The sequence below is a fragment of the Streptomyces sp. NPDC004126 genome, assembly GCF_050275515.1.
Taxonomy (GTDB): Bacteria; Actinomycetota; Actinomycetes; order Streptomycetales; family Streptomycetaceae; genus Streptomyces.
Map to the genome: position 1 here is coordinate 181,940 of NZ_JBNNPF010000001.1, position 54,686 is coordinate 236,625.

Here is a 54,686-nt window from a genome sequence, read left to right on the forward strand (position 1 = left end):
ACCCGCCCGCCCGCCCTTAACCCCCCCCCCCGGCGTTTGAGGCGACGGGCGCGAAGCGCCCGTACGGGGCCGCGGACGGCGGGCCGTGCCGTCTCCCGGAACCGCCGGAGGCTACCGTCCGCGGAGGTTCTCCATCTCGCGGCGGTCCCGCTTCGTCGGGCGGCCCGCGCCCCGGTCGCGGATGCCGGTCACCGCCGCCTCCACCGGGGTCGGCGGCGGCGGGCTGTTGTCCACGTAGCACTCGGCGGCGACCGGCGGTCCGACCCTCTTCGTCACCGGCCGCCGGACCACGACGATCCGCTCGCGGCCCGCGTGGAAGAGCCGTACCTCGTCGCCCGCCCGCACCTGCTGCGCGGGCTTCGCCCGTTCGCCGTTGACCTTCACGTGGCCCGCCCGGCAGGCCGTCGCCGCCACGGACCGGGTCTTGGTGAGCCGGACCGACCAGATCCAGGCGTCCACCCGCGCGGTCCCCGTCTCCAGCGGGGCCGTCCCCGACACCGTGGTCCTCGTACCGTCAGTCATGCCCCGACTCTAGCGATCCGGCGGCCCCGAAGCGGAACGGTTTTTGGCAGATACCACAAGGGGCATGGCATATGCGATAGAGATCAAGCCAAACGAATTGCACATGCGGGCGCACGCCCCCTACCTTGTCGCACATGCAGTCCTACACCATCGGACAGGCGGCGCGTCTGCTGGGCGTCAGCCCGGACACCGCGCGCCGCTGGGCCGACGCCGGCCGGGTCGCGACCCATCGCGACGAGGGCGGCCGCCGCCTGATCGACGGCCGCGACCTGGCGGCCTTCTCCGTCGAGGTGGGGCAGGGCGCCCACACCGAGGACGGCGAGTCCTACACCTCGGTGCGCAACGCCTTCCCCGGCATCGTCACGGCCGTCAGGCTCGGCGACGTCGCCGCCCAGGTCGAGATCCAGGCCGGTCCCCACCGGCTGGTCTCCCTCCTCACCCGCGAGGCCGTCGAGGAGCTCGGGCTGGAGGTCGGCATGCGGGCCACCGCCCGCGTGAAGTCGACCAGCGTGCACGTCGACCGCGCCTGACCCGGCCCGGCGCCGGACCGAGACCCGGCCCCGGACCGAGACCCGACGCCAGTCCCAACCGCTCGTTCCCATCCGCTCGTTCCCACCCGCTCCGCCCGTCACCGGCGCGGGTCACCACCGCGCGGCTCCGGCACCCGGCCGGCCGCCGACCCGACCGAGGAGCACCCGCTCATGTCCGCCACCCCGAACACCCGCCGCATCGCCGCCGCCGCGCTCACCGCCGCCCTGCTCGTCCCCCTCTCCGCCTGCGGCAGCGGCAACGACGAGAAGAAGGCGGAAGACGCCGCCTCCCCCTCCGCCTCGGCGCCCGCCTCCGCCGAGGCCAAGGCCGCGAACCTCACCGTGCTCGCCGCGTCCTCCCTCACCGACGTGTTCAACACGGCGAAGGCCGCCTACGAGAAGTCCCACCCCGGCACCAAGGTGACGATCTCCTTCGCCGGCTCCCAGGAACTCGCCGCCCAGGTCAAGCAGGGCGCCCCGGCCGACGCGCTGGTCACCGCCGACACCAAGACCATGGACGGCCTGAAGGCCGAGACCAACGACCCCACGGTCATCGCGAAGAACCGCCTGGTCATCGCCACCGGCAAGGGCAACCCCTTCAAGGTCGACGAGCTCAAGGACCTCGCCGACTCCAAGATCAAGGTCGTCCTCGCGGCTCCCGAGGTCCCGGTCGGCCGCTACAGCAAGCAGATCCTCGACGCCCAGAAGATCGAGGTGAAGCCGGTCTCCCAGGAGCCCAACGTCCGCGCCGTCCTGAGCAAGGTCGAGCTGGGCGAGGCCGACGCCGGCCTGGTCTACAAGACCGACACCATCAAGTCCGGTGACAAGGTCGTCGCCGTGGACATCCCGGACGAGCAGAACGCCGTCGCCTCCTACCCGGCCGCCACCCTCAAGCAGTCCAAGAACGCCGAGGCCGCCGCCGCGTTCGTGGCCTGGCTGAGCAGCCCCGAGGCGCAGAAGATCCTCCAGGACGCCGGTTTCCAGAAGGCCTAGCCCACACGGCCGCGAAGGGGGCTGTCCGGTCCGGGGGGACGGGCAGCCCCCTTTCGGCGTGTCCGGCGCCCGCGCCGCGCCCGTACGCTCCGTAGGATCCCTCCCCGGCCCCGACCAGGAACCCCCATCACCCCATGAGCAGACTCCGCACCCGCACCCGGCCCCCCGTGACGCTGGCGCTCCCCGCGCTGCTCGCCGTCGCGTTCCTGCTGCTGCCGCTCGTCGGCATCCTCACCCGTACGCAGTGGGGGGAACTCGGCGCCCACCTCACCAGCCCCGGTGTGGTCACGGCGCTGAAGCTGTCGCTGCTGGTGTCCCTGTGGGCGCTCGGCCTCTCGCTGCTCCTCGGCGTGCCGCTGGCCTGGCTGCTGGCCCGGGTCGAGTTCAGGGGCAAGGCCTTCGTCCGCTCGCTGGTGCTGCTGCCGATGGTGCTGCCGCCGACCGTCGGCGGTGTCGCGCTGCTGCTCGGCTTCGGGCGGCGCGGACTCCTCGGCCCCTGGCTGGAGGACACCTTCGGCGTCACCCTGCCCTTCCACACCTCCGGGGCGGTCGTCGCGGCGACCTTCGTCGCCATGCCCTTCCTGGTGATCAGCCTGGAAGGGGCGCTCGGCGGGCTGAAGCAGAGCTACGAGGAGACCGCCGCGTCCCTCGGCGCCTCGCCGGTCCGGGTGTTCTTCACGGTCACCATGCCCATGGTCGCCCCCGGCCTGATCGCCGGCGCGGCCCTCACCTGGGCCCGCGCGCTCGGCGAGTTCGGCGCGACCATCACCTTCGCCGGCAACCTGCCGGGCACCACCCAGACCCTGCCCCTGCAGGTCTACCTGCTGCTCCAGGACCAGCCGGAGGCGGCCACCTCCGTCTCGCTGCTGCTCCTGGCCATCGCCATGGGCGTGCTCATCGCCCTGCGCGGCCGCTGGACCGGCACGCCCGTGGCCGCGAAGACCCGTGCGGCGGCCGGGCCCGAAGCCCCCGCTGCCGCCGCCCCCGAAGAGACCCCGGCCCCCACCCCCGCCCCCGCCCGGCCGGACGAGGGCCGCTGGCCCCTGCACGCCGAGGTCACCGGCTTCAACGAGCTCACCCTCGACGCCGCCCCCGGCACCACCATCGCCGTCGTCGGCGAGAACGGCGCCGGCAAGACCACCCTGCTGCGCGCCCTGCTCGGCCTGACTCCGCGCGCCCGCGCCGAGCTGCGGCTCGGCGACACCGACGTCACCGCCCTGCCCCCGCACCGGCGGCAGGTGGCCTGGGTCCCCCAGGACGGGGCGCTGTTCCCGCACCTGAGCGCCCTGGCCAACACCGCGTACGGGCTGCGCGCCCGCCGGGTCGGGCGCGCCGAGGCCCGCCGCGAGGCACAGCTGTGGCTGGACCGGCTCGGGGTGGGCCACCTCGCCCAGCGGCGGCCCGCGCAGCTGTCGGGCGGGCAGGCGCAGCGGGTGGCCCTGGCCCGGGCGCTGGCCGCCCGGCCCCGGCTGCTGCTGCTCGACGAGCCCCTCGCCGCCCTGGACCAGACGACCCGGGCGCACGTGCGGCACACCCTGCGCAGGCACCTGGCCGGCTTCGGCGGGGTCTGCCTGATCGTCACGCACGACCCCGTCGAGGCGGTGTCGCTGGCCGACCGGGTCCTCGTCCTGGCCGACGGGCGCACCCTCCAGGACGCGCCGCCCGCCGAGGTCACCCGGCATCCGCGCTCGCCGTGGGTGGCCCGGATGCTGGGCCGCAACGCCTGGCCCGGCACCGCCTCCGCCGACGGGCTCGCGCTCGCCGGAGGCGGCCGGCTGGTGGTGGCGGAGACCCTGCCGGAGGGGACGCAGGCCCTGGCGATCATCGCCCCGGAGGCGGTGTCGCTGCACCGGGACCGCCCGGCCGGCAGCCCCCGCAACGTCTGGGAGGGGACCGTACGGGAGGTCACCGCGGCCGGCAGCCGGCTGCGCGTCCTCGTCGCCTCGGCCGGGGCGCCCGACCTGGTCGCGGAGATCACCCCGGAGGCGGCCGCCGAGCTCGGCGTGGCCGACGGCGCGATGGTGTGGACGAGCGTGAAGGCCACCGAGGTCACGCTGGTGCCGCTCTAGATCCGGCCGGGGTGGCCGGAAGGACGGCCGGGGCGGCGAACCGCTTGGACGCCGGACGCGGCGCTGGCATATGTTCAGCGCTGGCCGTACCGGCGTTCGACCGGCCGGTACACCGTTCGCCACCGCACTTTCGCACGTCCCGTGGGGGGTCCTTTCACCATGTCCTTCAGCGCGCCCGGATCGCCGCCGCCACCGCAGGGCCCCGGCCCGCAGCCGCCGTACGGGGCGACCCCGTACCCGGCCGGCCCGCCGCTTCCCGGAACCCCCTACCCCGGCCAGGCGTTCCCGTTCCCCCCGCCGCCTCCCGTGCAGCAGCTGCGCTCCCCGCAGGGGCTCGCGACCGCTCTGACGGTGCTGCTCCTGGGGACGGCCGTGGTCAACGTGTGCTCGGCCGCCGCCAACCTGAACACCTGGTCGCTGATGGGGGACGTCGCCGCGGACCCCTCCTCGGTCCCGGACGACACGCTCGACCAGGCCGACATGCTGGTCGGCCTCGCCGCGAGCCTGCAGTGGCTGTCCCTGGTCGTCACGGCCGTGGTCTTCGTCGTCTGGTTCTACCGGGTGCGCGTCAACGGCCAGGTGTTCCGCCCCGACGCCTTCACCCTGGCGAGCGGCTGGGCCATCGGCTCCTGGTTCGTCCCCCTCGCCAACTTCTTCCTGCCGTACCGGGTGGCGAAGCAGACCTGGGAGGCCAGCGTGCAGCTCGCGCCGGACGGCTCGTACCGCCGCGTCTCGACGGTGCCGGTGACGTCCTGGTGGCTGGTGTGGGCACTGGCGCTGGTCCTCGACCGGGTCTCCGGCGTGGTGTACGTCCGCGCCGAGACCCCGGAGAGCCTCGGCGCCGCCTCGCTCCTCGGCCTCGTCACCGACCTGACGACGGTCGCCGCGGCCGTCCTCGCGGTGCTGTTCGTCCGCAAGCTGACGGCCCTGCAGCACCTGAAGGCGACTCAGGGCCCGTACGCGGCCGTCTGACACCCGCTAGCGGGCGTCGGCGGGTACCGGTACCGCGAACTCGCACCACACGCACTTCCCGGCGCCCCGGGGCTCCACGCCCCAGGCGTCCGCGAGCCGCTCGACCAGCAGCAGGCCCCGCCCCGACACCGCCCAGTCGTCGGCCTCCCGGCGGCGGGGCAGGGCGCTGCTGCGGTCCTCGACCTCGATCCGGATCCGGCCCGCGGCGGTCAGCCGCAGGGCGACCTGCCCGCCGCCGTCGGTGTGGACGAGGGCGTTGGTCATCAGCTCGTCCGCCGCCAGCTCGATCTCGTCGGCCCGGTCCCGGGCGCCCCACGCGGCCACCGCCGCCCGGATCAGGTGCCGGGCCATCGCCGGGCCGTCCGCGTCGCCCGGTTCCAGGCGCTGGCGCAGCGGCCCGCCGCCGCGCGGGGCGGGGGTGCCGCGCCGGCGCAGCAGGAGCAGGGCCATGTCGTCCCCGCCGCCCGCGTCCCCGACCAGGTCGCACAGCACGTCGGCGAGTTCCTCGACGTCGGCCGGGCCGTGCTCGGCGGCCTCCATGAACTCCCGCATCCCGGTCTCGGAGTCGCCGCCGGGCCGTTCGACGAGGCCGTCGGTGCACAGCAGCAGCGTGTCCCCGGGGTGCAGTTCGAGGGTGGTGACGGGGTAGCCGGAGCCGCTGCCGCGCTGCTCGCGCGGGGGCAGGCCGAGGGGGAGCCCGCCCACCACCTGGATCCGGTGGCAGCTGCCGTCCCCGCGCCGCACGACCGGGTCGAGGTGCCCGGCCCGCACGACGTGCAGCATCCCGGTGTTCAGGTCCAGTTCGGCGTAGGTGCAGGTGGCGAAGCGCTCCGTCGCCAGGTCGCGGAGGAAGGCGGAGGCCCGGGCCAGCGCCGTTCCGGGGGTGTGGCCCTCCAGGACGTAGGCGCGGAGCACGATCCTCAGCTGTCCCATGACGGCCGCCGCGTCCGTGTCGTGGCCCTCGACGTCGCCGATCGTCACCCCGACCCGGCCTTCGCCGAGGGGGACGACGTCGTACCAGTCGCCGCCGATGTCCCGGCCGACCCGGGCGGCCCGGTACCGAACGGCGATCAGCGCGCCCGGCACCTCCGGGATGACCCGGGGCAGCATGGCCCGCTGGAGTCCCTCGGCGAGGTCGTGCTCCTGCTCGAAGAGCATGGCCCGCTGGAGCCCCTGCGCGATCCCGCTGCCGAGCGCCACCAGCAGGTTGCGCTCCTCCGCGTCGAAGTCCCCGTCCCGGGTGTACAGCAGCCCGAGCGCGCCGACGGGCCGGCCCTGTGCGATCAGCGGCAGGTAGACCCCGCTGCGCACGGCCAGGGGTTCGATGTACGGCCACAGCAGCGGGTAGCGCCGCTGGAACTCCTCCCGGGAGGCGATGAACACCGGCTGCAGGGTCCGTACGGCCTCGCTCATCGGGAACTCCGCGTCGATGCGGGTGTACTCGATCTCGGGGACGTACGAGCCCAGCTGGCCCTCCGCGACCAGGTGGATCCGGCCGCCGTCGACGATGCCGAGCATGACGCTGACGGCGCCGAGGTGGCCGAGGGCCTCGGGGTCCTTGAGGACGTCGGTGACGTCGTTCACGGTGCGGGCGTGCGCGAGGATCGCGGTGGTCCGCTCGACGACCCCGGTCATCCGGCGCCGTCCCTCGTCCCGCTCCCCCGCAGCGCCGGGCTCCCCGGGGTCCTGGTCGGCGTCGCGGAGGATGCCGATGACCCGGTACGCGCGGCCGTGCCGGTCCCGCAGGATGTGCCCCTGGAGGTGGGTCCAGCCCGCCGTTCCGTCCTCGCGCAGGGTGCGGAAGTACGCCCCGTAGTGGCTGCGGCCGTCCTGCAGCGCCCGTGCCACCCGGCCGTCCAGCCGTGCCGCGTCGCCGGGGACGACGCGGCCGCGCAGTCCGGCGGGGGTCCCGTCGAACTGCTCGGGGCGCAGGTGCAGGACCTCGAGTGCGGTGTCGTCCAGGTGCAGGCGCCCGCTGTCGAGGTCCCAGTCGAAGGTGCCCATCCGGTTGAGCGCGAGGCTCAGGTCGGGCCGCGCGGGCCAGTCGACCTCCGGGGTCCGTCCCCGCTGGTCCATGCAGCCAGGGTCTCACTGTTCCCCGGTGCTCGGCATGCGCGCGGGCCGGTGCCGTGGTGTGCCCGGGTCCGCGGGGCTCAGGGCGACGGCGGGGCGGTCGGCGGGGGCGGCGCGGCGGTCGGGGGCGGGGCCGGGGTGGTCGGCGGGGTCCCGGGCCGGTCGCCGGTCAGGGCCGGCGGGCGGGAGTTCCGCGTGGCGGTGGGCGTCGGCGTGCCCTGGTCCGCCGGCTTGCCGGTGGGCGTCGGGGTCCCCGCGCCGGTCGGCGTCTCGGCCGGGGTGGGAGTCGGGGTCCTGGCCGGGGGCCGGGTGGTCGGGGACGGCGGGGTGGTCGGGGGTGCGGGCGCGGTCCCGGCCGGGTGCTGGGACGGCTCCGACGGGGTGACGACGAGCGGCGGGGGGAGGACCTGCGGCGGCGAGACCGTCGGCGTCGCGGCCGCCGGGGGCGAGACCACCGGCGGGGAGACGACGGGCGGCGAGACGACGGGCGGGCCGACCGGCGGCTCGACGGGCCTGTCGGGCCGGGTGGCGGTGCCGCGGTCGCGTTCCAGCCAGCGGTGGTCGTGGTGGTCGTAGATCACGAACTTGTTCACGACCGTCACCGACGGGGCGACGACCACCACCCCGGCCGGCCGGTACGAGGACCAGGGCCGGCCGTAGCGCTTCGGATCGGCCCGCAGCGCCACCGGCGGGCCCAGCGGGTTCCCGCAGGCGCAGCGCACCCTCGGCACCCCGCGGTCGTCCACCAGCACGGCCGTCCCGGCCTGGAGCACGGCCTGGTAGGGGGTGGCGCGGCCGTCGCGGTAGCCGTGGTTGGTGACCCGGGTGTCGATCCGCAGCTGCACGGGGGTGAGGGCCCGCAGGTAGCCGGCGACGGCGGCCGGCCGCAGGCCGAGGGCCGAGGCGAAGGCGGCGTTCTTGGCGGGCTGCGAGGTCAGGGCGGTGACCTGCTGCTCCACGTCGCAGCTGGCGAGGTCCTTGGTGCCGCCGTAGAGGCCGGGCGAGGAGCCGCTGACGCTGCGGGTGCCCGCGGGCGCGGTGGGCGTGGCCGTGCCCTGCGGCGGGGTCTCGGGCGGCGGGGTGGCCCGCTTGGCCGCGCTGGACTCGGTGAAGGGGTCCCGTCCGGGCTCGGTGGCCGGCTGGAGGAACACCTCGGCCGCGGCCCGCTGCGGGGTGCCGCCCCCGCCACCGCCGGGCCTGGTCAGCACGACGACCAGGGTGACCACGGCGACGAGCGCCACGGCCGCCGCCGCGACCCCGGGCACCGACCGCCACCAGGGCCCCCGCGGCGGCTCCCCGGCGCCGGGCCCGCCGGGAGGGGGCGGCGGCGGGGGTGCCCCGCCGCCGCCCGAGAGCGGGCCGGACGGCGGACCGGTGGGCCGCCCGGACGACGGCGGTGTCGGCTGTGACGGTTGCGACGGCTGCGACCGCTGTGAGGGCCGCGGCGGCTGCGGCGGCCGCTCGCCGGAGGGTTGCGTGGTCACGGGCTCCTCTTCCCAGGCGGACGCATCCGGGGAAATGGCGTGAATCCCTGGAACACCGGCGATTTCCGGCACTCTTGCCGACCATTGTGTGCGCCGTCCAGGTGGTGACCGCAAGCCGGGGATGCCACCGTGGCAAGGTGAGCCGGACCTCCGCCGGGGCATGGCGGGACGCCCTCGTCGCCGTCGTGGCGGGCTTCGCGGTGATGACCGCGGTGGCCGCCGCCGGCCTGGCCTGCGCCGGCGCGGGCGACCTGCCGGGCGGGGCGTTCCCCCGCGTGCTCGCCGCCGTCGTCGTGATGGCGGCCGGGGGCTCGGTCGAGGTCTCCGGTGACGCCGGGTTCCTGGCCGGTGCCGACGCGAGCCTGTCCGTGCTGCCGCTCTCGGTGAGCCTGGCCGGCGCGCTCACCACCGGGTGGCTGTTCCTGCGCCCGCTGCGCCACCGGGCGGTGGCCGGGACCCGCGAACTGCTCGCCCGGGCCGGGCGGTCGGCGGTGCTGTGGCTGGCCCTGCTCGCCCTGTTCGCGCTCCTGGCCCGCCAGACCTTCGGCCTGACCACGGACGGCTCCCCGCTCGGGGAGATCGGCGAACTGCTCGACGCCGCCCCGACGGTGGGCTTCCGGGCCGCGCTCGGGCCCACCCTGCTGTACGGGCTGCTCTGGTTCCTGGGCCTGTTGCTGATCGCCCTGCTGGTCTCCCGCCGCACTCCGCTCCCGCCCGGGCTGCTCCGCTTCCACACCGCGGTGCGGCCGGCCGCCCACGCGACGGCGGTGCTGCTCCTGGCGTACGTGGTCCTCGGCCTCGGCGTCGGCCTGGTGACGGCGGCCGTCCAGGGGCACGCGGCCCGCACGCTGGCGGTGCTGCTGCTCGGGCTGCCGAACCTGGCCTGGCTCGGCCTGACCGTCGGCTTCGGCGGCGCCTGGCACGGTGTGGCCGAGGGGCCGTTCGGCCTGCCGGTGCCGCAGCTGCTGGACCAGGTCCTGCGCGGCCCGGGCGGGTCCACCGTCGACGTGGCCTCGCTCGCGCAGCGCGACTCCCGGGCGTGGTGGCTGGTCGTGCTGGCCGCCGTCGCGCTGCTCGGCACGGGTGTGCTGGCCGCCGTACGCTCCCCCGCGCGGGTCCGGCCCTGGCAGCACGCGGTGCACCTGGCGGTGGCGCTGGGCCTGGCCACGCTGACGGTGTGCCTGCTGGCCGGGGTGCAGGCCCGGTTCGGGCTGTCGCTGCTGGGCCTCGGGGACGTCTCCGGGCTGGGCGGCCGGGTCGAGCTCACCCCGTACCTCTGGCGCACGACCGGCCTCGCGGTGCTGTGGGGTGCGGTGGCCGGCTTCCTCGGCGCGCTCCTGGCCCGGCCCCTGCGCCACCCGGGCCCGGCCTGATCCGGAAGGGGCGGCCTAACGGCCCCGGATCACCGGGAGCGCCCACCGGGGCGGCGGGGGCGGCGGGCCCTGCTGCGCCCGTTCCCGGGGTCCGCGGGGCGCCCCGGCGGCGGCCCGGCGCAGCGCGGCGGTGAACTCCAGGCAGCTGCCCCACCGTTCCCCGGGCTGCTTCGCGAGGGCCTTGGCCAGCGCCTCGTCCACGGCCGCCGGGAGTTCCGGGCGGCGTTCGCTCGCGGCGGGCGGGGGGTCGTGCTGGTGGGCCCAGAGCAGGGCCATGTCGTCCTCGCGCCGGAACGGCGGGCAGCCGGTGAGCATCTCGTGGACCACGCAGCCGAGGCTGTAGACGTCGCAGCGCCCGTCGACCGGCTTCCCGGCGATCTGCTCGGGCGCGACGTAGTCCAGGGTCCCGACGAACTGTCCGACGCCGGTGAACCCGGTGAGCGAGAGGGACTTCTTCGTCAGGCCGAAGTCCGTGAGGTAGACGTGCTCGGGGTGCTCGCTGTCGGTGCCCTCGGTGACGAGGATGTTGCCGGGCTTCACGTCCCGGTGGACCAGGTCGTGGGCGTGGGCGGCGTCCAGCGCGGAGGCGACCTGGCCGGCGATCCGGGCGGTCGTCTCCACGGGTAGCGGGCCGGTGCGGTCGAGCAGGGCCCGCAGGTCCTGGCCGGCGACGTAGCGCATGGCGATGTAGAGGATGCCGTCCGTCTCGCCGGCCTCGAAGACGGGGACGATGTGCGGGTGGTCGATGGCGGCGGCGACCTTGGACTCGTGGGTGAAGCGCTGCCGGAAGGTGTCGTTGCGGGCGAGCTGGGGGGCCAGCAGTTTCAGTGCGACGGTGCGGTCCAGGCGCAGGTCGCGGGCGCGGTAGACGACGGCCATCCCGCCGCGCCCGATCTCGTCCTCGACGAGGTAGCCGGCGAACCGCGTGCCGGTCAGTTCCGGGGGGCGCCCGGCGGGTGGTCCGGGGTCCGTCATGGGCTCCCTCCCCCGTCGGGGCGGTCGGCGACGCGCGTGGGCTCGTGCGGTGTCTCCCGTACTTCGGCCCGCGCGCCGGTGTCCGTCTCGCCGGTGTCCGCCCTGCCGGGCTCCGGCTGCCCGGACTCCGCCTGCCCGGGATCCGGCTCCGGCGCGGGCGGGGCTCCCGGTTCCGAGACGACCGCGTAGGTGGTCGGGCGGCCCCCGTCGGCGTACAGCCAGCGTCCCGCCGCCTCCTCGTACAGCCACACGGACTCGCCGTCGATGACGATTCCGGCGCGCAGGCCCCGTACGGCCTGCCGGAAGCCGTCGCCGGCGGCTCCGGGGACGGTCTCGCGCAGGGCCCTCCGGTACCGGTCGAGGGTGTCGGCCGTCCGGGTGAGGAGCGGTTCGGGGTCGTCGGTCCGTTCGAGGGGCCGGCCGGCGGTCGGCGGGGGCTGGGGCACCGCGACGAGGAGCCGTCCGTCGACCCAGGCGGACCAGCCGTTGGCGCACAGGATCTCCCCCCATTCGCCGCGCCGGGACAGCAGCCGGACGGGGAGGAAGGGGTCGAGGGCGGCGGTGGGCCGCGACACGTCGGGGGCCTCCCAGGCGGGCAGTCCGTCCTGCGGGACCACGTGGGTGGGGCGGAAGGCCGCGGGCTCCGGGGAGTCGGTCATCGCCGGGGCCTACTTCCGCATCACGGCCGGCTCGTGGCGGCGCAGGAGCCGGGCGACGAGCACCGCGAAGAGCACGGAGAGGGCGGCGAGCATGCCGACGTCGAGCAGCCAGACCCCGGCGGAGTGGGCGAAGAGGGGGTCGTCGGTGAGGGTGCCGGGGACGGTCCGGCCGAGGTCGATGGTGCCGGCCATGGCGCCGAGCGCCCAGCGGGAGGGCACGAGCCAGGCCAGCTGCCCGATGACGGGTACGCCGTCGAGCTGGAGCAGGGCCCCGCAGAAGACCACCTGCACGATGGCGAGGAGGACCAGCAGGGGCATGGTGACCTCCTCCTTCCTGACCAGGGCGGAGACCAGCAGGCCGAGCATCATGGCGGTGAAGGACAGCAGGGCGACGGCCAGGGTGATCTCGGCGAGGCGGGGCAGGAAGACCCCGGTGGAGCCCGGCGGTCCGAGCCGTACCCCGAACAGGCCGACGAGGGTGAGGACGACGGCCTGGGCGACGGTGATCGCGCCGAGGACCGCGACCTTGGACAGCAGGTAGGCGCCCCTGGACAGGCCGACGGCGCGTTCGCGCTGGTAGATGACCCGTTCCTTGACGAGTTCGCGGACCGCGTTGGCGGCTCCGGTCAGTACGCCGCCGACGCACAGGATGAGCAGGGCGTTGATCGCGGTCTCCTGGGTGAGGGCGCTGCCGGCGAGGGCCCGGGTCATGGCGCCCATCACGAACGGCAGCGCGACCATGATGACGAGGAAGGTGCGGTCGGCGCCGAGGGCGGTGGCGTAGCGGCGGATCAGGGTGGAGAGCTGGGAGCGCCGGCTCTGCGCCTGGGGCGGAGGCCCGGCGAAGCCGGCCGGTCCGGGGGGTGCGGCGTCGGGGGTGCGGGGGCGGCGGCCGGGGCCCGCCACGTACCTGCGGTGCTGGGGCGAGGCCTGGTACTGGCCGGCCCAGTCGCGGTCGCGCTGGTTCTCGAAGGCCTCGAAGGCCTCGGGCCACTGGTCGAAGCCGAAGAAGCCGAGGGTCTCCCCGGGCGGCCCGTACCAGGCGACGCGGCCGCCGGGGGCGAGGACGAGGAGCCGGTCGCAGACGTCGAGGCTGAGGACGCTGTGGGTGACGACGATGACGGTGCGGCCGTCGTCGGCGAGGCCGCGCAGCATGTGCATGACGGAGCGGTCCATGCCGGGGTCGAGGCCGGAGGTGGGTTCGTCGAGGAACAGCAGGGAGGGCTTGGTCAGCAGTTCCAGGGCGACGGAGACGCGTTTGCGCTGGCCGCCGGAGAGGCTGTGGATGGGCTGGTCTGCGCGCTGTTCCAGGCCGAGTTCGCCGATGACCTCGTCGACCCGGGCGAGGCGTTCGGCCTTGCCGGTGTCCTGCGGGAAGCGCAGTTCGGCGGCGTAGGCGAGGGCGCGGCGGACGGTGAGCTGGGCGTGCAGGATGTCGTCCTGGGGGACGAGTCCGATGCGGGAGCGCAGTTCGGCGTAGTCGCGGTAGAGGTCGCGGCCGTCGTAGAGGACGGTGCCGTGGTCGGCGGGGCGCAGTCCGGTGAGGGCTCCGAGGAGGGTGGACTTCCCGGCTCCGCTGGGGCCGACGACGGCGAGCAGGCAGCGGGTGGCGACGGGGAAGGAGACGTGGTCGAGGAGGGTCTTGCGGCCGTGGTCTACGGCGACGGCGAGGTCCTGGACGTCGAGGGAGACCTCGCCGGTGTCGGTGTACTCCTGGAGCTGGTCGCCGACGAGGCAGAAGGCGCTGTGGCCGATTCCGACGATGTCGCCGTCGGTGACGGGGGCGAGGTCGACGGGGGTGCCGTTGAGGTAGGTGCCGTTGTGGCTGCCGAGGTCGGCGATCTCGTACCTGCCGTCGGCGAGGGCGCGCAGTTCGGCGTGGTTCCGGGAGACGACGAGGTCGTCGATGACGAGGTCGTTGCCGGGGTCGCGGCCGATGCGGACGCTGGTCCGGGCGGGCAGCGGCCGGATGCTGGTGGGGCTGCGGAAGGTTCCGGTCATGGCCGGGTCGGCGACCCGGGAGGGGCGGGAGGCGGCGGCGCGGGGCGGCGTACGGCTGCTGAGGAGGGCGCGCGGGCCGTCCTGGGCGCTGCCGAAGCGGAGTTCGCTGCCGGGTCCGACGGCCCATTCGTGGACGCGGTGGCCGTCGGCCCAGGTGCCGTTGGTGCTGTCCTCGTCCTCCAGGGTCCAGTGGTCGCCCTCGGGGCGCAGGACGGCGTGGTGCCAGGAGACGCGGTCGTCGTCGAGGCAGATCTCGCAGAGGGGGTCGCGGCCGACGCGGTAGCTCCGGCCCGGGCTCATCTCGGTGGAGCCCATGGCGGTTTCCAGGACGAGTTCGGGCGCGGTCGCCGCACCGGGCCGCTGGACCATGGACAGATTTTCCCATGAACCGCGGGAACCGGCAGGAAAGACATCGCCGCAGGTCAGAGGGTTCTTATGGGGAATGACAACGGTCCCCGTTGCAGCCTTTGCCGATCTCGGCGCGGTGCGCTTCACTTCACGCGTCGGAACCGAACAAACGGGGGAAGCCATGAGCCGGCACGACCACGACCACGCGCACGAGCACACCGGGGCGGACCACGCCGGGCACGGGCACGACGGGCACGGCCACGGTCCCGGCGGGCACAGCCACGGCGTGGACCCGGACGCCGACCGCCGCTGGCTGGCGATCGCGCTCGCCCTGATCGGCGGTTTCATGGCCGTCGAGGTGGTCATCGGCGTGATGGCCCATTCGCTGGCCCTGATCTCCGACGCCGCGCACATGCTGACGGACGCCGTCTCGATCGTCCTGGCGCTGATCGCGATGCGCCTGGCGGCGCGTCCGGCGCGGGGCGGTTTCACGTACGGCCTCAAGCGGGCGGAGATACTCTCCGCGCAGGCCAACGGGCTGACGCTGCTGCTGCTGGCGGTGTGGCTGGCGTACGAGGCGGTGCGCAGGCTGCTGGACCCGCCGCCGGTGGAGGGCGGGCTGGTGCTGGTGACGGCGCTGGCCGGGATCGTGGTGAACGTCGCGGCGGCCTGGTGCATCTCGCGGGCGAACCGGTCCTCGCTGGCCGTGGAGGGCGCCTACCAGCACATCCTGAACGACCTGTTCGCGTTCATCGGGACGGCGGTGTCCGGTCTGATCGTGCTGACGACCGGTTTCGTGCAGGCCGACGCGATCGCCACGCTCGTGGTGGTGGTGCTGATGGTGAAGGCGGGCTACGGGCTGGTCCGGGAGTCCGGGCGGATCTTCCTGGAGGCCGCGCCGGCGCACGTGGACCCGGACGCGGTCGGCGACCGGCTCGTGGCCCACGTGCCGGTGACCGAGGTGCACGACCTGCACATCTGGACGATCACCTCCGGGCAGGCGGCCCTGTCCGCGCACGTGCTGGTGGAGCCGGCGGGCGACTGCCACGCGGTGCGCCGGGAGCTGGAGCTGCTGCTGGCGAAGGAGTACGGGATCACGCACACCACCCTCCAGGTGGACCACGTCCAGGACGCCCTGCTGTCGGTGGGCCGGCCGGGCGAGGACCGGGAGGGCGCGGACCCGCACTGCGCGGACGCCCACGGTCCGGTGCACCGCGAGGGACCGCACGCGCACTGAGGCACGCACGGCCCGGACGGCCAGGACGGCCCCGACGGACGCCCCGATCACTGAGCGGGGCTCCGGCGGGGCATGTATGGCCTCCGTGACGGATGCGAAGAGGTACAAGCGGAGCGCCGGCCTGCTGCTGTTCCGCCGGACCGCGGGGCACGGGGTGGAGGTGCTGCTCGGCCACATGGGCGGTCCGCTGTGGGCGGGGCGGGACGCCGGGGGCTGGGCGATCCCGAAGGGCGAGTACGGGCCGGACGAGACGCCCCGGGACGCGGCCCGCCGGGAGTTCACGGAGGAGCTGGGGGTGCCCCCGCCGGAGGGGGACTACCTGCCGCTGGGGGACGTCCGGCTGAGCAGCGGGAAGCTCGTGACCATCTGGGCGGTGGAGGCGGACCTCGACCCTGCGCTGACGGTGCCGGGCACCTTCACGATGGAGTGGCCCCCGCACTCGGGGGTCGAGCAGGAGTTCCCCGAGCTGGACCGGGTGGCCTGGTTCACTCCCCCGATCGCACGGAACAAGCTGATTGTCGGTCAAATTCCCTTCTTGGAAAGATTGCTGGTGCTATTGGCGGATTGACCTGACCTTTACTTGCCAACAAACCCCACCTGCATGGACATTGCACATATGACGAACGTCGTGCTGGTGGGAACCTTGGACACCAAGGGTGTCGAGTACGGCTGGCTGCGCGAGAGGCTGCTGCGCGCCGGCGTCGAAGTGGTGCTGGTGGACACGGGGATCATGGGAGAACCCCGGGTGCCCGCCGACGTCCCGCGCGAAGCGGTGGCGCGGGCGGCGGGCACGGAACTGTCGGAACTGCGCGCGGCCGCCGACCGGGGCGCGGCCGTGACCACGATGGCCCGGGGCGCCGAGGCGACCCTGTTACGCCTGCACGCCGAGGGCCGGCTGCACGGCGTCCTCGCGATCGGGGGCAGCGGCGGCACCTCCATCGCGACCCGGGCGATGCGGGCGCTGCCCCTGGGCGTGCCGAAGGTGATGGTCTCCTCGATGGCGTCCGGGGACGTGTCCCCGTACGTGGGCTCGGCGGACATCACCATGATGTACAGCGTGGTGGACATCGCCGGGATCAACAGCGTCTCGGCCCCGGTGCTGGCCAACGCCGCGGAGGCCGCCGCCGGGATGGCGAAGGGCTACGCACGCGCCGCGCTGGACCGCAGCCGGCCGGCCCGCCTGGGCTCGGGCTCGCGTCCGCTGGTCGCGGCGAGCATGGCCGGGGTGACCACCATCGGCGTGGACGCGGCCCGGGAGCGGCTGGAGGAGCTGGGGTACGAGGTCCTGGTCTTCCACGTCAGCGGCGCGGGCGGCCGCACCCTGGAGACCCTCGCCGGGCAGGGGGTGTTCGCGGGGGTGCTGGACCTGACCCTCAGCGAACTCGCCGACGACCTGTGCGGGGGCATCCTCACCGCCGGCCCCGACCGGCTCAGCGCGGCCGGGCGGGCCGGGGTTCCGCAGGTGGTGAGCCTGGGGGCACTGGACATGGTGAAGTTCGGGCCGCTGGAGACCCTGCCCGAACGGGCCCGCTACCGCCGGGTCCGCGTCCACAACCCCTCGATCACGGTGATCCGTACGACCGAGTCGGAATGCGCGGAGCTCGGCCGGCGGGTCGCCGCGAAGCTCCGCGCCGCGACCGGGCCGACGGCGGTCTGCCTCCCGCTGCGCGGGCTGTCCACGCTGGGCGCGCCGGGCGGCCCGTACCACGACCCCCGCGCGGACCTGGCGCTGTTCTCGGCGCTGCGCGAGGGGCTGCGGGGCAGTGCGGCCCGGCTCTACGACTACGACACCCACATCAACGACCCGTCCTTCGGGCGGGCGGCGGCCGACCGGCTGCACGCGATGATCGGGGCGGTGTCGGCCGCGGCCTGACCGGCATACGGGACGCGCGCCGGATTGGGAACCGGCCGTGGCGGAAAAGTGTCCCAGCAGGTGGCCGGTCGGGGGACGACCGGCCGGCCGCCCGCGGGCGGCCGGTGACGCCACGGACGGGGGCGCAAGATGGGCAACGGCTGGACGGTACCCGGTTACACCGAGGTCCGTGAGCTCGGCGCGGGCGGCAGCGGCCGGGTCGTGCTCGCGCTCCACGACGCCACGGGCACGGCCGTCGCGGTGAAGTACCTCAGCGACCGGATGCGCGAGGACCCGGCCTTCGTCCGGGAGTTCCGGGCGGAGGCCCGGCTGCTGGGCGGGCTCGTGTCGCCGTACGTGGTGGGCCTGTACGAGTACGTGGAGGCCCCGGCCGGCGCGGCGATCGTGATGGAGCTGGTCGACGGGATCTCCCTGCGCGCCGTGCTGCGCGAGACGGGCCGGGCGGAAGCCGAGGCCGCGCTGGTGGTGCTGAAGGGCTCTCTGCTCGGGCTGGCCGCCGCGCACCGGGCGGGGGTCGTGCACCGGGACTACAAGCCGGAGAACGTGCTGGTCGCGCCCGACGGCTCCTCCAAGCTGGTGGACTTCGGGATCGCGGCGGGCCGCGGCACCACCCCCGGGGTGGCGGGCACCCCCGCCTACATGGCGCCGGAGCAGTGGCAGGGGCAGCCGGCCTCCCCGACGGCCGACGTGTACGCGGCGACCGCGACCTTCTTCGAGTTCCTGACCGGCCGCAAACCGTACGACGGGACGAGCTTCGCCGAGCTCGCCGTCCAGCACATCGAGGCCCCGGTCCCGGAGACCGAGGCCCCCGAGCCGGTGCGCCCGCTCATCCGGCGGGGCCTGGCCAAGCGGCCGGAGCAGCGACCGGAGAACGCCGAGGCGTTCGTGGCCGAGCTGGAGGCGGTGGCGGTCGCCGCGTACGGGCCCGAGTGGGAGGAGCGCGGGCAGCGCAAGCTGGCCGCGCTGGCGGCCCTGCTGCCGCTGCTGTTCCCGTCGGCGGCCGGCGCGGCCGCGGGCACCACGGCGGTGGCCACCACCTCGGTCGGCGGCGGCTCGGGCTGGGCGCCGGGGCGCGGCGGCTGGCTGGCGACGGGCCTGGCGCTGGTCCTGGGGGCGGTGCTGGTGCTCACGACGGACGCGGGCGCCGGTACCCCGCCGGGGGCCTCCGCGCTCAGCGACCTGGCCACGACGGGCCCGGTCACGCCGGGACCGGCCACGCCCGCGCCCGGGCCGTCCGCCTCGCACTCGCCGTCCGCGAGCCCTTCCGCTTCCGCCTCCCCGTCCGCCTCGCCGAGCCCCACGGGGTCCCCGACGCCCACGCACTCCCCCACGGCGAGCTGGAGCCCGTCGGCGAGCTGGAGCCCGAAGCCGACGGTCAGCCACTCGCCGACCCCGACGCCGACGCCCTCGCCGACGCTGCGGGTGGACAAACTGGGCGTCAAGTTCACTCCCAACGTCTACCGCGGGCAGGCGGAGGTCTCCCTGTCGGCCCAGGGCAGCGGGCCCGTCACCGTCACCCTGGAGTGGTTCCTCGGCGGGACGCAGGGGGCGTACTCCTACCCCGACGGCACCGACACCGTCGTCGTCCAGGCCGGCTCCCTGGCGTCCGTGGTCCAGGCGCACACCTTCAGCCGGGGCCACGGCTGCTACGGCGGCGTCCGGGTCACCACCATGCCGGCCGCGTCGAACGGCTCGGCCTCCGCCTCCGCACTTCTGTACCGCTGCCAGACCCAGGAACCCCAGGAGGTCCCGCGATGAACGGTCCGCGCGTCCCCCAGGACCCCGCCGACGACGAGTACAGCGCCACCGTCCTCGGCAGCCACTGGTTCAGCGGCCCGCCGCCCCCGGCCGACGCCGCACCCGACCGGGTCGAGGGTTCGGTGCTGCGGTTCGGGCCGGGGGTGACGGCGGCCATGGCACCGCCGTTCCCCCTGGTGCCCGCCGCGCCGCCCGGGCCGCGGCCGGCCGTACGGCGCGGCCGGGGCTGGCGGCGGTACACCCTGGCGGTCGTGGTGCTGGCCGCGGTGCTCGGCTACCTGGCCTGGCAGCGCTTCGGGCCGGCCGTCGAGGTGCGGGAGGTGGCGGTCTCCACCGATCCGCAGGGGCCCGGGTGCGGGGCGGCCGCCGACGTGGTGGCCGTCGTACGCACCAACGGGCGCCCGGGAACCCTCACCTACCGCTGGGTCCGCAGCGACGGGACCCGGTCGGAGGAGCTCACGGAGCGGGTGCCCGCCGGGCGGAAGGAGGCCACGCTGCACCTGCTGTGGACCTTCCAGGGCACGGGCAGCTACCCGGCGCGGGCCGAACTCCAGCTGATCTCGCCGGTCGAGCGGACGGCGGCGGCCGAGTTCACCTACCGGTGCCCCCGGTAGCGGGGAGCCTGATCACGGCGCGTCCGCCGTCGAGGTCGACGCGGGAGTGCGGCGGGGCGCCGTCCTCCTCGTCGTCGCGCATGAGGAGGGCGCTCTGGCGTTCCCTCAGCTCGTTCTGCTTGCCCGGCGAGAAGCCGGCGTGCAGCTGCTCGAAGCCGGTGGCGGAGATCTGCCCCTGGCGGCCGTTCCACCGCCAGGGCAGCAGACCGGCGCGGCCTGCGCGCACGAGCGCGAAGTCCACGAAGGCCGTCGCGGTGAGCAGGAGCGCCAGTCCCGGCAGGGTCATGAAGACGACGAAGCCCATGGCCCGACCGTAACCCACCGGGCCCTTCGGCCCCCAGGGGCGGGGACCCGGAGCCGTACTTCCGGCCGGGGCGGGTGTGGCCGTCCGGCCGAAGCCCGGGTACGGGCCGCGCTGGTTGACTCGTGGACGTAGACGAGGGCGTGCAGGACGCCCTCAGGCACCGCTGCGTGCCGCGTTCCGGCATGCGACACCCCCGCGGAACGCGGCCGTCCCGCACGGATGCCGAGTCCGCGCGGGAGGGCCCGCGGCCGCTTTGGGGAGCGGCCGCGGGCCGTTTCGCGTTCCCGCCCCCCGCCGCAACCGGGGGACGGTGCCTGTGGGGAGCGCCCGGCGGGACGGCGCCGGTCGGCTCCCGGTCCGGACGGTGTCCCGTCCGGAGGTCTTGTGGTTAGAACCGCGCGTGGGCGGTGATGTCGGCCTGGAACTCGCCGGTCATCGCGGGGGTGACCGTCGGCCGGCACTGCGCCACGGCCGCCAGGTAGTCCTCCGTGGTGGCGCCGAGCTGCGCGGCCGCCGCGCCGCGCGCGCCCACCGCCTCCAGGTCCCGTTCGAAGGACACCTGCGCGGCGATCCGCGCGGCGTGCTCGATGTCGGCCGGGGTGAACAGCTCGGTCGCCGCCACCAGTGCCCCCACGTCCACGCCGGTCCGCCCGGCCGTGTAGCGCGACCAGATGGCGGCGCGCGCCCCGGCGTCGGGGGTGCCGATGGGGATCAGGTAGTCGAAGCGGCCGGGCCGCAGGAAGGCCGGGTCGAGGGAGCGGATGGAGTTGGTCGCGCAGACCAGCAGCCGCTCGTCGCCCTCGCGGAAGCCGGGGATCAGCTTGAGGAGCTCGTTCGTCACGCCGTGGATGCCGCCCGGCTGCGCCGGTTCGGTGCGTACGGGTGCGATCTCCTCGACCTCGTCGATGAAGACGAGGACCCGCTCCAGCTCGGCGATCCGGGCGAAGGCGACGCGCAGCGCGGCGGCGAGGTTGCCCTCGTCGGCGAGGCGGGAGGGCAGCAGCTCGACGAAGGGCCAGCCCAGCCGGGAGGCGATGGCGCGGGCGAAGGTGGTCTTGCCGGTGCCGGGCGGCCCGAAGAGGGTGATCGCGCGCGGTGGCCGGACCCCGTGCGCGGCGGCCCGCTCCGGTTCGGCGAGCGGGAGGACCACGCGCCGTTCGATGAGTTCCTTCTCCGTCTCCATGCCGGCGACCTTGGCCCACAGGTCGTTGGGCAGGAAGCGGCCGCCGAGGTCGTCGAGGAGGCCTGCCGCCGGGCCGTGCAGGGGCTCGGTCTTCTCGAAGTAGGCGACGGCGGGCTGCCGGGTGTAGCCGGCGTTGAGCAGGCCCTCGCCGAGCAGGTCCTCCTCGGGCAGGACGTAGGCGATCCGGCCGACGCGCGCGGCGATCAGGCGCCGCTCCAGTTCGACGAGGAGTGCGCTGGCCAGGCCGCGGCCGCGCCAGCCGGAGGCGATCGCGATCCGCATCACCCAGGCCCGCTCGCCGGTGACGCAGGCGAGGGCCGCGCCGATCGGGACGCCCTGGTGGACGGCGACGACGCAGGGCTGCCGGTCGGTCAGCGCGCTGATGCACTCGGCGAGCGAGAAGACGGACTCCTGGCCCAGTTCGGCCGTGGTGTCTATGAGATGGACCACCGCCGCGAGATCGCTCTCGCGGTAGTCGTGGATGAGCCAGTTCACTCGGTACCGCCCCTCGTTCGTGCTCCTGCGGCGAGGCTAGGGGCGGGCGGGCCCGGCGATCACGCACCGCGGTGCACAACAGCCGGTCCGGAAGTCCGCCGCGGCGTCCATAGACCGGTGCGTTCCGCCGAAGCCGCCGGCCCGGAACGGACGCGCCTTCGGGGTTTCCGACACACGCACCGCGCGTTCCCCGTCCACAGCCGCTCCGGATTCACAGCGGATTCATACGGAACGCAGGGCGCCGGGCACAGTTTCGCCGGGGAGGCTCGGACGCATGATCCCTCGCACCCTCCCCCGACCGGCCGGCCGCCCCCGCTCCCGTGCCCGCGCCCGGCGGGCGGCGCGGATCCTGCTCTCGCTGACCTCGATGGCCGCCCTGCTGAGCCTGGACCTCCCCGAGGCCGAGGCGCTGCCGCCGCTCGGCGTGACCGTGCGCGCCGACGCCGACGCCACGGCGGCCCGCGTGGGCGCCCTGTTCGCGGGCGGCACGGACGGCGGCCACTTCTGCACCGCCTCCGTGGTGCGCAGCGCCGGCCGCGACGTGATCGCCACCGCCGCGCACTGCCTGGGCCATCCGGAGGGCACGGTCTTCGCCCCGGGCTACCGGGACGGCGGGGCGCCGTACGGGCTGTGGCGGGTCACCGGGGTGTTCACGGCCCCGGCCTGGACCGAGGGGGAGGACCCGGACGCGGACATCGCCTTCGCGACGGTCGCCCCGGCGGACGGCGCGGTGACGGGGAACGTGGAGGACGTGGTCGGCGGCTTCCCGGTGGCCGCCGGGCAGCCGGAGGACGTGACGGTGACCGTCGTCGGCTACCCGAGCACCGAGGAGGCCCCGCTGCGCTGCGCGAACGCGACGAGCCTGTTCTCCGCCACGCAGCGCCGGATCGACTGCCCCGCCCTCAGCGGCGGCACCAGCGGCAGCCCCTGGCTGGCGGGCGGCGCCCTGGTCGGCGTCCTGGGCGGCCACGAGGGCGGCGGCACGGTCCCGGACGTCTCCTACAGCGCGGTGATGGGCGCCACGGCCCTGGAGCTGTACCGCCGGGCGGCGCGACAGTAGCCGTGCCCCGCGTCGGACGGCTCGGGCGGTGCGGCCCGGTCCGGTCCGGCGTCCCTCAGGAACCCGCCTGGTCTCCGGTCCCGGCCGGGGCCTCGAACCAGGTCGGCTCGTCCGTCAGGGCGCGGCGGATGCGGTCCAGGGCGAAGGGTTCCAGCGGGGGCAGGGCGTCCGGTGCGAACCAGGCCGCCTCCAGCAGTTCCCCGTCGGCGGAGCGGGGCTCGCCGCCCGTGGCCCGGCAGCGGAAGGTGATGTCCTGGAACTGGCAGACGTCGCCGTTCTGGTAGGTGATGGGTTCGAGCATCTGGACGAGGACCACCCGCTCGGGGACGCACCGTACGGCCGTCTCCTCGTACACCTCTCGGACCGCCGTCCCGGCGGGCTGCTCCCCCGGCTCGGCGATGCCGCCGACCAGGGACCACTTCCCGGTGTCGGCGCGGCGCCCGAGCAGCAGCCGGCCCAGGCCGTCGACGACGACGGCGGTGACGCCGGGCAGCAGGAGCAGCCGGTGGCCGGCGCCGCTCTCCCTGATCTCGCGGATGTACTCGGGTGTGGTCATGCCCCGACCCTACGGGGGCCGGCCGCGGCCGCCGTCGTCATGCGGCCCGGCGGGCGCGAACCCGGCGGGTCAGCACCCAGCCGAGCCCGCCGGCCGCGACGAGGAGCAGCGCGTACTCGGGGAGCGGGCCCAGGCGGGTGGCCGGGGTCTGCCCGGAGCGCAGCGGGATCTCGGCGACGAGGGCGTCGGCGGTGAACATCCGCGTCTGCTGCGTGACCTTGCCGTCGGGCTGGATGACGGCGCTGACGCCGCTGGTGACGGGGACGAGGACGGTGCGGCTGTGCTCGACGGCACGGATCCGGTCCATGGCCAGCTGCTGGTAGGTCATCTGGGTCCGGCCGAAGGTGGCGTTGTTGCTGGGCACCGCGATGACCTGGGCGCCCGCCCGGACGGTGGAGCGGACGGCGTCGTCGAAGGCGGCCTCGTAGCAGGTGACCATGCCGACGCCGGTGCCCGCCATGTCGAAGACGCCGGGCTCCTTGCCGGGGCCGAAGTCGCGGCGGACGCGGTCCACGTCGGAGCTGAAGAGCCGGACGAAGGAGCGCATCGGAATGCGCTCGCCGAACGGCTGGATCTTGCGCTTGTCGTAGGTGTCCGTGGGGCCCTTTGCCGGGTCCCACAGGATCATCGTGTTGCGCAGCGGCCCGGTCTCGGGGGCGAGGACGGAGCCGATCGCGGTGGGCACGCCGACGGCCTTGACCGCGTTGTCGATGACGGCGTGGGCGTCGGGCTGGGTGAACGGGTCGATGTCGGAGGAGTTCTCCGGCCACAGGACGAAGTCCGGCTTGGCGGCGCGGCCGGCCTTGACGTCCTCGGCGAGCTGGACGGTGCGGTTCGCGTGGTTGTCGAGGACCTGGCGGCGCTGGGCGTTGAAGTCGAAGCCGGCGCGCGGCACGTTGCCCTGGATGACGGCGGCCACGGCCGTGCCGTCCTCGGCGGCGTCGGAGACCAGCGGGCGGGCGGCGAGGCCCGCGCCGACGGGGGCGGCGACGGCGAGGGCGGCGAGGGCGGCGGCGCCGCGCCGGGGGTCGCGGCGGGAGGTGCGCAGGACCTCGTACAGGCCGAAGCCGCACAGGGCGACGCCGAAGGAGAGCAGCGGGGTGCCGCCGACGGCGGCGAGCGGGGTGAAGACGCCGTCGGCCTGCCCGAAGGCGAGCTTGCCCCAGGAGAAGCCGCCGAAGGGGGCCCGAGCGCGCAGGGCCTCGCCCGCGATCCAGACGGCGGCGGCCCACAGGGGCCATCCGGGCAGCCGGCTGACGAGGGCGATGCCGAGGCAGGTGAGGCCGATGAGGAGGGATTCGAGGGCGACGAGGGCGATCCAGGGGACCGGCCCGACGCCCTCGCTGGTCCACACGAGGAGCGGCAGCAGGAAACCGAGCCCGAAGAGGAAGCCGAGGCCGAAGCCCGCCCGGGCCCGGCGGCCGCGCAGGCAGCCGGCGAGCAGGGCGAGGGCGAAGGGGGCCAGCCACCACAGGGGGCGGGGCGGGAAGCTGAGGTAGAGCAGCACCCCGGCGGCTCCGGCCAGGGCGGAGCGCACCAGCCAGGCGGCCTTGTGCTCCTCCCGGCGCGGGGAGGCGGCGGCTGCTGCGGCTTCGGCTTCGGACGGGGTGACGGCCGCGGTCCGTCCGGCGGGCTGCGAGGGCTCGCTCTCGGCGGCGCGGGTGACACTGCTGCTCATCTGGCGGAGTGTACGTCCCCGTACCCCAAGGGCCGGTAAGGAGCCGCTCGACGCTACCGGGTGAGGGCGCGCAGGTGGGTGCGGATGACCCGGACGGCGTTCTCGGCGTCGTCGACGGTGACCGTGAACAGCTTGCCGTCGCCGAGCCGCAGCTCGACGCCCTCGCCGCGCCGGACGATGACGGCGGTGCCCTTGTCGGGGCGCCAGCGGTAGCCCCAGCCGCCCCACTGCTGGGGGGTGATGCGGGGGCGGAACTCGGCGGAGGCGACCTCCGCGAGGCGGATCTTGCGGCGGGGCAGTCCGATGTGGCCGCAGCGCACTTCCAGGGCCTCCGCGTCGACGGTGACCGCGACGTGGACGAAGGCGAGGGTGCCGTAGAGGATGAGCAGCCCGACCGCGAGGCAGCCGATCACGGACATCAGCAGCGGGACGAACCCGGCGGTCCAGGAGTTGTCGACGGCCAGTTCCACGCCCAGGGCCAGGCAGGCCGCACCGGCCGCGGCCAGCAGCCACTGCACGCGGTTGGAAGCCCGGCCCGTCCAGAGGGGGCCTGGCGGGTGACCCGTCATGAGCAGCAGCGTACTCACGTTCCGCATCCGCGCCACCACCTCTGCGCCAGTCGGCGCATCGTCCTCCACGGGCCGGCGCCTGCCCGCGCCCGGCCCGCCGAAACGGCTTCCCGGGCGGCGGCCTGGGCGGTGTCCCGGACGGTGGTCCCGGGCCGGCGTCCTAGGCGGGGAGGAGGCCGATCAGGGCGTCGCGGAGGGCCGGGCGGCGGGTGGTCACGAAGCGGTGCAGGGTCCTGGAGCCGAGGGCCACCCGCTGGGCACTGCGGCGGCGCTCGGCGTCGTAGGCGCGCAGGGCCGCGGGCAGGCCCGTACGGCCGTGGGCGGCGACGGCGCGGGTGAGGGCCTCGGCGTCGAGGAGGGCGGTGCAGGCGCCCTGGCCGAGGTTGGGGGTCATGGCGTGGGCGGCGTCGCCGACCAGCGCGATCCGGTCGCCGGTGACGAAAGCGGGCAGCGCCGGGTGGAGGTGGCGCATCTCGTACCGGATCCAGGTCGCGGGGTCGGTCTCGGCGAGCACCTGCGGGACCGGGTCGTGCCAGCCCTCGAAGGCGGCCCGCAGTTCGCCGGCGGTGGTGGCCTCGGGGACCGCGGCGTACCAGTTGGTGCGGCCCGGCTCCACGGGGGTCATCCCGAAGAAGCGGCCGTCGCCCCAGGTCTCCCCGTAGATCCCGGTCTCGAAGCCGGCGATGCCGATCCAGGCGACGGTGCCGACGGCGCGCACCCCGCTCCGGGTGCCGAAGTGGGCGGTGCGGACGGAGCTGTTGATGCCGTCGGCGCCGACGACGAGGTCGGCGTCGAGGGTCCGGGGGTCGGTGAGCCGCTGCCCGTACTCGACGTCGGCGCCGCCGAGCCGGCCGAGTTCGGCGAGCAGCGCGTCGATCAGGTGGGGCCGGGCGACGAGCAGCTCGGGGCGGCCGGCCTTGCGTTCGACGCGTTCCAGGGGGAGGGCGGCGAGCACCCTGCCGTCGGGGCGCCTGATGTGGGCCCTGCGGTACGGGAGGGCCCGCGCGCGGAGGGCTTCGCCGAGGCCGAGGCGGTCCAGGGCGGACTGGGCGGTGGGGTGGATGCCGAAGGCGGTGCCGTAGCGCTCCAGGGCGGCACGGCCCTCCAGGACGCGTACGGACCAGCCGGCGCGGCGGAGCCCGATGGCGGTGGCGAGCCCGCCGACGCCGGCACCGACGACCACGGCGGTGCCGTTCTCGCTGCTCTTGCCGTTCTCGCTGTTTCTGTCGTTCTCGTCGTTCTTGCCGTTCTTGCCGTTCTTGCCGTTCTCGTCGTGCCGGTCGTCTGCCATGACGTGCCCCTCGATCCGTCGGACGAACAGAACCGCACCACCACCACACCCGTGGTACCCCATCCGTGGTACCACGGGTGTGGTTATCCTGGCAAGGTGAATCAGGACCGGAGGGACCGGCTGCGCGACGCGGCCGTCGCGGTACTGGCCGAGGCGGGCGGGCGCGGGCTCACCCACCGGGCCGTCGACGCCGCCGCCGAAGTGCCGCTGGGCACGGCCAAGAACTACTTCCCGACCCGCGACGCGCTGCTGCGGGCCGTGGCCGAGCGCTGCCTGGAGCAGTACCGGGCCGTGGCCGCCGCCCTGGCGGGAGCCGGACCGGGGCCGTCGGACCGGGCGGGCCTGGCGGCGCTGCTGGCCGGGCTGCTGCGGAACGTGGCCGGACCGGGGCGCCCGCGCATGCTGGCCTACCTGGAGCTCCAGACCGAAGCCACCCGGCGGCCCTGGCTGGCCGCGCTGCTGGACCCGATCGCCTCCGGGGACTTCGCCGCGCACCGGGCCCTCCTCGCCGGAGCCGGCCTCCCGGACGGGCCGGACCAGACCCGCGCCCTGACCCTCGCGCTGCACGGCGCCATCCCCCACCTCCTGGCGGGCGCCCCCGGGACACTGGCCGCGGCCGGGCTCGACGACCTCGACGGCTTCACGCGGGGCCTGCTGGCGGCCGTGTGCCCGGAAGGGACGGCGGCCCCGTGACCGCCACCCGGCTGGACCGGGCCGTGGGAGCCGTACTCGGCTCGGCCGCGGGGGACGCGCTGGGGGCTCCGTACGAGTTCGGGCCCGCGGGGCAGCTGAGCGCGCGGGGCCAGGAGATGCGCGGGGGCGGCGGCTGGGATCCGGGCGAGGCGACCGACGACACCCAGATGGCGGTCCTGGTCGCCGAGTCGCTGCTGGAGAACGGCGGCCTCGAACTCCCCGACGTCTTCGCGCGCTTCCAGCGCTGGGCGGCCGCAGAGCCCAAGGACATCGGGCTCCAGACCGAGGAGGTCCTCACCAGCGGCATGCCGTGGGACCTGGCCGCCGCCTGCCACTTCCAGGTCAACGCGCGGGCGGCGGGCAACGGCTGCCTGATGCGGGCCGCCGGTTCGGCGGTGTACTTCGCGGCCGCCGGGCGCGGGGCCACCATGGACGCGGCCCGGCGGATCGCGGCCCTCACCCACGGGGACCGGGCCGCCTGGGAGGGCACGGCCCTGCTGCACGAGCTCGTCCGGGTGGCCCTGGACGGCGGCGATCCGCTCGCCGCGCTCCCGGAGGCGCTGGACGCGGTGCACCCGGACCACCGCGACCGGTACGCCCGCGTCCTCGCCCCCGACTGGCACCCGGGTCTGGCCACCGAGTTCAACGGGGCGGTGTGGCCCTGCCTGGGCTCGGCGGTGTGGGCCCTGCGCACCACCGGCGGGTTCGCCGAGGCCGTACGGGCCGCCGTGGACCTGGGCGGGGACACCGACACGGTCGCCGCCGTCACGGGGACCCTGGCCGGCGCCGTGTACGGGCAGGCGGCGGTACCGGACGCGTGGACGGGCCCGCTGCACGTACCGCTGCCGGGCTCCGGCGGCCGCGTCCTCGACGCCGCCGCACTGCGCGCCCTGGCCCGCCGGCTCGCGACCGCCGCCTGAGCCCGCCCGGCCCGGTCGCCCCGGCCCCGGCGGCCCAGCCGAGCGCGACCGTGCCCGGGGCCGGGTCGGCCGGGCCGGGCCGGGCCCGGAGGTCAGCCGCAGCCGCAGCCTCCGCAGCCGCCTCCGCCGCAGCCGTCGCCGCCGCAGCTTCCGCCGCCCCCGCCGCAGGCGGCGGCGGTCGTGCCTGCGGTGCCGGTGGCCGTGGCCCGCTTGGCGCTCTTGGCGCTCTTGGCGCGGTCGGCCTCCCTGCGGCGCGCCTCCTCCCGCTCCCGCCAGTCCCGGGTCGTCTCCCGGTAGGACACCCCGGCCGGGCTCCAGGGGCCCAGCCCGTGGCGGACGCGGGGCAGCAGCGGGGCGCCCGTGACCTGGCAGGTGATGCCGCTGCCGCAGTTCTCGTGGACGGCGTACTCCAGGACCACCTCGGCCCCCTCGCGCGGCACCCCGTGGAGCAGCGCCTCGAAGGGTTCGGCGCGGGCGTCGACGTCGTGCAGCCCGCCCCGCGGCAGGCCCTCCGTCCCCGCGGCCAGCAGCCGGGCGCCCTTGAGCGTGTCCCGGTCGGCCGCGCGGTAGCAGAGCAGCGGCCGGCCCGCCGTGTCGTCGGCGTCGGGCAGCAGCCAGAAGTGGCCCGAGGGAGCGATCCGTACACCGACGACCAGCGCGGGCTGGTCGTCCTCGTACAGCCGCCGGGTGGCCAGGTCGGCGGCCCAGCCGCGGCCCAGGAGGGTGCTCCCGAGCGCCAGCAGGACCAGGGCGACCCGCTGCTGGCCGACGGCGTCGTACGGGACGCCGCCGGGACCGGCCCCGAGGTCCTCGACGATGCCGTCCACGAGGATCCCGGCGGCGGCGAGGCAGAGCAGCGCCCCGACGATGATCCGGGTGTTCCCGCGCCGCTCCTGCCCGGGCGGCAGCCGGTCGGGGAGCGGGAAGCGGGCCGGTCCGGCGGCGTCGCGGGCCAGCCGCTCCTGCGCGCGCCGGGACCGCAGCCGCAGCAGCGCCCCGGCCAGCGCCCACGCGGCGGACAGGCACACGAGGACGGCCCCGGGCCCCCGGGAGAGCGCGGCGGCCGACTCCGCCAGCAGCAGGGCGGCGGCCGCCGCGGCCGCGCCGGGCAGGAACCGGTACCAGAGGGGCAGAGCCACCAGCAGCACGGCCGCCGGATAGAACCGCCACGCCGTGCCCACCGCAGCGGCCGGTCCCCCGTCGCCGAGGACCAGCACGAGTGAGACGGTCACCAGGACAGCGAGGAACCAACTCCCCGCAGCAGGGGCGAAGATGACCGGGGTCCGGGCCTGGCGCCAGCGCTCGGACTCCTCAACGCCCCATGTCCGCACATTACTTGCCGGTACCACACCGGCCGGAAGGTGCTTGGCATAGGCAATCACGGGCCCAGTATGCGAGCCCGGCCCGAACCCTCCAACCGTCTTTCGCGGCCCGCCGCGTCAGTGCTGGTGGACCTGCTGCCGGTCCGCGAGCAGGCGGCCTTCGGCGTAGCCGAGGGCGGCGCCCGGCAGCGTGGAGGTCCGGCCGCTGTGCAGCACGGTCAGGCCGCCGGTGCGGGGCAGGTCCGGCGCGGGTTCGAGGCCGATGCGGCGCAGCGCCTGCACGGCGACGGCCTCGGCGGAGCCGTGGTAGACGAGCTCCGCTCCCCCGGTCCGGGCGGCGAGGGCGGCCCGGATGGACTCCTCGACGAGTTCGTAGTGCGTGCAGCCGAGCACCACGTCCGTGACGTCGGCCGGGGTGAGCGCCGCGGCGGCGGCGACGGTGCGGGCGACGGCTTCCTCGTCACCGTGCTCGACGGCGTCGGCGAGACCGGGGCAGGGCACCTCGGTGACGCGCGCCCCGGAGGCGAAGTCGCGGATCAGTCCGCGCTGGTACGGGCTGCCGGTGGTGGCGGGGGTGGCCCAGATGGCGACCCGCCCGCCGGCGGCCGCGGCGGGCTTGATCGCCGGGACGGTGCCGATGACGGGGATGCCGGGCTCCAGCTCGGCGCGCAGCGCGGCCAGGGCGTGCACGGAGGCGGTGTTGCAGGCCACGATCAGCGCGTCCGGGCCGAGCGCGGCGGCGGCCCGGGCGACGGCGCGGGCGCGCTCGGTGATGCCGGCGGGCGTACGGGGCCCCCAGGGCATCCCGTCGGGGTCGGAGGACAGCACCAGATCGGCGTCGGGCCGCAGCCGACGCGTCGCGGCGGCCGCAGCGAGGAGGCCGATTCCCGAGTCCATGAGCGCGATCTTCACCCGGTCACTTTAGTCGACGCACCCGTCCCGCCCGCGATCCCCCGCCCCCCGGACCCACCCCCGGCCCGCCCCAGGGCACACCCGACCCACCCCCGGCCCGCCCCAGCGCACACCCGGCCAGCCCCCGGACCGACCCCGACGCACACCCGCCTCCCCCCGGGCCGACCCCCAGCGCACACCCGCCCCGCCCCCGGGCGGACCCCGACGCACGCCCGGCCCGGTTTGCCGCTCTGCCCGGCCCGCCCCCAGCCCGTCGGCCCGCCCCCACGGGACCCGTGGCGCGGCGTGCCGGCCGACTCGCCCCGAAGACCGGGACACGCCCCGCCGCTTCGGCCACACTGCCGCCATGGGCCTCCTCATCGCCGCCTGCGCGTCCCTCGCCGCCTGGCTCTGGCTGACCTTCGCCCAGGGCATGTTCTGGCGCACCGACGTACGCCTCCCCCCGCGCGCCGCCCCCGCCCGCTGGCCCTCCGTGGCCATCGTGGTCCCGGCCCGGGACGAGGCCGGGGTGCTCCCGCTGAGCCTGCCCTCGCTGCTCGCCCAGGACTATCCCGGCGAGGCGCGGATCGTCCTGGTCGACGACGGCAGCACCGACGGCACGGCCGCGCTCGCCCGCCGCCTGGCCGCCGAGCAGCCCGGCCTCCCCCTCTCCGTCGTCTCCCCCGGGGACCCGCCGCCCGGCTGGACCGGCAAGCTCTGGGCGCTGCGGCACGGCATCGGCCACGCCCGTACCGCCGCGGCCGGCGGGCCCGAGTACCTGCTGCTCACCGACGCCGACATCGCGCACGAGCCCGACAGCCTGCGCGAGCTGGTCGCCGCCGCGACCAGCGCCGGCCTCGACCTCGTCTCCCAGATGGCCCGGCTGCGGGTGGCCGGATTCTGGGAGCGGCTCGTCGTACCCGCCTTCGTGTACTTCTTCGCGCAGCTGTACCCCTTCCGCCGGATCAACCGCCCCGCCTCCCGGACGGCCGCGGCGGCCGGCGGCTGCGTGCTGCTGCGGACCGACGCCGCCGTGCGGGCGGGGATCCCGGACTCGATCCGGCAGGCCGTCATCGACGACGTCTCCCTCGCCCGCGCCGTCCAGCGCTCGGGCGGGCGGATCTGGCTGGGGCTGGCGGAGCGGGTGGACAGCGTGCGCCCGTACCCCGCCCTCGGGGACCTGTGGCGGATGGTGTCGCGCAGCGCGTACGCCCAACTCCGCCACCGGCCGCTGCTGCTGGCCGGGACGGTGGCGGGACTGGCGCTGGTGTACCTGGTCCCGCCGGCGGCCCTGTTCGCGGGGCCGGCGGGCCGGTCCTCGGCCGTGGGTGCAGCCACGGCCTGGGCCGGGGGGCTCGCCTGGCTGCTGATGGCGGGGACCTACCTGCCGATGCTGCGGTACTACCGGCAGCCGGCCGCGCTCGCCCCGCTGCTTCCGCTCACGGCGCTGCTCTACCTGCTGATGACCGTGGACTCGGCCGTCCAGCACTACCGGGGGCGCGGGGCCGCCTGGAAGGGCCGTACCTATGCCCGTCCCGGCGACGCCTGAAACCGGCCGGGCGGCCGGGGCACGGAATTCCTCCGCCTGAGGGGACGTCATCCGAGGTCACCGCGTTGTGACAGTGCGTCAGCATGAAGTGCGTGCAAAGACCAAGCAGCGAGCACGAGTAGCAGCAAGACGGGGCGGAAGTGACGAATCGTGCAGGTGAACGTCTAGTGAAAGCTGTGGCGCTGACCTGGGAATATGCAGGTCAGCGCGGTGTTGGCGACACCTGGCTATGGACCCGGTGAAGTCGTGGGCTTAACTTGTCTCCCATGACCTCCCCCCGCTCCACTTATGGCGGCGGTTACTACTCCGCGCCCTCCTTCCCGGACACCCCCATCTACGACTCCCTCGTCGCCGAGCGGGGTACTCCGCAGATCGCCCCGATCCGCGTTCCGGCCGCCTACGAATCCCCCAGTGCCGGTTACTCGAGCGGTGGTTTCCTGCCGGCCCTCGCCTCGTCCATGCCCGCCCTGCCGCCCGCCGCACCGCAGCTGCCGGCGCCCTCGTACGGCTACGGGTATCCGCAGCAGGCCGCTCCGCAGCCGCAGCAGATGCCGGTTCCGCTTCAGCACGCGCCCGCCCCGTACATCCCGCAGCAGCAGGTCGCGGCCCGGGCCGGTTACGTGCCGCAGCCGCAGCCCCAGCAGCCCCGTCCGGCCGCCATGGGCACCGGGTACGAGGCCATGCGCCCGGCGGCGCCGCGCCCGATGGCCCCCATGGCTCCCATGACCCCCATGGCTCCCATGGCCCCCGTGGCGCCGATGACCCCCACCATGGCGCCGGTGGCGTCCGCGGCGGGCGTCCCCTCGTACGAGGACCCGTACGGCCGCCAGTACCAGCAGCGCGCCTACTGATCCCGGCGGGCGCCGGCGGTGGCACCGCCGGCGTCCCGTGCACCGTGCCCGCGGTCGTTGGGGGGCCGGCGGGGGCAGCTGTCACAATGCCCCCATGTCGAACTTGTACGTCCAGTCGTTGCACGTCCACCCCGTCAAGTCGGTGGCGGGGACCGCTCCCGACGAGATAGTCGTGGAGCCCTGGGGACCGGCCGGGGACCGCCGCTGGGCCGTGGTCGACACGACGGGTGCGGTCATCACCCAACGCCAGCAGGCGCGGCTGGCGTTGGCCGCGGCGCGTCCGCTGCCGGGCGGGCGGATCGAGCTGTCGGGACCGGGTATGCCCGCTCTCGTCGTGGAGGTTCCGGAGCCCGGCCCGCTGGAGCCGGTCGTGCTCTTCGGCAAGAAGATCGAGACGGTGGTCGCGGCGTCCGCCGCCGCCGAGTGGTTCACCGCCTACCTCGGCCAGCCCGCACGCCTCGTGCACATGGACGACCCGGCCGTCCGGCGGCCGGTGGACCCCGACTACGCCCTCCCGGGGGAGACCGTCAGCCTGGCCGACGCCTACCCCCTGCTGCTGGCCACCAGCGCCTCGCTGGACGCCCTCAACGAGCTGATCGCCCAGGGCGACCACCCGGAGGAGGGCCCGCTGCCCATGAACCGCTTCCGGCCCAATCTGGTGGTCGGCGGTCCCGCGGCGCCCTGGGCCGAGGACGGCTGGCTGCGCATCGCGATCGGCGACGCGGTCTTCCGCGGGGTGCGCGAATGCGGCCGCTGCATCGTGACCACCACCGACCAGCACACGTCCGAGCGCGGGCGGGAGCCGCTGAAGACCCTGGCCCGGCACCGGCGGATCGGGAAGTCGCTGGCCTTCGGACGCCAGTTGGTGCCGGTCGTCACGGGCACGGTCCGGGTGGGCGACGAGGTGCGCGTCCTGGAGTGAGCGCGGCCGCCGCACCCGGAGGTCCCGACCCCGCCGCTGACCACGGCGGGCAGACGGAATGACACCTTCGAGGGGCTCGTGGCGTCCACTGGAACCAACGGGCCGCACGGGGCCGTTGGAGCATGCAGGACGACGGACGAAGACGTAGACCGGGCATGGGGCAGGGGGAGCCGGACCGTGCGGACAGCAATGGGTGTGTGGCGTTGGCGGCGCAATCCGCTGCGCAGGCCGACCGATCTCTTCGAGGCGTGGGTGGCGTTCGCCGCGCTGGTGTGCGTACTGCTGGTGGCTCCGGCCGTCGGCTGGGTGGCGGGCCTCCAGGTGGACGGGACCCTGCAGCGGGCCGCGCGCGAGCAGCGGCACGAGCGGTACCTGGTCCCGGCGGTGGTGGTGCGGCCCGCTCCGGGCGCGGCCGATCCGTCGGCGCAGCGGCAGGCCCCGGAGCGGACGCGGATCGTGGCCTCCTGGACCGCGCCCGACGGCAGCAGCCACCAGGGCACGGTCCCGGCGGCGGAGGAACCGCCGCGGGCGGGCGACCGGTTCCGGATATGGACCGACATCCGGGGCCGGCTGGTGGGGCAGCCGCTCGACCCCACCGCCGCCTCGTTCCACGCGGGTGCCGCGGGCCTGGCCGCCGCGCTCACCGCGGCCGCGCTGGCGGAGACGGTCCGGCGGCTGGTCGTACGCCGGCTCATGCATCGGCGGTACACGCGTCTGGACCGGGCGTGGGCGGCGGCGGGACCGGACTGGGGCCGGGCGGATGCGGGCAGCTGACCTGGCCACTCACCGGGCCCTCGCGCGCTACCGTGGAGCCGGAGGCCGGTCGCTCCGGTCTCTTCGGTCTCATCGGCAGCTCCCGGCTCCCCGGTCGCTTCCGCAGGTCCGGCAGCACGAGTACCAGGGTGGGGGCACGACAGCACGATGGCTCAGGGCACGGTCCAGGTGACGCACGGCGGGACCTCTCGGTGGCGACGGCGTTCCGGGGAGTATCCGACGCTGGCCGCCGCGCTCGCCGCGGCCGGCGACGGGGACGTGCTGTCCATCGCCCCCGGCACCTACCGGGAGAACCTGGTTCTGCGTCATGCCGTCACCCTGCGCGGGCCCGAGGGCGCGGTGGCCGGGTCGGTGCGCATCGCCCCGCTCGACGGGGTCGCGCTGACCGTGCGCGCCTCGGCCGTGGTCCAGGACCTGTACCTGGAGGGCGCGGACCGGGCGGCGCCCGCGCTGCTGGTCGAGGAGGGCTCGCCCGAGCTCACCGACCTGCGCGTGCACACCCGTTCGGCGTCCGGCATCGAGGTGCGCGGCGGGGCCCGGCCCCTGGTGCGCCGGTGCACGGTGGAGAATCCGGCCGGGGTGGGGATCTCCGTCCTGGACGGCGGCGGCGGGGTGTTCGAGGAGTGCGAGGTCGTCGTCGCCGGGCAGGCCGGGGTCTCGGTGCGCGGCGGGCACCCGCGACTGGAGCGCTGCCGGATCCACCACGCCGTCGGCGCGGGCATCGCGGTCACCGGTGAGGGCTCGGGGCTGGAGGCCCTCGGCTGCGAGGTGTACGAGGTCAAGGGCGCGGGCGTGCAGGTCGCCGCGCGGGCCGCGGCCCGGCTGACCGACTGCGCCGTGCACCGCACGTCCGCCGACGGGGTCACCCTCGACACGGACGCGGTGCTGACGCTCGCCGGCTGCGACATCCACGACATCCCGGAGAACGCCGTCGACCTGCGCTCCCGTTCGGTTCTCACCCTCAGCCGCACCACGGTGCGCCGGTTCGGGCGCAACGGCCTGTCGGTGTGGGACCCGGGGACCCGGGTCGACGCCGAGTCCTGCGAGATCCACGACAGCACGGGCGACTATCCGGCGGTGTGGGTCAGCGACGGGGCCACCGCCTCGCTGAAGTCCTGCCGGCTCCACGACGTGCCGGACGCGCTGTTCGTGCTGGACCGGGGCTCGCGGGTGGACGTGGTCGACAGCGACTTCTCGCAGGTGCGCAACACGGCCGTCTCGGTGAGCGACGGGGCGAGCGCGCAGCTCGACGACTGCCGGATCCGGGAGGCCGGCACCGGGGCGTGGTTCCGCGACCACGGCAGCGGCGGATCGCTCGCCGACTGCACCGTCGACGCCGTGCAGACGGGTGTGATCGTCACCAAGGGCGCCGATCCGGTCCTGGAGCGGTGCACGGTCACCTCCGCCGCCGAGGCCGGGTTCTACGTGTCGGCCGGCGGCCGGGGGACCTTCACCGCCTGCCGGGTGACGGGCAGTTCCGGTTTCGGCTTCCACGTCATCGACGGCTGCCGCACGACCCTCACCCGGTGCCACACCGAGCGCTGCGCGCGCGGGGGCTACGAGTTCGCGGAGGACGGCCCGCTCGCCGAGGGCTGCACCGGCGACGAGGGCGGTACGGGCCCTGCGGCGCGGGCCGCCGGCGGTGTGCTCGCGGGGGCGCGGCCCGGTGGCACGGGTCCGCGTACCGCGACGGCCGCGCAGGGCCTCTCGGGGCGTCCGGCCGACCGGGTGCCGCCCTCCCGGACCGGGGACGGGCCGGACGCCGGGGCCGCGGCCGGAGCCGGAGCCGGCAGCTCCGCCGCCGCGCAGGCCCCGGCAGCGGCGGGGGACGCCCGGGGCTCGGGCGAGGTGCTGGGGCAGCTCGACGCGCTGGTCGGGCTGGACAGCGTCAAGCGCGAGGTGCGGGCCCTCACCGACATGATCGAGGTCGGGCGGCGGCGGCAGCAGGCGGGCCTGAAGGCGGCTTCGGTGCGCCGGCACCTGGTCTTCACGGGCTCCCCGGGCACGGGCAAGACCACGGTCGCCCGCCTGTACGGGGAGATCCTGGCCTCGCTCGGGGTGCTGGAGCGCGGCCACCTGGTCGAGGTGTCGAGGGTGGACCTGGTCGGCGAGCACATCGGGTCGACGGCGATCCGTACGCAGGAGGCCTTCGACCGGGCGCGGGGCGGGGTGCTGTTCATCGACGAGGCGTACGCGCTGGCCCCGGAGGACTCCGGCCGGGACTTCGGGCGTGAGGCGATCGACACGCTGGTGAAGCTGATGGAGGACCACCGGGACGCGGTGGTGGTGATCGTCGCCGGGTACACGGAGGAGATGGAGCGGTTCCTGACGGTCAACCCGGGGGTGGCCTCGCGGTTCTCCCGCACCATCACCTTCGGGGACTACGGGCCGCAGGAGCTGCTGCGGATCGTGGAGCAGCAGGCGGAGGAGCACGAGTACCGGCTCGGCGAGGGCACCGGGGAGGCCCTGCTGAAGTACTTCACGGAGCTTCCCAAGGGCCCGGCGTTCGGCAACGGCCGGACCGCCCGCCAGACCTTCGAGGCGATGGTGGAGCGGCACGCGGGCCGGGTGGCGCAGCTGGCCGACCCGGGCACGGACGAGCTCACCCTGCTGTTCCCGGAGGACCTGCCGGCGCTGCCGGCGGAGTGCTGATCCGCCGCCCGGCGGGGACTTCTGACAGGGAGTCAGCTATGGTGGCGCGGCGCGCACCCGCGCCGCACCGCACCGCAGCGGACGCACCCCAGGGGGTAACGCCATGGCCCGCCGACTCCGCCCCGTGGGGCTGGAATTCATCGAGCACGCCCCGACCCGGCTGGCGTTCACGGCCCGGACCGCCGCCCCGCCGGACGCCGTGTACCGGGCGCTCGCGGACGAGGTCACGGGCTGGCCCGCCTGGTTCCGCGCGGTCAGCCTGGCCCGGCCGACCGGCGGCGGGGCGGGCCGGGAGGTACGGCTGGTGGGCGGGGTCCGCTTCCGGGAGACGGTGGTGGCCCGCGACCCCGGGCTGCGCTACGCCTACCGCGTCGACGAGACCAACGCGCCGGGCATGAGCGCCCTGGTGGAGGAGTGGCTGCTGGCGCCGGGGCCGGGCGCCGCCGGGACCCTCGTCCGCTGGACGTTCGCCGCCGACGGCCCGGCCCCGGTCAGGCTGGCGCTGGCCGCCGCCCGCCCGGGCCTCGGCCACTCCTTCCGCACGGCGGTGCGCGCCCTGGACGTCCGCCTCGCGGCGCGCACCGCCTCCTAGCCTCAGCCCTGCGGCTCGCGCCACTCGCCGGTCTCCAGCAGGGTCTGGACCGTCTTGGCGTACGGGGCGATGTCGAGGCCCTGGGCCGCCAGCCACTCGTCCGAGTAGTACTTGTCGAGGTAGCGGTCGCCCGGGTCGCAGAGCAGGGTCACGACGCTGCCCTTGCGGCCCTCCGCCACCATCTCGGAGACGATCTTCAGGGCGCTCCACAGCCCGGTGCCGGTGGAGCCTCCCGCCTTGCGCCCGATGGCCTGTTCGAGGGCGCGGCAGGCGGCGACGGAGGCCGCGTCCGGCACCTTCATCATGCGGTCGACGGCACCGGGCACGAAGCTCGGCTCCATGCGGGGGCGGCCGATGCCCTCGATGCGCGAGCCGCAGTCGCTGCTCGCGTGCGGGTCGTGGTTGGTCCAGCCGTCGAAGAAACAGGAGTTCTCCGGGTCCGGGACGCAGACGCGGGTGTCGTGCTGCATGTAGTGGACGTAGCGGGCGATGGTGGCGGAGGTGCCGCCGGTGCCGGCCGTCGCCACGATCCAGGCGGGTTCGGGGTACCGCTCCAGGCGCAGCTGCTGGTACATCGACTCGGCGATGTTGTTGTTGCCGCGCCAGTCGGTGGCGCGCTCGGCGTAGGTGAACTGGTCCATGTAGTGGCCGCCGGTGCGGGCGGCCAGGTCGGCGGACTCCTCGTACATCTTCATCGGGTCGTCGACGAAGTGGCATTCGCCGCCGTGGAATTCGATGAGCCGGCACTTCTCCGGGCTGGTGGTCCTCGGCATGACCGCGATGAACGGGACGCCGATCAGCTTGGCGAAGTACGCCTCGGAGACCGCGGTGGAGCCGCTGGAGGCCTCGATGACCGGACGGCCGGGGCGGACCCAGCCGTTGCAGAGGGCGTAGAGGAACAGCGAGCGGGCGAGGCGGTGCTTGAGGGAGCCCGTCGGGTGGGTGGACTCGTCCTTCAGGTAGAGGTCGATGCCCCACGCCTCGGGCAGCGGGAAGCGCAGCAGGTGCGTGTCGGCGGAGCGGTTGGCGTCCGCCTGGACCTTGCGCACGGCCTCCTTGAGCCAGGCCCGGTAGTCGGCGTCGCTGCGGTCGATGTCGACCGTCGTCGCCGTGCTCCCGGCCGTGTTCGAGACCGGTGTACCGGTGGTGCCGGTGGTGCTCATGCGCCTTGCTCCTTTGTCGTTTCCAAAGCCCCCTCCTTTCGAAATGTACCCCCCTCACCTGCGCAAATGATTACTTTGGGTTTCTATGCGGATCGCTTTCGTCCGCGGCCCCGGGCGTTCGGTTGCAAGCGGCGCCACTGTGGGTGACCCTGGTGATTGCGTCACCGAGGGTGCAGCACCCGTAACAATGATGTCGGGGAGTCGCAGCCGTGATCAGTCATTCCCGCAGGCACTGCGTCGTCGAACTGCAGGCCCTGCCAGCGCGGATCGGTCAGGTCCGCAGAATCATCTCCGCGCAACTGCGCCACTGGCAGCTCGACCCGCTCATAGACCGGGCTGCGCTCGGCGTGACGGAGCTGCTCAGCAACGTCCACCGCCATGCGCAGCCGGACAAGGTGTGCACGGTCGAGATCGAACTCCGCCTGGGGCGGCTGACCGTCTCCGTCCACGACAGCGATCCGCGGCTGCCCGTCCGCCGGATCGCCGATGACCTGGAGACCTGCGGGCGCGGCCTGGCGCTCGTCGAGGCGGTCAGCGAGGCCTGGGGGGCCCGGTCACGGCCGGACGGGCCCGGCAAGGTGGTCTGGTTCTCCATGCGGGCCGCCCCCGCGCCGGCGGCGCCGCCGCGCAGGGTCAGCATCGGCGTGAAGAAGACCGTACGGAAACCCGCCCGCCCGGTGCTCGCCGCCGTCGACGCCCGGGCCGTCGTGACCGGCGTGCCCGCGTCGGCCGTCCTCGGCGCCAGGCCCGGCTGACTCCCCCGCGGCCCGGCCGGGGCGCACCCGCGCGGCTCAGGCCGCCGCGCCCAGCGCCCCCAGCGGGTCGTCCAGCACGGGCTGCCACGCCAGCTCCGCCGCCCCGACCAGGCTGTTGTGGTCGAGGGTGCACGGCAGGATCGGCACGCCCCCGCTGCGCCCCCACAGGCTGCGGTCGGCGACCACCGCGCGCAGCCGCTCCGGGTCGGCGTACAGCAGCTCCCGGTGCAGGCCGCCGAGGATGATCCGGTCCGGGTTCAGGATGTTGACCAGGCCAGCGAGGCCCAGCCCGAGCCGGTCGATGAGCTCCTCGGCGGCCGCCCGGACCGACGGCTGCGCGTACTCGGCGCGCAGCAGGTCCCGGGCCTGCGCCAGCAGCGACACCTCGGGGCCGGGCGTGCGGCCGGCCGCGGTCAGGAAGGCCAGCGGGTCGGCCTCCACGTCCAGGCAGCCCCGGCTGCCGCAGTGGCAGGCCCGCCCCTCCGGGTTCACGGTGAGGTGGCCGACCTCCAGGGCCAGGCCCGCGCTGCCGCTGTGCAGCCGGCCGTCGAGCACCAGCGCCCCGCCGACCCCGCGGTGTCCGGTGGCCACGCAGAGCAGGTGCTGGGCGCTGCGGCCGGCGCCGTGCCGGTGCTCGGCGAGCGCGGCCAGGTTGACGTCGTTGCCGGTCAGGGCCGGCCCGTCGATGCCGGCCGCCTTGACGCGCTCGGCGAAGATGGCCCGCACCGGGGAGCCCGGCGGCCAGGCCAGGTGCAGCGGGTTCAGGGCCGTCCCCTCGGGCTCCGCGACCGCCGACGGCACCGCGAGGCCCGCGCCGACGCAGCGCCGGCCGGACTCGGCGAGCAGCCGGGCGCCCGCGTCGACGACCGCGCCGAGCACCTGGGCCGGGTCGGCGGAGACGGTGAGCTTGCCGGGTGCGGTGGCCACGATGCGCCCGCCGAGGCCGACGAGGGCCGCCCGGAACCCGTCGGGGTGGACCTGCGCCGCCAGCGCCACGGGGCCGTTCTCGTCGACGGCGAGCCGGTGCGAGGGGCGGCCCTGGGTGCCGCCGGCGCCGCCGGGGCGGGAGTCGACGCGGATCAGGCCGAGGGCCTCCAGCTCGGCGGCGACGGCTCCGGCGGTGGCACGGGTGACGCCGAGCTCGGCCGTGAGCACCGCCCGGGTCGGGGCCCGGCCGGTGTGGACGAGTTCCAGCGCCGGGCCGAGTGCGCCGCGGCCGCGCTCCAGCCTGGTCCTCGCGGACGCCGCCGACGCCGTGGTCTCGTCCCCCGCCCCCAGCGGGGCCCCGTTGCCGTTCATGAGGGGATCCTCGCATGATCGGGGGCCGCCCCTCGCCCCGGCTACGGCCCGAGGCCGCCGACCCGCAGGGTGATGTTGAGGCGGCCGGTCAGCCCCAGCCCCGGCGGGGCCGTGCCCGGCAGCACCTTCGGCACCCCGTGGTAGGCGAGTCGGCTCGGACCGCCGAAGACGAACAGGTCCCCGCTGCGCAGCTCGACGTCCCGGTACGGGCGGCCCCGCGAGGCGGTGTTGCCGAAGCGGAAGAGGCAGGAGTCACCCAGGCTGAGCGAGACCACCGGGGCCCCGGAGCGCTCCTCGGCGTCGCGGTGCATGCCCATCCGGGAGTCGCCGTCGTAGAAGTTCACCAGCGCGATGTCGTACGCCTCCGAGGGCGGCGGGGGCGTCCCGTACGCGGCGGTGACGGCCCGCCGTCCCAGCCCGGCGAGCCACGCGGGCATCGGCTTGACCGGCGCCCCGTCCCCGTCGACGGCGGTGCGCGCGTAGGCGTACGGGTACCAGTGCAGGCCCAGGCACACCTGCCGGGCGGTCATCGTCCCGCCCCCGGGGGTGCGCACGGTGCGCAGTCCTGCGGGCGGGCGGGCCCACTCGCGGCAGGCGGCGAGCAGCTCCCGCTGGCGCCGGGGCCCGAGCCAGTCGGGCAGGTGCACGGCGCCGGGTGCGATCTCGGTGCGCTCGCGCGGGAAGAGCTCCCCGTGCGGGAAGGGCTCCCCGTGCGGCGGGGGTTTCCCGTCCACCCTCCCATTCTCGGGGGCGGCTGGCAGACTCGCGGCATGAAGATCACCGAATACGTGGAGGTCCTGGCCCGGGAGGGCGAACTCCTCGCCGACCAGGCCGAACGGGCGGGTACGGACGCCCTCGTGCCCACCTGCCCCGAGTGGCGGGTCGCCGACCTGCTGCGGCACACCGGTGCCGTGCACCGCTGGGCCGCCGGGTTCGTGCGGGAGGGCCTGGTGGAGCGGGTGCCGTTCCCCGAGCCGCCGGAGCTGACGGGGGTGGAGCTGCTGGCCTGGTTCCGGGAGGGGCACGCGGAGCTGGTCCGGACCCTGGCCCAGGCGCCGGAGGGGGTGGCCTGCTTCACCTTCCTGCCGACGGCGCCGCCGTCGCCGCTGGCGTTCTGGGCCCGGCGGCAGGCGCACGAGACGACGGTGCACCGCTTCGACGCCGAGTCGGCGCGGGGCACCGCCTTCTCGGAGGTGGCCCCGGAGTTCGCGGAGGACGGGGTGGACGAGCTGCTGACCGGCTTCCACGCCCGGCCGGGCAGCCGGGTGCGGACCGAGGAGCCCCGGGTGCTGCGGGTGCGGGCCGCGGACACGGGCGCCGTGTGGACGGTCCACCTGTCGAAGGAGCCGGCACGTACGGTGCGGGGCGACACCGGCGAGGAGCCGGACTGCGAGGTGACCGGCGAGGCGTCCTGGCTGTACGCCGCCCTGTGGAACCGGCTCCCGCTCTCCGGTCCGGGTGTGCGCGGGGACGGGTCGCTGGCCCGGCTGTGGCAGGAGACGGCGGGCATCTGACGGCGACGGCCGTCGGACGGCCCTCGGACGCCCGGCTGCACGCGTCCGGCTGCACGCGTCCGGCTGCGGGCGCCCGACGGAAATGGGCGTGCGCGGCGGCGGGCGGCTTGGCAGGGTGGGCACCATGGCCTCCGGTACCTCTCCCTCCGCCCCCTCCTCCCCGCACTCCCCCGACTGGATCACCACCCCGGTCGGGGAATGCCTCCTGCGCGGCGCCCTGGAGCTGGAACGCACCGGGCTCGGGCTGCTGCCGCACCGGCTCCCCGCCCGGGCCCGCGCCCAGTGCGCCGACGGGCAGCTGGCCAAGGCGGAGGCGCAGCCCTCCGGCGTACGGCTGGTGTTCCGCACCCGGGCGACGGCCGTCGAACTGGACGCCGTACGCACCAGGACGGCCTACCGGGGAGCCCCGCCGCGCCCCGACGGCGTGTACGACCTGCTGGTGGACGGCCGGCTCGCCGGCCAGGGCACGGTGACCGGCGGGCACGTCCTGATGGTGGACATGGCCACCGGGTCCGAGGAGCGGATCCCCGGCCCCGTCGGCACGGTCCGCTTCGCCGGCCTGCCGGACCGGGTCAAGGACGTGGAGATCTGGCTGCCGCACAACGAGGTCACCGAGCTGGTGGCCCTGCGGACCGACGCCCCCGTCGAGCCGGCCCCGGACCGGGGCCGCAGGGTGTGGCTGCACCACGGCAGTTCGATCAGCCACGGCTCCGACGCGGCGAGCCCCAGCACGACCTGGCCGGCGCTGGCCGCCTCCCTCGGCGGGGTGGAGCTGGTCAACCTCGGTCTGAGCGGCAGCGCCCTGCTCGACCCGTTCACCGCCCGGACCCTGCGGGACGCCCCGGCCGACCTGATCAGCGTCAAGATCGGCATCAACCTGGTCAACCACGACCTGATGCGGCTGCGCGGCTTCGGACCCGCCGTCCACGGCTTCCTCGACACCGTCCGCGAAGGCCACCCGGACGTCCCGCTGCTGGTCGTCTCACCGATCCTCTGCCCGATCCACGAGGACACCCCGGGGCCCAGCGCCCCCGACCACTCCGAACTCGCCGCCGGCAGGCTCCGGTTCCGGGCCGCGGGCGACCCGGCGGAGGCCGCCGCGGGCAAGCTGACCCTGAAGGCCGTCCGGGCGGAGCTGGCCCGCATCGTGCGGGAGCGTGCGGCCGAGGACCCGAACCTGCACCACCTGGACGGGCTCGACCTCTACGGCGCGGCCGACTTCGCGGAACTCCCGCTCCCCGACGACCTCCACCCGGCCCCGCAGACGCACCGCCTCATCGGCAGCCGCTTCGCCGCCCGCGCCTTCGCGGCGGACGGCCCCTTCGGCGCCGCGTAGCCGGTCAGCCGGACGGGTCCGGCTCGCCCAGGGTGGCCGCGTAGGCGGTCTGGGGGCGGTACTTCCAGGAGGGGCTGGTGTTCCAGGGGTTGGGCATGGCCGCGCTCGTCGCGTAGGCGTACCCGGCGCCGCGGTCGAAGGCGGTGCGGAGCGCGCTGCGCATCGCGGCGCCGCCCGGGACCTCGTGGACGAGGTGCCAGAACGCGGTGCCGCTCGGGTCGAGTTCGGTGCCCGGGCGGTAGCCGCCCCGGGCGTCGAACACGTTTCCCTGCCAGCCGCCCGTGGAGTACGCCGCGTACGTGTCCTCGTAGGTGACGAAGACGTCGGCCGTGCGGTGGCCCGGTTCGAGGTAGCAGTCGGCGATGGCGGTGCCGGGGTTGTTCACGACGAGGTCGTCGACGTCCGGGTCGACGGCGTGCATGGCGTCCTGGACGTAGCGGCGCAGGGCGGCGTAGTGGTCGCGGGTGGCGTTGCCGGGGCCGCAGTCGCGGCTGACGACGTCGAAGAAGATGCCGTCGACGTGGAGCCGGCCGTCGTCCTGCCCGGCGGGCCCCAGGTAGTTGTCCACGGAGGCCTTGACGGCCGCGAGGTCCCGGTTGCCGTGGTCGGTGTGGACGTAGCCGAGGACCTTGGTCTTCTCGCCGGTGGCGGTGGTGCCCGCGCGCAGGGCGTCGGCGCGGGCCCGCCAGGGGCCGTCGAAGGGGGCGTCGCCGTTGCCGGGGTTGAGGACGACCACGGAGGCGGCGGGGGTGGTGGCGGTGAGGGCGGTCAGCATCGGGTCGCCGGCCCGGACGTAGGCGGGGACGCCGATCTCCAGGCCGCGCACGCCGGGTATCCGGGGAGCGGGAGCCGGTGACGGCTCCGCCTGTCTCGCGGAGGCGGGTACGGCCGGCGCCGGTGCGGCGAGCAGCACGATCAGGGCGACGGCGTACAGGGCCTTCAGTACGCGGGCGGGGGCCACGGCTGTTCCTCCGGCTGCAGCGGGGGCGGGGGGCGGGGTCCCGAGGAACACTAGACGCGCGGGAACCCGGTGAAGGCCGAACCACCCGGATCGGTATGAAGAACTGACGAACGACTCGTCACCGTGACCCCGCACGGCCCGGTCACACGGCGGGCAGTCCGACCGAGTGCGCCAGCTGCCCGGCGGCGTGCGCGAAGAAGGCCTCCCGCTCCTCGACGACCCGGTTGAACTGGCCGAACAGCTCGAAGGAGACCAGGCCGACGAGCTGCGCCCAGGACGCGACCAGGGCGGCCGTCACCGCCGGGGGCAGGCCTTCGGCGAAGTCGGCGGTCATCCGCCGGGCTTCGGGGCGCAGGGCGTCGGGCAGCGGCGGCAGGGCGAGGCCGCGGCCCTCGTAGGCGGTGCGGACGATGCCGATGAGGACGTTGCCCACGCGCGAGGCGGGGCCGACGGTGTCGAGCGGTGCGCTGTAGCCGGGTACCGGTGAGCCGTAGACGAGGGCGTACTCGTGCGGGTGGGCCAGGGCCCAGGTGCGGACCGCCGCGCAGGCCGCAGTCCAGCGAGCGCGGGGGGTGGCGCCGGCGGCGAGGGCGGTGGCGTCGGCGGTTTCGACGGCGGCGCCGAGGCCGTCGTAGGCGTCGATGATCAGCGCGGTGAGCAGGTCGTCGCGGCTGGGGAAGTAGCGGTAGAGGGCGGAGGAGACCATGCCCAGCTCGCGGGCGACGGCGCGCAGCGAGAGTTTGGCGGCTCCCTCGGCCGCGAGTCTGCGGCGCGCCTCGTCCTTGATGGCGGCGGTGACCTCGATGCGGGCCCGTTCCCTGGCCCCTCGCACGGTGCTCATGCGGATCAGTGTGCCATGCAGATCGGAGCAGTGAACAAAAACGGGAGCACCGATCCATTGAGAGAGCACTGCTCTTGTTTTGGTGCACCGATCCGTGCACACTGTTCTCAAGCGAGAGCAGTGCTCTCCAAACACCGCCCGGAGGCCCCCATGAACGCGCCCGCCCCCTACTACGTCCAGGCCGGCCCCTTCGCCGTGCGCTTCAACGCCCTCTTCGGCAAGCTGGCCCGCCTCGGCGTCAGCCTGGCCGGCACGGCCGAGCTGTCGGTGCGCGGCCGCACCTCCGGCACGATGCAGCGCATTCCCGTCAACCCGCACCTCTACGAGGGCGGGCAGTACCTCGTCTCGGCCCGCGGCCACTCCCAGTGGGTCCGCAACATGCGCGTGGCCGGCGGCGGCGAGCTGCGCGTCGGCCGCAAGGTCCGCGCCTTCACCGCCGAGGAGCTGACCGACCCGGCGGAGAAGGCGGCCGTGCTGCGCGCCTACCTGGAGAAGTGGGGGTGGGAGGTCAACCGGTTCTTCCAGGGCGTCACCGCCCGGTCCACCGACGCCGAGCTCCGGACGGCCGCCGGGGACCACCCCGTCTTCCGCATCACGGTGTCCCGCTGACCGGCCCAACCCCCGCCGGCCCGTCCCGGCCGGCCCTCCTCCGCCCCGGCCCGCCCCCGGGCACGGCGGAGCGCCGGCCCCCGAGGGGAACCGGCGCTCCGCGTCGTCCGACGTGCTCCGGCCGCTACCCTCGGCGGGCGCGCGCCTGGCGCTCGTCCAGCAGGTGCAGGGCCCGGCGCGCCAGCGGGTACGTACGGACCAGGTCGGGCAGCGTCATCGAGCCCCGGGTGATGCGGGCGAAGGCCGTCCAGGCCGGCCGCACGCCCGTGAGCGCCGCGTGGAACAGCCCCGGGCGGGACTCGAACACGGTCAGCATCCGCTTGCCGACCGCCATTTCAACGCCCAGCCCGGCCTTGACCGCGAAGGCGTAGTTGAGCGCCTGGCGGCGCGCGTCCACCGCGTCCTGCGCCTCGGAGACCTTGACCGCCCACTCCCCCGCGAGGCGTCCCGAGCGCAGCGCGAAGGAGATGCCCTCCCGCGTCCACGGCTCCAGCAGCCCGGCCGCGTCACCCGCCACCAGCACCCGGCCGCGCGAGAGCGGGGAATCGGGCTTCCTGCAGCGCGTCAGGTGGCCGGAGGAGACGGCCGGTTCGAAGCCGGCCAGGCCCAAGCGGGCGATGAAGTCGTCGAGGTACCGCTTGGTCGCCGCGCCCTCGCCCTTCGCCGAGATGACCCCGACGGTGAGCGTGTCGCCCTTGGGGAAGACCCAGCCGTAGCTGCCGGGCAGCGGGCCCCAGTCGATCAGGATGCGGCCCTTCCAGTCCTCGGCCACCGTCTGCGGCACCGGGATCTCCGCCTCCAGGCCGAGGTCCACCTGGTCCATCTCCACGCCGACATGGGCGCCGATCCGGCTGGCGCTGCCGTCGGCGCCGACCACGGCCCGCGCCAGGACGGTCTCGCCGTCCGCGAGCACCACGGCGACGGTGCGCCGGTCCGGCACGGCCGCGCCGTGCTGCTCGACCCGGGACACGGCCGTGCCCGTGCGCAGGGTCGCGCCGGCCTTCTCGGCCTCCGCGACCAGTGCCGCGTCGAACTCGGGCCGGTTGATCAGCCCGAACAGCATGTTCTTCGAGCGCCGGGTCCGGGCCAGCCTGCCGTTCAGGGAGAAGGTGACGGCGTGGATGCGGTCCTTGAGGGGCAGCGTGAAGCCCGGCGGGAGGGCGTCGCGCGAGGGACCGATGATGCCGCCGCCGCAGGTCTTGTACCGGGGCAGCTCCGCCTTCTCCAGCAGCAGGACGCTGCGGCCCGCCGAGGCCGCTGCGTACGCCGCGGACGCCCCGGCCGGTCCGGCGCCGACCACGACGACGTCCCACACCTCCGCCGCACCCTGCGCGGCGGTGCCGCCCGCCCCTTCGGCCGTCTCCCCGGCCGTCTCCGCCGGGGTGCCGTCGTCCGCCCCCCGAGCGGCCTGCTCTGCGTTCGCGCCGTTCACGTCGTCGTCGCTGCTCACGATGTGCTGCTGCTCCTGATCACCCGGTTGCTCCGATGCCGTGGAAATCCTACGGCGAGCCGCCGCCTCGTCCCTCTGTGCGAGGATCGTGACAGTCTTTCGCCTTGCATTCGCCGTACCCCGGCACCCACAACAACGTCGCACCCACGAGGAGCGTGCCCATGTCCCAGAATCCGATCGCCGAGACCGTCGCCTCGCTCATGCCCCGCGCCAAGGCGGAGCTGACCGAGCTGGTGGCCTTCCAGTCGGTCGCGGACTGGGCCCAGTTCCCGCAGAGCGAGAGCCAGGCCGCCGCGAACTGGGTGGCCGACGCCCTGCGCACCGAGGGCTTCCAGGACGTGGCGCTGCTCGACACCCCGGACGGCACCCAGTCCGTGTACGGGTTCCTGCCCGGCCCCGAGGGCGCCCCGACCGTTCTGCTGTACGCGCACTACGACGTGCAGCCGCCGCTGGACGACGCCGCCTGGATCTCCCCCGCGTTCGAGCTGACCGAGCGCGACGGCCGCTGGTACGGGCGCGGCGCCGCGGACTGCAAGGGCGGCTTCATCATGCACCTGCTCGCGCTGCGCGCCCTGAAGGCCAACGGCGGGGTGCCGGTGAACGTGAAGGTGATCGTCGAGGGTTCGGAGGAGCAGGGCACCGGCGGCCTCCAGCAGTACGCCGAGGCCAACCCGGAGCTGCTGGCCGCCGACACGATCGTCATCGGCGACGCGGGCAACTTCCGCCTCGGCCTGCCGACGGTGACGGCCACCCTGCGCGGGATGACCCTGATCAAGGTCAAGCTCGACACCCTGGGCGGGAACCTGCACTCGGGCATGTTCGGCGGTGTCGCCCCCGACGCGCTCGCCGCGCTGATCCGGCTGCTGGACTCGCTGCGCTCCGAGGACGGTTCGACGACCGTGGACGGTCTCGCCTCGGACGCGGTGTGGGAGGGCCTGCAGTACCCGGAGGCCGACTTCCGCGCCGACGCGAAGGTCCTGGACGGCGTCGAGCTGATCGGTGAGGGCACCATCGCCGACCGGCTGTGGGCCCGTCCGGCCGTCACCGTGCTCGGCATCGACTGCCCGCCGGTCGTGGGCGCGACCCCGTCCGTGCACGCGAGCGCCGGCGCGCTGATCAGCCTGCGCGTGCCGCCGGGCGTGGACACCACGGAGGCCATCAAGCTGCTGGAGGCGCACCTGGTGGCGCACACCCCCTGGAAGGCGCGGCTGGAGCTGGAGGTCGTCGGTCAGGGCCAGCCCTTCCAGGCGGACACGAGCAGCCCGGCGTACGCGTCGATGGCGGCCGCCCTCAGCGAGGCGTACGACGGCCAGGAGATGCAGATCAGCGGCATGGGCGGGTCCATCCCGCTGTGCAACACGCTGACGTCCCTGTACCCGCGGGCGGAGATGCTGCTGATCGGGCTGAGCGAGCCCGAGGCGCAGATCCACGCGGTGAACGAGAGCGTCTCCCCGGAGGAGCTGGAGCGGCTGTCGGTCGCCGAGGCCCTGTTCCTGGTGAACTACGCGGCCTCCAAGAGCGCCTGACGGCCTGCCGCCGGCCGGCGGCGGCCGGCGGCGGCCGGCGGCGGCACCCCTTCCCCGTACGCCCAGGGCGCACTGCGCCCTGGGCGTACTCTGCTCCCGGCGAAGTCCGGTGTCCGCGGCGGGACCGGGCGCTTACGGTCGCCGTCATGGATCTTGTTGAAGTCATCCCGGACCGGCTCCACATGCTGCGCTTCGCCATCGGCCAGGCCTACCTCTGGCAGGACGGCGGGGCCCTCACCCTGATCGACGCCGGGCACGCCGGCTCCGCCGACGCCATCGAGGAGGCGATACGCTCCCTCGGGCTGGAGCCCGGGCGGCTGGAGCGGATCGTCCTGACGCACTGCCACCGCGACCACGTCGGCTCCGCCGGGGAACTCGCCGCCCGCCGGGGCGCGCGGGTACTGGCCCACCGGCTGGACGCCCCGGTGGTGCGCGGCGAGCAGCCGGTCCCCGAGCCGGTCCTGCTGGACTGGGAGGTCCCGCTCTACGCGCACGGGATGACGACCCCCGAGGCCCCGCCGACCCGGGTCGACCGGGAGCTGGAGGACGGCGAGGTGCTGGACTTCGGCGGCGGGGCGGTCGTGGTCCACGCCCCGGGGCACACGCCGGGCAGCATCGGCGTGCACCTGCCCGAGCACGGGGTCCTGTTCACGGGGGACTGCGTGGCGGGGGTCGGCCAGGTGATGCTGGGGGTCTTCAACACCGACCGGGCCCAGGCGATCGCCTCCTTCGGCCGGCTGGCCGCCCTCGCCCCGTCGGTGGCCTGCTTCGGCCACGGCGACCCCTGGACCGAGGAGACCGCGAAGGCCCTCGACGAGGCCGCGCGGGCGGCCTCGGCCTGAGTACGGCCGGACCCCGGTGGGCGGGCCCGGGGTCCGGGGCCCGCGTCAGGGGGTGGGGCGGCCCGACTCCAGGTAGAGGGGGTTGCCGCGCTCGCGGGCGCGCAGGGCCCCGCGCAGCCGTTCCAGGCGCTGCGGCGGCAACAGGTCGGCGGCCTCGGACTCGGTGACGAAGCGCCAGGCCCGCAGTTCCGGGCCGGGGAGCCGCAGCCGTTCGGTCTCCTCCTCCGACAGCCGCCCGCCGTCGAACAGCAGCCGCAGTCCCCCGTAGGCCGGGGGGCGGGGCGGCTCCCAGTCGACGACGAGCAGGCCGGGGACGTGCTCCAGCGTCAGGCCGAGCTCCTCGGCGACCTCCCGTACGCCGGCCCGTGCCGGGGCCTCGCCCGGCTCGACCACCCCGCCCGGGAACTCCCAGCCCGGCTTGTACGTCGGATCCACCAGGAGGACCCGGTCCCGGTCGTCGAAGAGCAGGACCCCCGCCGCCACCGTCTCGCGCGTCGGTTCCGGGGTCTGCACGATGTCGCAGACCGCCGCCGTGTCGGTGCGTACGGCGTCGGCGATGCGCTGTGCCGTCTCCCGTACCGTCAGGCGGCCGTTGTCGACGAGGTGCGCGTCGGCGCTGAGCCAGCCCAGGGCCTGCTGGTACGCCGGGATGTGGTCGTACGCCCACTGGCGGACCCGTACGTCCACCACCTCGGGCGCGCCCGGCTCCTGACGGGTGGCGATACGTTCCCGCAGGATCGTTTCCTCCGGGGCCAGCAGCACGTGCCGCACCGGGATCCGGCGCGCCGCGAGGCCGCCGAAGATCTCGTCGCGGTACTCCTGCCGCAGCAGCGTCATCGGCACGACCAGGACCCCGCCCAGCTCCGCCAGCATCGCCGCCGCCGTGTCCACGACCAGCCGCCGCCAGATCGGGAGGTCCTGGTAGTCGTCGACCTCGGCGAGGCGTTTGGGCGGCAGCAGCCGGCGCAGCGCGTCGCCGATGAGTTCCGGGTCGTACAGGCTGCTGTCCGGAAGGAGTCCGGCCAGTTCACGGGCCGTGCTGGTCTTCCCGGCACCGAAAGTGCCGTTGATCCAGACAATCACGTCTACCCCTCTCCCTGTGGCTCGCCTCGAAGCCCCCCGGTGGCTTGCCCGCCCCACCCTGCCATGGAAACCCGCCCGCCGGTCGAGTGCTTATGCTCGGGGGCGCGCCAGATCACCGCCGGGGCGGGGCCCTTCCGCCCCGCCCGCCGCCCGCCGCCTCCGGAGGTTCCCCCGCCGTGCCGCAGACCCGCCACCCGTCCGAGCCCCGCTACGGCAACCGGCCGACCATGAAGGACGTGGCGGCCCGGGCGGGCGTCGGCCTGAAGACGGTCTCGCGGGTCGTCAACGGCGAGCCCGGGGTGACCCCCGACACCGAGCGGCGGGTGCAGGAGGCCATCGAGGAGCTGGGGTTCCGGCGCAACGACAGCGCCCGCGTCCTGCGCAAGGGCCGCACCGCCACCGTCGGCCTGGTGCTGGAGGACCTCGCCGACCCCTTCTACGGCCCCCTCAACCGGGCGGTCGAGGAGGTGGCGCGCACCCACGGCGCCCTGCTCATCAACGGCTCCAGCGCCGAGGACCCGGACCGCGAGCGGGAGTTGGCCCTCGCGCTGTGCGCCCGCCGGGTGGACGGGCTGATCGTGATCCCCGCCGGCGACGACCACCGCTACCTGGAACCCGAGATCCGGGCGGGGGTGGCCACCGTGTTCGTGGACCGCCCGGCGTGCGGGATCGAGGCGGACGTCGTCCTGTCGGACAGCTTCGGCGGCGCCCGGGACGGGGTGGCGCACCTGATCGCTGCCGGGCACCGCAGGATCGGGTTCATCGGCGACCACGCCCGCATCCACACCGCGACGGAACGCCTGCGCGGCTACCGCGAGGCCATGGCCCGGGCGGGCCTCCCGGTGTCGGAGGCCTGGGTCTCCCTCGGCTCGACGGCCCCGGAACGGGTGGCGGCGGCGGCCGGCGCGATGCTGGCGGGCCCGGAACCGGTCACGGCCGTCTTCGCCGGCAACAACCGGGTCACCGTCACCGTCGTACGGGTCCTCGCGGCGCTCCCCCGGCCGGTGGCCCTGGTCGGCTTCGACGACTTCGAGCTCGCCGACCTGCTGCGCCCGGGCGTCACGGTGGTCGCGCAGGACCCGGCGGCGCTGGGCCGGGTGGCCACGGACCGCCTCTTCCAGCGCCTGGCGGGCACACCCCTCCCCCCGACCCGCATCGAACTCCCCACCCGCCTCGTCCCCCGCGGCTCGGGCGAACTCCCGCCGGCGGACTGACCGCCGGACCGGCTACGCGTGCCCGCGGGGGCCCGCCAGCAGGTCGCCGAGCGGGCTGCGCCGGTACAGGACCAGCCGCCCGTCCCGGGCCCGCGCCAGCAGACCGGCGGCGTACAGCACCCGCAGGTGCTGGGACACCGCGCTGGGCGTGATCCGGAACCGGCGGGCGATCTCCACCGTGGGCAGCGGCTCGTCGAGGAGGCGCAGCATCCGCGCCCTGGGGGCGCCGAGGAGGGCGTCCAGCGCGGACGCGTCGGCCGTCGGCACCGGGTCCCACAGCGTCGCCACCCCGCGGCTGGGATAGACCAGCAGGGGCGGTTCCTCGGGGCTCACCGGGGGCGCCGGCTTGTGGGCGAAGACCGAGGGGACCAGGAGCAGTCCCCGGCCGTGCGCCTCGACGTGGTGGGCGGAGAGCATCCGGTCGACGTAGAGCACCCCGTCGTGCCAGCGCAGGTTCGGGTGCATGCCGGCGAACAGCCGGCGGGCGCCGCCCACGGCCAGCTGCCGTGCGCGGTAGGTCATGTCCGCCTCCAGCAGCTGCCTCATCCGGGGCCACATCGGCCGGACGGCGACCTCCCAGTAGTCCCGCAGCAGGTCGCAGACGGCGTCGCGCAGGGCGGCCACCCGCTCGTCGTCCGCGCCGGCGTCGGCGAGCGGCGCGGGAAGCGGGTCCGGGGCGTACGCGGCGCTCAGGTCCCGCCGGACCAGGCCGGGCGGGGTCGCGCGGACCGCGGCCAGTTCCTCCTCGAACCCCGGGTCGAAGGCCGCCGGCCGGGGGGTCAGGAAGTCCGGCAGGGTGAGCCGCGGCGCGACCAGGGACAGCAGCAGCCGCGTGTCGAGGGCCCCGAGGCGGTCCAGGACGGAGCCGCGCCAGGGCAGGTGGAGGGCCGAGAGCCCCGGTTCGCGCAGGACCCGCAGGCTGAAGACCGTCTCGCCCAGCGGGGAGAGGGCGAACCGCGTGTCGGCGAGGTCCTCCACGCCGAGACCGAAGCTGATCATTAAGCGCCACGCTACATCCGTTGGCCGCGGGGCGCGGGTGCCGTGGACTCTGCGCATGACAGACACGAAGGCCCTCGGGCCCGATCCGGGGCGCGGCACTGTCCTGCTCCTGGCGTTGACCTGCGCGGTGGCCGTCGGCAACATCTACTTCCCGCAGGCGATCGGCCCCTTGATCGCGGCAGGGCTGGGGGTCTCGCCCGGTACCGCCTCGCTCGTGGTGACGGCCACCCAGATCGGCTACACGGCGGGGATGTTCCTGCTGGTCCCGCTCGGCGACCGGCTGCCGCACCGGCCGTACCTGGTCACCCTGCTCGCGCTCTCGGGCGCGGCCCTGCTCGCGGCGGGCTGCGCGCCCGCGCTGCCGTTCCTCGTCGCCGCCGGCGTGTGCGTCGGGGTCTCCACGGTGGCCGCGCAGGTCATCGCCCCGATGGCCGCCGGGCTGGTGGCCCCCGAACGGCGGGGGGCGGTGATGGGGACCCTGCTGAGCGGTTCCATCGGCGGCATGCTCCTCGCCCGTACCTTCAGCTCGGCGCTCGGCGAACGGCTGGGCTGGCGGGCCCCGTACCTGGCGGCCGCGGCCGTGGTCCTGCTCCTGGCGGGCGTCCTGGCCCGCGTGCTGCCGGCGTCGCCCCCGCCCCCGCGCAGCCCGTACCGGACGCTGCTGACGGACTCGCTGCGGCTGCTGCGCACCGAGCGGGAACTGCGCCGTTCCTGCCTCTACCAGGCGTCGGTCTTCGGGGCCTTCTCGGCCGTCTGGACCTGTCTGGCGCTGCTCCTGACCGGTCCGGTCTACGGCATGGACACCCGGGCGGTGGGGATGCTCGCCCTGGTCGGCGCGGTGACCATGCTGTGCACCCCGCTCGCCGGGCGGTTGGTGGATCGGCGCGGGCCCGACGGGCTGAACCTCGCCTGTCTGCTCGGGGTCCTCCTGTCGGCCGCCGTCCTCGCCGGGGGCGTCGCGGGCGGTGCGTGGGGGCTGGCCGCGCTGACCGCGGGCACGCTGCTGCTCGACGTGGCGCTGCAGTGCGGCTCGGTCGCCAACCAGGCCCGGGTCTTCGCCGTGCGGTCCGACGCCCGGGGGCGGCTCAACACCGCGTACATGACCTGCGCGTACCTGGGCGGGAGTGCCGGTTCCTGGCTGGGCGTGCGGATCCACGGCCTGGCGGGGTGGGCGGGGGTGTGCGGCTTCGTGGCGCTGCTCGCCGTCCTCGGCCTGGGCCGTCACCTGGCGCGCCCGTCGGCGCGGCACGCCGACGGCCCGGCCCCGGGGGGTGCGGGGCCGGCGCGAGGGGGCGCGGGGGTAAGGCGGTC

49 protein-coding genes are annotated in these 54,686 nt (G+C 75.4%); 27 read left to right on the top strand and 22 right to left on the bottom strand.

Features of this window, described 5'->3' with window-relative positions:
• Positions 1–111 precede the first annotated feature (111 nt).
• Positions 112–522 (bottom strand): RNA-binding S4 domain-containing protein, encoded by a 411-nt coding sequence (locus ACQKM2_RS00820; protein WP_427704910.1) that lies wholly within the window; start codon positions 520–522, stop codon positions 112–114.
• 134 nt (positions 523–656) lie between these two features.
• Between ACQKM2_RS00820 and ACQKM2_RS00825 the strand changes: the two genes are divergently transcribed.
• From ACQKM2_RS00825 to ACQKM2_RS00840, 4 genes are all read left to right on the top strand, one after another.
• Entirely contained in the window at positions 657–1,052 is a 396-nt protein-coding gene (locus ACQKM2_RS00825) for a TOBE domain-containing protein (RefSeq protein WP_362472145.1), read from the top strand.
• Positions 1,053–1,223: 171 nt separating this feature from the next.
• Positions 1,224–2,045, top strand: coding sequence for a molybdate ABC transporter substrate-binding protein (gene modA / locus ACQKM2_RS00830; RefSeq protein ID WP_427704914.1), 822 nt, complete (start codon positions 1,224–1,226; stop codon positions 2,043–2,045).
• 134 nt (positions 2,046–2,179) lie between these two features.
• The gene (locus ACQKM2_RS00835; RefSeq protein WP_427704917.1) at positions 2,180–4,114 is read left to right on the top strand and encodes an ABC transporter permease; all 1,935 of its coding nucleotides are present in this window, start codon (positions 2,180–2,182) and stop codon (positions 4,112–4,114) included.
• Between the two features lie 159 nt (positions 4,115–4,273).
• Entirely contained in the window at positions 4,274–5,086 is an 813-nt protein-coding gene (locus tag ACQKM2_RS00840) for a DUF4328 domain-containing protein (RefSeq protein WP_427704920.1), read from the top strand.
• A 6-nt stretch (positions 5,087–5,092) separates the two neighbouring features.
• Here ACQKM2_RS00840 and ACQKM2_RS00845 read toward each other — a convergent pair whose 3' ends face one another.
• A complete protein-coding gene (locus tag ACQKM2_RS00845; RefSeq protein WP_427704922.1) occupies positions 5,093–7,162 on the bottom strand; it encodes a SpoIIE family protein phosphatase in 2,070 nt (689 codons plus the stop codon).
• Positions 7,163–7,239: 77 nt separating this feature from the next.
• Positions 7,240–8,424, bottom strand: coding sequence for a DUF6777 domain-containing protein (locus ACQKM2_RS00850; RefSeq protein ID WP_427704924.1), 1,185 nt, complete (start codon positions 8,422–8,424; stop codon positions 7,240–7,242).
• 356 nt (positions 8,425–8,780) lie between these two features.
• Between ACQKM2_RS00850 and ACQKM2_RS00855 the strand changes: the two genes are divergently transcribed.
• The gene (locus ACQKM2_RS00855; protein ID WP_427704927.1) at positions 8,781–10,016 is read left to right on the top strand and encodes a streptophobe family protein; all 1,236 of its coding nucleotides are present in this window, start codon (positions 8,781–8,783) and stop codon (positions 10,014–10,016) included.
• Between the two features lie 15 nt (positions 10,017–10,031).
• Here the strand turns inward: ACQKM2_RS00855 and ACQKM2_RS00860 are convergent, their stop codons facing one another.
• The 3 genes from ACQKM2_RS00860 to ACQKM2_RS00870 are packed head-to-tail and all read right to left on the bottom strand — an operon-like array spanning position 10,032 to position 14,020.
• Positions 10,032–10,991, bottom strand: a complete 960-nt coding sequence (locus tag ACQKM2_RS00860) for a serine/threonine-protein kinase (RefSeq protein WP_427704929.1) — start codon at positions 10,989–10,991, stop codon at positions 10,032–10,034.
• On the bottom strand, positions 10,988–11,650 hold the full coding sequence (locus ACQKM2_RS00865; protein ID WP_427704931.1) for a hypothetical protein: 663 nt from the start codon (positions 11,648–11,650) through the stop codon (positions 10,988–10,990). The genes ACQKM2_RS00860 and ACQKM2_RS00865 overlap by 4 nt, the downstream gene beginning before the upstream one ends.
• Positions 11,651–11,659: 9 nt before the next feature.
• Positions 11,660–14,020: an FHA domain-containing protein gene (locus tag ACQKM2_RS00870; protein WP_427704934.1), complete on the bottom strand. Its 2,361-nt coding sequence runs from the start codon at positions 14,018–14,020 to the stop codon at positions 11,660–11,662.
• 160 nt (positions 14,021–14,180) lie between these two features.
• On the opposite strand from ACQKM2_RS00870, the gene ACQKM2_RS00875 reads away from it, so the two are divergent.
• The 5 genes from ACQKM2_RS00875 (at position 14,181) to ACQKM2_RS00895 (ending at position 19,481) form a co-directional block, all read left to right on the top strand.
• On the top strand, positions 14,181–15,236 hold the full coding sequence (locus ACQKM2_RS00875) for a cation diffusion facilitator family transporter (RefSeq protein WP_427704937.1): 1,056 nt from the start codon (positions 14,181–14,183) through the stop codon (positions 15,234–15,236).
• Positions 15,237–15,312: 76 nt separating this feature from the next.
• Entirely contained in the window at positions 15,313–15,804 is a 492-nt protein-coding gene (locus ACQKM2_RS00880; RefSeq protein WP_427704939.1) for an NUDIX domain-containing protein, read from the top strand.
• Positions 15,805–15,852: 48 nt separating this feature from the next.
• Positions 15,853–17,109, top strand: a complete 1,257-nt coding sequence (locus tag ACQKM2_RS00885) for a Tm-1-like ATP-binding domain-containing protein (RefSeq protein ID WP_427704941.1) — start codon at positions 15,853–15,855, stop codon at positions 17,107–17,109.
• 129 nt (positions 17,110–17,238) lie between these two features.
• Positions 17,239–18,867, top strand: a complete 1,629-nt coding sequence (locus ACQKM2_RS00890; protein ID WP_427704944.1) for a serine/threonine-protein kinase — start codon at positions 17,239–17,241, stop codon at positions 18,865–18,867.
• Positions 18,864–19,481, top strand: a complete 618-nt coding sequence (locus ACQKM2_RS00895; RefSeq protein WP_427704946.1) for a hypothetical protein — start codon at positions 18,864–18,866, stop codon at positions 19,479–19,481. Before ACQKM2_RS00890 ends, ACQKM2_RS00895 begins: the two co-directional genes overlap by 4 nt.
• Here the strand turns inward: ACQKM2_RS00895 and ACQKM2_RS00900 are convergent.
• Positions 19,459–19,785 (bottom strand): DUF6191 domain-containing protein, encoded by a 327-nt coding sequence (locus ACQKM2_RS00900; RefSeq protein WP_427704949.1) that lies wholly within the window; start codon positions 19,783–19,785, stop codon positions 19,459–19,461. The two genes, ACQKM2_RS00895 and ACQKM2_RS00900, sit on opposite strands and share 23 nt — an antisense overlap.
• 388 nt (positions 19,786–20,173) lie before the next feature.
• Positions 20,174–21,463, bottom strand: a complete 1,290-nt coding sequence (locus ACQKM2_RS00905) for an ATP-binding protein (RefSeq protein WP_427704952.1) — start codon at positions 21,461–21,463, stop codon at positions 20,174–20,176.
• Positions 21,464–21,737: 274 nt separating this feature from the next.
• Between ACQKM2_RS00905 and ACQKM2_RS00910 the strand changes: the two genes are divergently transcribed.
• Positions 21,738–22,523, top strand: a complete 786-nt coding sequence (locus ACQKM2_RS00910; RefSeq protein WP_427704954.1) for a trypsin-like serine peptidase — start codon at positions 21,738–21,740, stop codon at positions 22,521–22,523.
• Between the two features lie 55 nt (positions 22,524–22,578).
• Here the strand turns inward: ACQKM2_RS00910 and ACQKM2_RS00915 are convergent, their stop codons facing one another.
• From ACQKM2_RS00915 to ACQKM2_RS00930, 4 genes are all read right to left on the bottom strand, one after another.
• The gene (locus ACQKM2_RS00915) at positions 22,579–23,079 is read right to left on the bottom strand and encodes an NUDIX hydrolase (protein ID WP_427704957.1); all 501 of its coding nucleotides are present in this window, start codon (positions 23,077–23,079) and stop codon (positions 22,579–22,581) included.
• 37 nt (positions 23,080–23,116) lie between these two features.
• Positions 23,117–24,757 (bottom strand): apolipoprotein N-acyltransferase, encoded by a 1,641-nt coding sequence (gene lnt / locus ACQKM2_RS00920; protein WP_427704960.1) that lies wholly within the window; start codon positions 24,755–24,757, stop codon positions 23,117–23,119.
• 53 nt (positions 24,758–24,810) lie between these two features.
• Complete coding sequence (locus ACQKM2_RS00925) at positions 24,811–25,326, bottom strand: hypothetical protein (RefSeq protein ID WP_427704962.1); 516 nt, start codon at positions 25,324–25,326, stop codon at positions 24,811–24,813.
• 160 nt (positions 25,327–25,486) lie between these two features.
• A complete protein-coding gene (locus tag ACQKM2_RS00930) occupies positions 25,487–26,617 on the bottom strand; it encodes an FAD-dependent oxidoreductase (protein WP_427704965.1) in 1,131 nt (376 codons plus the stop codon).
• 96 nt (positions 26,618–26,713) lie between these two features.
• Between ACQKM2_RS00930 and ACQKM2_RS00935 the strand changes: the two genes are divergently transcribed.
• Positions 26,714–27,310 carry a TetR/AcrR family transcriptional regulator gene (locus tag ACQKM2_RS00935; RefSeq protein ID WP_427704968.1) on the top strand — a complete coding sequence of 199 codons (597 nt, stop codon included), beginning with the start codon at positions 26,714–26,716 and terminating at the stop codon, positions 27,308–27,310.
• Positions 27,307–28,230: an ADP-ribosylglycohydrolase family protein gene (locus tag ACQKM2_RS00940; RefSeq protein WP_427704970.1), complete on the top strand. Its 924-nt coding sequence runs from the start codon at positions 27,307–27,309 to the stop codon at positions 28,228–28,230. The genes ACQKM2_RS00935 and ACQKM2_RS00940 overlap by 4 nt, the downstream gene beginning before the upstream one ends.
• A gap of 92 nt (positions 28,231–28,322) precedes the next feature.
• On the opposite strand, the gene ACQKM2_RS00945 is transcribed toward ACQKM2_RS00940, so the two are convergent.
• On the bottom strand, positions 28,323–29,462 hold the full coding sequence (locus ACQKM2_RS00945) for a hypothetical protein (protein WP_427704972.1): 1,140 nt from the start codon (positions 29,460–29,462) through the stop codon (positions 28,323–28,325).
• A 207-nt stretch (positions 29,463–29,669) separates the two neighbouring features.
• Complete coding sequence (locus ACQKM2_RS00950) at positions 29,670–30,464, bottom strand: glutamate racemase (RefSeq protein ID WP_427704974.1); 795 nt, start codon at positions 30,462–30,464, stop codon at positions 29,670–29,672.
• Positions 30,465–30,810: 346 nt separating this feature from the next.
• Between ACQKM2_RS00950 and ACQKM2_RS00955 the strand changes: the two genes are divergently transcribed.
• The 6 genes from ACQKM2_RS00955 (at position 30,811) to ACQKM2_RS00980 (ending at position 37,783) form a co-directional block, all read left to right on the top strand.
• Complete coding sequence (locus tag ACQKM2_RS00955) at positions 30,811–31,992, top strand: glycosyltransferase (protein ID WP_427704977.1); 1,182 nt, start codon at positions 30,811–30,813, stop codon at positions 31,990–31,992.
• Positions 31,993–32,258: 266 nt separating this feature from the next.
• Positions 32,259–32,843 carry a DUF6643 family protein gene (locus ACQKM2_RS00960; RefSeq protein WP_427704979.1) on the top strand — a complete coding sequence of 195 codons (585 nt, stop codon included), beginning with the start codon at positions 32,259–32,261 and terminating at the stop codon, positions 32,841–32,843.
• Positions 32,844–32,937: 94 nt separating this feature from the next.
• Complete coding sequence (locus ACQKM2_RS00965) at positions 32,938–33,765, top strand: MOSC domain-containing protein (RefSeq protein ID WP_427704982.1); 828 nt, start codon at positions 32,938–32,940, stop codon at positions 33,763–33,765.
• Between the two features lie 177 nt (positions 33,766–33,942).
• Positions 33,943–34,539 carry an Rv1733c family protein gene (locus ACQKM2_RS00970; RefSeq protein WP_427704984.1) on the top strand — a complete coding sequence of 199 codons (597 nt, stop codon included), beginning with the start codon at positions 33,943–33,945 and terminating at the stop codon, positions 34,537–34,539.
• 147 nt (positions 34,540–34,686) lie between these two features.
• Positions 34,687–37,191 (top strand): right-handed parallel beta-helix repeat-containing protein, encoded by a 2,505-nt coding sequence (locus ACQKM2_RS00975; RefSeq protein ID WP_427704986.1) that lies wholly within the window; start codon positions 34,687–34,689, stop codon positions 37,189–37,191.
• A 103-nt stretch (positions 37,192–37,294) separates the two neighbouring features.
• Positions 37,295–37,783: an SRPBCC family protein gene (locus tag ACQKM2_RS00980; protein ID WP_427704989.1), complete on the top strand. Its 489-nt coding sequence runs from the start codon at positions 37,295–37,297 to the stop codon at positions 37,781–37,783.
• Between the two features lie 2 nt (positions 37,784–37,785).
• On the opposite strand, the gene ACQKM2_RS00985 is transcribed toward ACQKM2_RS00980, so the two are convergent.
• A complete protein-coding gene (locus tag ACQKM2_RS00985) occupies positions 37,786–38,946 on the bottom strand; it encodes a PLP-dependent cysteine synthase family protein (protein WP_427704991.1) in 1,161 nt (386 codons plus the stop codon).
• 209 nt (positions 38,947–39,155) lie between these two features.
• Between ACQKM2_RS00985 and ACQKM2_RS00990 the strand changes: the two genes are divergently transcribed.
• Positions 39,156–39,701, top strand: coding sequence for an ATP-binding protein (locus ACQKM2_RS00990; RefSeq protein WP_427704993.1), 546 nt, complete (start codon positions 39,156–39,158; stop codon positions 39,699–39,701).
• Between the two features lie 36 nt (positions 39,702–39,737).
• Here the strand turns inward: ACQKM2_RS00990 and ACQKM2_RS00995 are convergent, their stop codons facing one another.
• A complete protein-coding gene (locus tag ACQKM2_RS00995) occupies positions 39,738–41,000 on the bottom strand; it encodes an ROK family protein (RefSeq protein ID WP_427704996.1) in 1,263 nt (420 codons plus the stop codon).
• Between the two features lie 41 nt (positions 41,001–41,041).
• Positions 41,042–41,734 (bottom strand): alpha-ketoglutarate-dependent dioxygenase AlkB family protein, encoded by a 693-nt coding sequence (locus tag ACQKM2_RS01000; protein WP_427704998.1) that lies wholly within the window; start codon positions 41,732–41,734, stop codon positions 41,042–41,044.
• A gap of 36 nt (positions 41,735–41,770) precedes the next feature.
• Here ACQKM2_RS01000 and ACQKM2_RS01005 point away from each other — a divergent pair, with 36 nt between their 5' ends.
• Together ACQKM2_RS01005 and ACQKM2_RS01010 are read left to right on the top strand one after the other, a co-directional pair.
• A complete protein-coding gene (locus ACQKM2_RS01005) occupies positions 41,771–42,514 on the top strand; it encodes a maleylpyruvate isomerase family mycothiol-dependent enzyme (protein WP_427705001.1) in 744 nt (247 codons plus the stop codon).
• 124 nt (positions 42,515–42,638) lie between these two features.
• The gene (locus tag ACQKM2_RS01010; protein ID WP_427705003.1) at positions 42,639–43,850 is read left to right on the top strand and encodes a GDSL-type esterase/lipase family protein; all 1,212 of its coding nucleotides are present in this window, start codon (positions 42,639–42,641) and stop codon (positions 43,848–43,850) included.
• Between the two features lie 4 nt (positions 43,851–43,854).
• Here ACQKM2_RS01010 and ACQKM2_RS01015 read toward each other — a convergent pair whose 3' ends face one another.
• On the bottom strand, positions 43,855–44,811 hold the full coding sequence (locus ACQKM2_RS01015; RefSeq protein ID WP_427705005.1) for a spherulation-specific family 4 protein: 957 nt from the start codon (positions 44,809–44,811) through the stop codon (positions 43,855–43,857).
• 142 nt (positions 44,812–44,953) lie between these two features.
• Positions 44,954–45,652, bottom strand: a complete 699-nt coding sequence (locus ACQKM2_RS01020; protein WP_427705008.1) for a TetR/AcrR family transcriptional regulator — start codon at positions 45,650–45,652, stop codon at positions 44,954–44,956.
• Between the two features lie 150 nt (positions 45,653–45,802).
• Here ACQKM2_RS01020 and ACQKM2_RS01025 point away from each other — a divergent pair, with 150 nt between their 5' ends.
• Positions 45,803–46,261: a nitroreductase/quinone reductase family protein gene (locus ACQKM2_RS01025; RefSeq protein ID WP_427705011.1), complete on the top strand. Its 459-nt coding sequence runs from the start codon at positions 45,803–45,805 to the stop codon at positions 46,259–46,261.
• Positions 46,262–46,385: 124 nt separating this feature from the next.
• Here ACQKM2_RS01025 and ACQKM2_RS01030 read toward each other — a convergent pair whose 3' ends face one another.
• Entirely contained in the window at positions 46,386–47,576 is a 1,191-nt protein-coding gene (locus ACQKM2_RS01030; protein WP_427705704.1) for a geranylgeranyl reductase family protein, read from the bottom strand.
• Between the two features lie 296 nt (positions 47,577–47,872).
• Here ACQKM2_RS01030 and ACQKM2_RS01035 point away from each other — a divergent pair, with 296 nt between their 5' ends.
• Both ACQKM2_RS01035 and ACQKM2_RS01040 read left to right on the top strand, forming a co-directional pair.
• On the top strand, positions 47,873–49,237 hold the full coding sequence (locus tag ACQKM2_RS01035) for a dipeptidase (protein WP_427705014.1): 1,365 nt from the start codon (positions 47,873–47,875) through the stop codon (positions 49,235–49,237).
• A 146-nt stretch (positions 49,238–49,383) separates the two neighbouring features.
• Complete coding sequence (locus ACQKM2_RS01040; protein ID WP_427705017.1) at positions 49,384–50,079, top strand: MBL fold metallo-hydrolase; 696 nt, start codon at positions 49,384–49,386, stop codon at positions 50,077–50,079.
• A 45-nt stretch (positions 50,080–50,124) separates the two neighbouring features.
• Here the strand turns inward: ACQKM2_RS01040 and ACQKM2_RS01045 are convergent, their stop codons facing one another.
• Positions 50,125–51,162 (bottom strand): NUDIX domain-containing protein, encoded by a 1,038-nt coding sequence (locus tag ACQKM2_RS01045; RefSeq protein ID WP_427705019.1) that lies wholly within the window; start codon positions 51,160–51,162, stop codon positions 50,125–50,127.
• A 227-nt stretch (positions 51,163–51,389) separates the two neighbouring features.
• Between ACQKM2_RS01045 and ACQKM2_RS01050 the strand changes: the two genes are divergently transcribed.
• A complete protein-coding gene (locus tag ACQKM2_RS01050; RefSeq protein WP_427705706.1) occupies positions 51,390–52,376 on the top strand; it encodes a LacI family DNA-binding transcriptional regulator in 987 nt (328 codons plus the stop codon).
• A 12-nt stretch (positions 52,377–52,388) separates the two neighbouring features.
• Here the strand turns inward: ACQKM2_RS01050 and ACQKM2_RS01055 are convergent, their stop codons facing one another.
• Positions 52,389–53,375, bottom strand: a complete 987-nt coding sequence (locus tag ACQKM2_RS01055; protein WP_427705022.1) for a helix-turn-helix domain-containing protein — start codon at positions 53,373–53,375, stop codon at positions 52,389–52,391.
• A 55-nt stretch (positions 53,376–53,430) separates the two neighbouring features.
• Here ACQKM2_RS01055 and ACQKM2_RS01060 point away from each other — a divergent pair.
• On the top strand, positions 53,431–54,686 hold a 1,256-nt coding region (locus ACQKM2_RS01060), incomplete at its 3' end, for an MFS transporter (protein WP_427705025.1).

Bases quoted from the DNA above. Each gene is read 5' to 3' on its own strand.
- ACQKM2_RS01020 (WP_427705008.1), bottom strand. From the start codon at position 45,652: ATGAGCACCGTGCGAGGGGCCAGGGAACGGGCCCGCATCGAGGTCACC.
- ACQKM2_RS01010 (WP_427705003.1), top strand. From the start codon at position 42,639: ATGGCCTCCGGTACCTCTCCCTCCGCCCCCTCCTCCCCGCACTCCCCC.
- ACQKM2_RS01005 (WP_427705001.1), top strand. From the start codon at position 41,771: ATGAAGATCACCGAATACGTGGAGGTCCTGGCCCGGGAGGGCGAACTC.
- ACQKM2_RS00955 (WP_427704977.1), top strand. From the start codon at position 30,811: ATGGGCCTCCTCATCGCCGCCTGCGCGTCCCTCGCCGCCTGGCTCTGG.
- ACQKM2_RS00985 (WP_427704991.1), bottom strand. From the start codon at position 38,946: ATGAGCACCACCGGCACCACCGGTACACCGGTCTCGAACACGGCCGGG.
- ACQKM2_RS00975 (WP_427704986.1), top strand. From the start codon at position 34,687: ATGGCTCAGGGCACGGTCCAGGTGACGCACGGCGGGACCTCTCGGTGG.
- ACQKM2_RS00890 (WP_427704944.1), top strand. From the start codon at position 17,239: ATGGGCAACGGCTGGACGGTACCCGGTTACACCGAGGTCCGTGAGCTC.
- ACQKM2_RS00880 (WP_427704939.1), top strand. From the start codon at position 15,313: ATGGCCTCCGTGACGGATGCGAAGAGGTACAAGCGGAGCGCCGGCCTG.
- ACQKM2_RS01035 (WP_427705014.1), top strand. From the start codon at position 47,873: ATGTCCCAGAATCCGATCGCCGAGACCGTCGCCTCGCTCATGCCCCGC.
- ACQKM2_RS00860 (WP_427704929.1), bottom strand. From the start codon at position 10,991: ATGACGGACCCCGGACCACCCGCCGGGCGCCCCCCGGAACTGACCGGC.
- ACQKM2_RS00930 (WP_427704965.1), bottom strand. From the start codon at position 26,617: ATGGCAGACGACCGGCACGACGAGAACGGCAAGAACGGCAAGAACGGC.
- ACQKM2_RS00960 (WP_427704979.1), top strand. From the start codon at position 32,259: ATGACCTCCCCCCGCTCCACTTATGGCGGCGGTTACTACTCCGCGCCC.
- ACQKM2_RS00910 (WP_427704954.1), top strand. From the start codon at position 21,738: ATGATCCCTCGCACCCTCCCCCGACCGGCCGGCCGCCCCCGCTCCCGT.
- lnt (WP_427704960.1), bottom strand. From the start codon at position 24,757: ATGAGCAGCAGTGTCACCCGCGCCGCCGAGAGCGAGCCCTCGCAGCCC.
- ACQKM2_RS00845 (WP_427704922.1), bottom strand. From the start codon at position 7,162: ATGGACCAGCGGGGACGGACCCCGGAGGTCGACTGGCCCGCGCGGCCC.
- ACQKM2_RS00915 (WP_427704957.1), bottom strand. From the start codon at position 23,079: ATGACCACACCCGAGTACATCCGCGAGATCAGGGAGAGCGGCGCCGGC.
- ACQKM2_RS01055 (WP_427705022.1), bottom strand. From the start codon at position 53,375: ATGATCAGCTTCGGTCTCGGCGTGGAGGACCTCGCCGACACGCGGTTC.
- modA (WP_427704914.1), top strand. From the start codon at position 1,224: ATGTCCGCCACCCCGAACACCCGCCGCATCGCCGCCGCCGCGCTCACC.
- ACQKM2_RS00870 (WP_427704934.1), bottom strand. From the start codon at position 14,020: ATGGTCCAGCGGCCCGGTGCGGCGACCGCGCCCGAACTCGTCCTGGAA.
- ACQKM2_RS01050 (WP_427705706.1), top strand. From the start codon at position 51,390: ATGAAGGACGTGGCGGCCCGGGCGGGCGTCGGCCTGAAGACGGTCTCG.
- ACQKM2_RS00900 (WP_427704949.1), bottom strand. From the start codon at position 19,785: ATGGGCTTCGTCGTCTTCATGACCCTGCCGGGACTGGCGCTCCTGCTC.
- ACQKM2_RS00895 (WP_427704946.1), top strand. From the start codon at position 18,864: ATGAACGGTCCGCGCGTCCCCCAGGACCCCGCCGACGACGAGTACAGC.
- ACQKM2_RS00995 (WP_427704996.1), bottom strand. From the start codon at position 41,000: ATGAACGGCAACGGGGCCCCGCTGGGGGCGGGGGACGAGACCACGGCG.
- ACQKM2_RS00835 (WP_427704917.1), top strand. From the start codon at position 2,180: ATGAGCAGACTCCGCACCCGCACCCGGCCCCCCGTGACGCTGGCGCTC.
- ACQKM2_RS00820 (WP_427704910.1), bottom strand. From the start codon at position 522: ATGACTGACGGTACGAGGACCACGGTGTCGGGGACGGCCCCGCTGGAG.
- ACQKM2_RS00865 (WP_427704931.1), bottom strand. From the start codon at position 11,650: ATGACCGACTCCCCGGAGCCCGCGGCCTTCCGCCCCACCCACGTGGTC.
- ACQKM2_RS00885 (WP_427704941.1), top strand. From the start codon at position 15,853: ATGACGAACGTCGTGCTGGTGGGAACCTTGGACACCAAGGGTGTCGAG.
- ACQKM2_RS01025 (WP_427705011.1), top strand. From the start codon at position 45,803: ATGAACGCGCCCGCCCCCTACTACGTCCAGGCCGGCCCCTTCGCCGTG.
- ACQKM2_RS00965 (WP_427704982.1), top strand. From the start codon at position 32,938: ATGTCGAACTTGTACGTCCAGTCGTTGCACGTCCACCCCGTCAAGTCG.
- ACQKM2_RS00825 (WP_362472145.1), top strand. From the start codon at position 657: ATGCAGTCCTACACCATCGGACAGGCGGCGCGTCTGCTGGGCGTCAGC.
- ACQKM2_RS00875 (WP_427704937.1), top strand. From the start codon at position 14,181: ATGAGCCGGCACGACCACGACCACGCGCACGAGCACACCGGGGCGGAC.
- ACQKM2_RS00925 (WP_427704962.1), bottom strand. From the start codon at position 25,326: ATGACGGGTCACCCGCCAGGCCCCCTCTGGACGGGCCGGGCTTCCAAC.
- ACQKM2_RS00980 (WP_427704989.1), top strand. From the start codon at position 37,295: ATGGCCCGCCGACTCCGCCCCGTGGGGCTGGAATTCATCGAGCACGCC.
- ACQKM2_RS01040 (WP_427705017.1), top strand. From the start codon at position 49,384: ATGGATCTTGTTGAAGTCATCCCGGACCGGCTCCACATGCTGCGCTTC.
- ACQKM2_RS00840 (WP_427704920.1), top strand. From the start codon at position 4,274: ATGTCCTTCAGCGCGCCCGGATCGCCGCCGCCACCGCAGGGCCCCGGC.